This window comes from Streptomyces sp. NPDC058307 (assembly GCF_042880295.1).
Classification (GTDB): domain Bacteria; phylum Actinomycetota; class Actinomycetes; order Streptomycetales; family Streptomycetaceae; genus Streptomyces.
The window spans coordinates 60,146-109,252 of record NZ_JBHVYZ010000025.1; the positions used below are offsets into that span (position 1 = coordinate 60,146).

Sequence of the window (49,107 nt, forward strand, 5' to 3'; positions counted from 1 at the left end):
CGTGGCCGCCGGACGACAGGCCGCAGGGTGAGGAAGGGGAGCGCTCCCGTCTGTGCGCTGCTCGGCCGCGTACATCTCGGGGAGCCGGTGTCCGAAGGCTTCAGCGGCGGCCAGCAGACCCTGCACGAGCGAGCCGGCTTCCTTCTCGTACCCGGCGGCGGCCAGGCCCGAGACGGCGGTCACCGTCTCGTGAACCCTTACGGCCCCGGTGCGATGGCCGAACGGGTTGTAGCCCGCCTCTTTCGTGCCCAGTCCGCGCAGCCCCCAGCCCGAGTCCATGGCCGGGCTTCCGAGCAGCCGGGCGAGTTGTTCGGTCTGCACCCTGTCGAGCAGGCCGGGTGCCTGTTCGCCCCCGCCCAGCAGTCCGGTGTCCAGAAGATGGACAGCCGAGGCGCCGAGGTGCGGCAGGAGGCGTCCGTCGGGGACCCGCGCAGCCGCCGGTCGGCCACCGCTGCGGTCCTCGATCCAGAAGTCCTCGCGGAAGGCCATGCGTAATTCGCCGGCCCACTGCCGCAGCGCCGCCCCGCCGGGTCTGTCGAACGCGTCGAGCAGATCGGCACCCAGGACGGCCGCGCGGTGCGCATGTGCTTGTGTCTCGCAGCGGACGGGGCCGCCGGGCTGTGGGTCCCCCAGATATGTTCCCTCCCCCACGGCCGTCCGCAGCCAGCTCAGACACCGCTCGGCTGTCGGGAGCAGTTCTTCCGTCTCCTGTTGCGAGAGCCCCCATCGGAAGGCCTCCGCGAGGAGGGCGGGGAAGAGCAGAGTGGCTTCGGTGCCCGTGCAGCCGGCTGGAAGGTGGGCGCCCGCGTCCCGGCGCGGCCCGGGAATCATGCCGGACTGGGCTGTCCGCCCGCGGAGTTGGGTGCGTGCGAGGGTGCGAAGCGTCCCCGCGGCGAGTCGGGTGCCGAGTGGCAGCGCCATACGGGCCGCGATGAGCCCATCGGCCGGGGCCAGGCCACAGCGCCAGGGGACTCCGGCCGCGAGGTGGGTGTCGGTGGGGTGTGCCGGGTCGCGCAGCAGCAGGGACTGCAGATCGTCGATGCTCGTGTGTAGGAGCGGCTGGAGCGCGGAGTGGTCCCCCGTCGCGCGGGCGGAAGCCAGGGGGCTTGTCGCCGCGCGCCGCACAGTCCGGACAGGGCCTGTGCCCTCCAGCCGCACGCGCAGCTCCAGGCCGACCGTGCCCCCGGGTGGCAGGTCGAACTCCCAGCGCAGCAGGCCTGCTGACGCGAGCGCGTCGGCCGGTGGTGGGTCGGTCGTGACCGATGCCCCGCCTGCCGCGCAGGACCAGCGCAGGCCGGAGTCGTGGACGATCGCGGGCAGCTCTGGTCCCGCTCGGCCCGAAGCGATCGCGCCCAGGTCCGCCAGGTCCGTACCGAGTGCCACCTCCACCGGCAGTCGCAGTGGGCGGGCGGCGGCGCTGTGCAACATGATGCGTTCCGTCCCGTCCGCATGGCGGGTGCGCTCTACGACGACGTCGGGATCCGGGCCGCCGCCCGGGGAGACACGCGCGGTGGCCACGAAGCGTGCGCGATCCGCCGAGGTCGTCCGTGCCTGGACCGCGAGTGGCTCACGTCCGGCGACACTGAGCCGGCACCGGGAGAGCACGCGTCGGCCCGAGCGGTAGAAGCCTTCCAGTCCCTGACCGGTCAACTGCCCTTGATCCGAGGAGATGGCCAGGCCGGGAAGCGCCACACAGATGATGACCGAGTGTGCCGGGGGAAGTTCAGCTGGGACTCGGGGGCCCGAGAAGGGGCTCCGTGGCGGCGGTCCGGACGGAACGGGTGAAGGTGGGCGGTGAGGACGGCTCGGAGTCGCAGTCCGGCCCGTCCTCACCGGTGTCGACGGGCGTCGTACGGGTCCCTCCGACGGAGGGGGCTCGCGGTCCCAGGACAGCGCGGGAGCGGTGTCCGTCCGGTCCTGTTCCTCAGTCGGGTTCGAGCGGTGTTCCGACACCACCGAGGTGTGCTGGGTGCCGCTCGGGAACCTCGGTTCAGGCATGCCGGTATCCGTGGCCCGCGGCGGCGGACCGGCGCTTCCCTCCCGCCCCGTCGTCGGCGCGCCGAGGGCGGGGCGGCCTTCGTCGGTGGAGGGCGGAGTCGGCTGGTGCAAGGTGCGCTTCCTCTGCGCTCTGCGCGGCTCGGGCGGGTTCGGTGCCCGGTGCGGGGCTCCTGAAGGGCATGGGCGATGCGGCGGTGCGGTCCGGTAGGGGGTTCCGCCACTCAGGTGAACGGGACGGGCCTGTTCGGGGTCACGCCCACCGGCCGGGAAGCCGACCGAATGGCGGCGGGCCGGAGCCACCACTCGGCGGCACAGGTGTGACCATCCGCGCACGACATGCCTCCAGCGGTCGCTCCTCATCCCTCCTCCTCGATGGCACCGCCCCCGGGCCGGGTGGCATCGGATCGTCGTGCGTCGTCCTTGCCGGTGGCGCGTCGGACGGCACCGGGACGCGTACCGCGGGCCGAACGGGAGCGCGGGCGGGATTCCTCGGCACCGGGCTGTCGCCCCTCCGCCTCCGTCGGATGGGGACCAGCATCGGCGCGAGCGCCGGAACGCACCCGCTTGCGTCGACGGGAGGCCGTAGGCGTCGATGTCGACGTCGACAGAGTCCGATCAGCATCGGACGGGCACAGGGGCAGCGCTTCGTCGACACCGGACGGACACGGCGACAGCGCACCTTCGGCACCGGACGGATGCGGCGGCAGCCCACCTTCGGTACCGGACGGACCCGGCGGCAGCACGCCTTCAGCATCAGACGGACACGCAGGCAGCGCGTCCACGGGGGTGCCGGGCGGCTCCGCAATTCCGGCGGAACCCGACCGGGACGCCGCCTGACCCACGTCCGGACCAGGCCTGTTCGGCCGCATCCTGTCCTCGCTCGTGTCCCCGTCGCCGGACCGGGCGGCCTCCGAGCGCGCGCGTGCGTCGCGCCCCTCGCGTTCCGCGCGTAGACAGCGCCGGATGGACTCCGGGTCGAGTCCCTCGTTGCATGCCTGGTGCAGAAGCCGGGCGAAGAGATAGCTGGGATCTGCACCCAGGGCCATGGCCAGCGCTTCCCTGGCCTCGATCTCGTCGCCCTCGGACCAGGCGACCCATCCGGCGAGGGTGAGCGGCGCCGCCGCGTGCTCGCCGTAGGGTCCGACGCATCGGCGGGCCAACGCGCGCCACAGACGCAAAGCCGGTCCGGCCTCCTCTGCCTCCATCCACTCGGCCGCGCGGTCCCGGGTCGTCCGGTCCTGCAGACCGAGGATGAGTTGCGCCGCGTCTTCGTGTCCCAGCAGCTCGTCGTCGCGCAGATCGGCTTGGAGAGGGCCCGCCACGGCTGCTGCCTCGGCGAAGCGTGTCATGGTGCGCCTGGCCAGGCGCACCGTCTCCTCTGCCACGTCAGCCCGGCCCGCCTGGTCGAGCATCTTGGGGACCAGTGCCATACCGGCGGTGTCCAGGGCGACCTCCTGCTCCAGCGCGGCCGCGGTCTCCCAAGGCTGCAGCCTGGCCCGCAGCTCGCGCAGTGTGCCGCGCACCTGCAGTCCGGCGTACGTGGCCGCGGCGGCGAGCACCGATGTGCCGGGCAGCCCCATCGGGAGTCCCTCCACGGGACAGCATTCCTGGCTCGGACAGCAGTACGACCAGTAGCGGCCGTCGGAGATGCACAACGCTTCGATCACGGGAACATCGAGCCGACCGCACTCCGTGCGCAGCAACCCGGCGAGCGGGGAGAGCCGCTCCATGATCTGCCTTCCCGTCTCGCCGGCCCCCGGTTCCTGGCAGAGGTAGGCGACCATCTGCTCGGGCCGGGCGCCCCTGCGCTCGCTGCCGGTGATCAGCCCGTGGGCCAGCTGCCGGGCCACGGCCGGCCAGTCTTCCTTGTTCGCGGGAATGCCCAGCCGGGCCCGCCCTCCGAATCGGCCGCGGCCACCCCGGTCGTGCAGAGCGACCAGAACGATGCTGTCCTCGGGCCGGTACCCGAGCAGGTAGGGCAGGGCGTCGGCCAGTTCGCCCGGAGTGCGCAGGGTGACCTGGTGTTCGGCGCCATGTGCGTCGAATCCGACCTGGTCACCGATCCCCGAGCCGTCGCGGTCCTGCCCGTCACCGTTTCGTCCGCCGCTGTGCATTTCGCTGTGCCGTCCGCCGCCGTTTCGTCCGTCCCCGTTTCGTCCGCCGCCGTTCCGCCCCCGGTTATTGCCGTTTGCGGCGGGTCCCGTCGTTTCGCTGTGATTCGTCATGCGCAGACGATCTCGCGGATCTCGATATTCCGTGTGGGCCTGTGGATAAGTCCGATCAGGGCCACGACAAGCCCGGGTCCGTCGTCCACAGCCGGACCGCCGAAATGCCCCGCTGTCGGAGGCGTCCTGTTGTATGGGGGCATGACGCACACGAGCAAGACGGAGTTGCGCGAGGCTGCCGACGGGATCCTCGTCCGGCTCGTCGGGGACAGCACCGGATCGGCGCGGCTGCGCGAGGACCAGTGGCGGGCGATCGAGGCGCTGGTCGCCGACAAGCGCCGGGCCCTGGTCGTGCAGCGCACCGGATGGGGCAAGTCCGCGGTGTATTTCGTGGCGACGGCCCTGCTGCGCGAGCGCGGCGCCGGGCCGACCGTGATCGTCTCTCCGTTGCTCGCGCTCATGCGCAACCAGGTCGATGCCGCTGCCCGAGCCGGCATCCACGCCCGGACCATCAACTCCTCGAACCCGGAGGAGTGGGAAACCATCCGCGCCGAGGTCGCCGCGGGCACCGTGGACGTGCTGCTCGTGAGCCCCGAGCGGCTCAACAACCCCGACTTCCGCGACAACGTCCTGCCCGAGCTGTCCGCCGCCACCGGACTCCTCGTCGTCGACGAGGCGCACTGCATCTCCGACTGGGGCCACGACTTCCGCCCCGACTACCGCCGACTGCGCACCATGCTCACCGACCTCCCGCCCGGCGTGCCGGTGCTGGCCACCACCGCCACGGCCAATGCCCGGGTCACCGCTGACGTGGCGGAGCAGCTCGGCACCGGCATGAGCTCGGACGCACTGGTCCTGCGCGGTCCGCTCGACCGCGAGAGCCTGAGCCTCGGAGTGCTCCAACTGCCCGATGCCGCCCACCGGCTGGCCTGGCTCGCCGATCATCTGAACGACCTGCCGGGCTCCGGCATCATCTACACGCTGACGGTCGCCGCCGCCGAGGAGATCACCGCCTTCCTGCGACAGTGCGGACACACCGTCGCCTCCTACACGGGCAAGACGGAGAACGCCGAACGCCAGCAGGCCGAGGAAGCCCTCCTCGCGAACAAGGTCAAGGCGCTGGTGGCCACCTCCGCGCTCGGCATGGGGTTCGACAAGCCCGACCTCGGCTTCGTCGTCCATGTGGGCTCGCCCTCCTCCCCCATTGCCTACTACCAGCAGGTCGGCCGCGCCGGACGAGGCGTCGAGCACGCCGAGGTGCTGCTCCTGCCCGGTCGCGAGGACGAGGCGATCTGGTCCTACTTCGCCTCCGTCGCGTTCCCCCCCGAAGAAGCCGTACGACGCACGCTGGACACCCTCGCCGCGGCGGAGCGGCCTCTGTCTCTGCCCGCACTCGAACCGCTGGTGGAGCTCAACCGCACCCGCTTGGAGATCATGCTCAAGGTGCTGGACGTGGACGGCGCGGTCCACCGGGTCAAGGGCGGCTGGATCGCCACCGGGAAGCCCTGGTCGTACGACACCGAGCGCTACGCCTGGGTTGCCAAGCAGCGCGCCACCGAACAACAGGCCATGCGCGACTACGCCACCACCTCGGGCTGCCGTATGGAGTTCCTGAGGCGGCAGTTGGACGACGAGCAAGCGGCTCCCTGCGGCCGCTGCGACAACTGCGCCGGACCCCGTTTCACCGCCGACATCTCACCTGCCGCCCTGGACACGGCGGGCGGCTCGCTCTCCCGCGCCGGTGTCGTGGTGGAGCCCCGCCGGATGTGGCCCACGGGCCTCCCCGCCATCGGCGTCGACCTGAAGGGCCGCATTCCGCCCGGCGAACAGGCTTTGCCGGGCCGGGCTCTCGGGCGCCTGTCGGACATCGGCTGGGGCAACCGTCTCCGGCCGCTGCTCGCACCCCAGACTCCGGACTCTCCCGTCCCCGACGACGTGGCGAACGCCGTCGTGACCGTGTTGGCCGACTGGGCCAAGTCGCCGGACGGCTGGGCCTCCGGCGCCCCGGACGCACCGGCCCGCCCAGTCGGGGTGGTCACCGTTCCCTCGCGCAGCCGGCCCCAGTTGGTGCACTCGCTGGGTAGTCGGATCTCCGCCGTCGGCCGCCTCCCGTTCTTGGGGTCCCTCGTGTACACGGACCACTCCGACGACCTCTCCCTGCCCCGCTCCAACAGCGCCCAGCGTCTGCGGGCCCTGCATGGGGCGCTCGTCGTGCCTGAGCCCTTGCGGGAGGCGCTGCAGGCAGCCGCGGGTCCCGTACTGCTCATCGACGACATGACCGAGACCGGCTGGACCGTGGCAGTCGCCGCCCGACTGCTGTCGCGGTCGGGTGCCCAGGGGGTGTTGCCTCTGGTGCTCGCCGTGCGTGGCTGAGCCGGCACCGCAGGCGACAGCGCTCCACGCGCGTGCACCGATGCGGACTCAGAGGCGCCGGACGCGGAGGCCCCAGGCGTCGCCCGCCAAAACACTGGGTAGGGATATAAGCCACGAACGGTCTGATTCGGGTCGGTGGGCCCAATTGCTCGTTGCCGCAACCAAGTTCGCCAGGAAGAATTGAGGTCCGCTCCCCGCACGGCCTCGCCCGTTGACCGGTAGGGCTCCTCTGCGGTGTGCTCCCCCGAATCCGACCCCGCCCGCCGTATGGGCGCGTAGCCGAAGGGAGGACCGTGACCTTCGGATTCGCTCCGTCCTCCGCGGCGTCCACGTCGTCAACCGACCTGTCCGCCGCATCCGCCAACCCTCTGGCCCGTCTGCTCGAACCCGCCGAGTGGGCCGAGGCCGGCATCCCGCTGCTGCGCAACCCGCGCGAGTTCGTCAGTGGGCTGCACTCGCGGCACCGTCCCAAACCGGCGACCGCGATCGTGGCGGTGCTCGATCCGGACGAACGGCTGCGAGCGAGCGCCTCGTTCACGCGTCGTCCGGCACCGGCCGACGGCTGGATGTTCCGGAACACGCTCCTGGCCCAGCTGCGCCGGGTGATCCCGCACGACCTGCGGCGCCGTACCCCCGTGCGCACTGCCGTGCTGCTCTACTGCCGTGAGGGTGACGCGCGTTGGACGGAGGAGGACGGCGCGTGGATGTGGGGTCTGCGTGACGCCTGCACCCTGCACGGGCTGCGCTGCGGGGCGTACATCACGCTGACGCGCGACGGATGGCAGGTGCTCGGCGAGGGACGCGGTGGACGCCGGCCGAACGCGGACTCCGAGCCGGAGCCCTTCGCCACGTCCGAGTCCCCGCCTCTGCTTCCGCGCACCGGCGGCGCCGCCTCTGAGGTCCTGCGCCGCGCGGCGGCTCGCTGAAGCCGAGTCCGCCCCGATCACCGTTCTTCGGCCGTACGTCCGTGACGTACGGCCCTTGACGTCGTGGCAACCGGCGCACCCGCGCTGAAATCGTCATGAGGAAAGTCCGAGCCAGCCGTCAACTCAGACGCGGGCACGCCGAAGGATTCGCCGTGCAGGTGCCGCGCAAGCGGCACCTTTCCTCACCCCCCGGTGTCCTTCCGGACCTACCGAGGCCAGCTCAGACGCCGACGCCCAGTACCGAGTTGATCTGCTGCGGGTCGCCGCAGACGATCAGCAGGGCACCGGCCCGGGTGTGGGCCAGAGGCAGGGCCTCGGCGACAGCCGCCGCGGAGCCGCCGTTGACGGCGACCACGACCACCGGACGGGACGCGGCCCGCGAGACCCCGGTGGCGTCCGCGTAGAACACGTCGTCACCGGCGTCGTGCTGGGCCCAGTAGGCGGCTTCGCCGAAGGACAGCTCATGGGTGGCCCACGGATGCTGTTCGCCGGTGGTGATCACCAACACTTCACCGGGGGCGCGGCCCGACTCCAGCAGAAGGTCTACGGCTTCTTCGGCAGCGTCCAGTGCACCAGCGGCCGAGGCCGGGATGAGCTGGATCTGCGGGTTCGCCGAAGCCGAAACCGACGCCTTGACCGGAGTCGGGGCGGAGGTGGCAGGGGCGACGGGGCCCGGCACTGCGGGCTTGGCCACGGCCACGTCGTGCGGCGTCCGCTGGACCGGCGGCGCGGGCCTCAGCGGGCCGGGGCGACCGGGGCGCGGCGGAGCCACAGGACGTGGACCGGGTACGGGACGGGGGGTCGGCGCGGTACGGCCACTGGCCGGGGTGGCGCGGGGACCCTGGGCACTCTCGTGAATCTGAGGCTCCTCGGGAATGAGAGGCATGGGCTGATATTTATCAAACGTTGGCGCGGCTCGCGTCAGCGGGTGGCACATGAGTGCGAGCGGAATCGTCAGAAATCGAAGCCGAGCTGGCCCTCGATCTCCGGAACACTTCCGTCCGCCCAGGTGCGGGCCTTCTTGAGGTGCCGCCACTGAGGCAGCGCATCAAGATACGCCCACGACAACCGGTGGTACGGGGTGGGGCCCCGAACCTCCAGCGCGGCCTTGTGCACGGGCGAGGGATACCCGGCGTTGGCCGCGAAACCGAAGTCTGCATGGTCGGTACCCAGTTCGGCCATCATTTTGTCGCGCTGAACCTTTGCGATCACCGAGGCCGCAGCGACCGCCACACAGGATTGGTCGCCCTTGATCACGGTCCGGACCTTCCAGGGCGTTCCGAGATAGTCGTGCTTCCCGTCGAGGATCACCGCGTCCGGTCGGACCGGGAGTGCCTCCAGGGCACGCACGGCGGCGATCCGCAGGGCGGCCGTCATTCCGAGGTCGTCGATCTCTTCGTGACTCGCATGCCCCAGCGCATACGACGTCACCCACGTTCGCAGAACCTCTGCGAGTTCGGTACGGCGTTTGACGCTGAGCAACTTGGAGTCCGTGAGGCCTTGGGGCGGTCGGCGCAGCCCGGTGACGGCCGCGCAGACGGTGACGGGGCCGGCCCAGGCACCTCGCCCCACCTCGTCGACACCGGCAATGATCTTCGCTCCGGTCGTGGCGCGGAGGGAGCGCTCGACGGTGTGAGTAGGTGGTTCGTACGGCATGGCGCCCTTAGCCTACGCCGACCGGATCACCCTGCGACACCCCGGTTCCCCGGGCAGCGCCGAGACGTCCACGAAGAGCACTCACGATCCGTCCGACCGCAGCAGCGGCAGCATGAACTGGTCGATCATCTCTTCGACATCCTCGTCACTCCATTCGCTTCCGCGCATCTTGGAGCGATACATCATCATGGCCGGAATGGCGTCGAAGACAAAGTCGTTGGCCGCGTCAGGACGCACCTCGCCCCGCTCCACCCCCCGGATGATGATCTCGCGAAGGAGTCTGACGCTCGGCTCCACGACCCCGTTGAAGATCACGGCATGGAAGCGTTCCGCCTGGGTCTGGTCGCATTCGTGAATGACCGCGCGCACGGCGAAGCCGGGGCGGGAGAACATCGCCTCGCGCGCCTGGCGGCACAGTTCGAGCAGGTCCTCGCGTACACCGCCGAGGTCGGGGGTCTCCTCGAAACGCGGCAGTCCGGCCCGAAGGGCGTCCGCGACGAGGTCCTCCTTGGACGGCCAGCGGCGATAGACCGCGGCCTTGCCGGTCTGGGCTCCGGCGGCGACGCCTTCCATCGTGAGGCCGTTCCAGCCGACCGTGCTGAGCTGCTCCAGCGCGGCGTCGAGGATCGCACGCTCCAGCACGACGCCGCGCCGACGCAGGGAGGCCGTCTGAGCGGGGACGGCCGTCCAGCGCGAGGTAACCATCTGAGTGTCTCCAGCGAACAGGGAAGCGAGGATTCCGGGGAAGGGACGCACTGCCACGCGGCGACATAGGGGGACACGCCGCGCGCCAACAAACCTAAGTGAACGCTTGCGTTCACTACTGGGGACTCACTGCCATTGACGCAACAGTGAACGCGGCCGTTCACTAAAGCGCTTGTGGGGGACCCATAGTGACTACCTCTCAATTGATCAAGGAACAGAAACCAGGTGCGGCCCGTCGGGAGGGGCGACCCGGCATCGCGCTCGCCGTCATCGCCGCCTGCCAACTCATGGTGGTACTCGACGCGACGATTGTGAACATCGCGCTGCCGCACATTCAAGACGCTCTCGAGTTCAGCACCACCGACCTCACATGGGTCGTCAGCGCCTACACGCTCACCTTCGGCGGCCTGCTCCTTCTGGGCGGCCGCGCAGGTGACATCCTCGGGCGCCGCAGGGTCTTCATGACCGGCATCCCGCTGTTCACCTTCGCCTCCCTGCTCGGCGGTCTCGCCCAGGAGCCCTGGCAACTGCTGGCCGCCCGGGTCCTGCAGGGCGTGGGCGGCGCCATCGCGTCGCCGACCTCGCTGGCGCTGATCACCACCACGTTCCCAGAAGGACCCGAGCGGAACCGGGCCTTCGGCGTCTTCGCAGCCGTCTCCGCGGGCGGTGGTGCCGTAGGCCTGCTGGCGGGAGGCATGCTCACCGAGTGGCTCGACTGGCGATGGGTGCTCTTCGTCAACGTGCCGATCGGCGTGCTGATCGCCGCACTCACCCCGCTGTACATCAGCGAGTCCGAGAAGCACAGCGGCCGCTTCGATGTCGCGGGCGCCCTGACCTCCACGGGTGGCATGGCCCTGCTGGTCTACGGCTTCATCCGCGCCGCCGACGAGGGCTGGCGGGACAACCTGACCATCGGGTCCTTCGGCATCGCCGTGGTGCTCCTGCTCGCCTTCACGTTCATCGAGTCGCGCGCCAAGGAGCCGATCACCCCCCTGCGGATGTTCGCTGACCGCAACCGCTCGGGCACGTACGTGATCATGCTGAGTCTCGCTGCCGCGATGTTCGGCATGTTCTTCTACATCGTGCTGTTCGTCCACAACGTCCTGGACTACAGCCCGATCGAGGCCGGTCTCGCCTTCCTGCCCGTCGTCATCGCGCTGGGCGCGGGCCTGTCGCAGCGGTTCCTGCCGGTGCTCGGCCCCAAGCCGTTCATGCTCACGGGTTCGGCGCTCGCGTTGACCGGGCTTGTCTGGCAGGCCCTCATCAGTTCCGACAGCTCCTACGCCGGTGGAGTTCTCGGCCCCATGCTGATCTTCGGCTTCGGCATGGGCCTCACCTTCGTGACGCTGACGATCACCGCGGTCTCCGGGGTCGCCCAGCACGAGGCCGGCGCGGCCTCCGGGCTGCTCACCGCCACGCAGCAAGTGGGCGGTTCGCTCGGTCTGTCCATACTGACGACGGTGTTCGGATCGGCAAGGTCCGCAAGAGCGACCTGAAGGCACTCGCCGGCACGGCGGGTCCTGGGCTCGGCTGACGGAACCGGGCTCTCGACCAGCCGCGGATGGCCGGACCGGGTCCGGGGGATCGACGGCGAGGACGGCGGTCCAGCCATCCGCACCAGAAGAACCGCGCACAGCAGGGCGAGCAGCGGCAACCACCCCATGACCACACCCGCCCCTCTCCCATGCGTTCCGCGTGCACCGGCCCATCCGCCGCACGGCAACTGCCAGAACAACGAGCAATCGGTTACGCAGAGTTCCCGGCATGCACAGAGAGTTTCGGCGGTGTTGTGCCGACCCGGCAAGAGCTCCTACTCCGACACCTGCAACCACTCGGGAAACGCCTCGGTCCGGTGCACCCACTCGGCGGGCGGCGTTCCGGCCTTGCCCCCGGCGATCACACCGCCCACGATGGCGCAGGTCGTGTCCACATCTCCGCCGACCTGCGCGGTCGTCCAGAACGCCTCTTCGTAGTCACCCAAGGACCGAGCGGCGGACCAGATCGCGAACGGCACGGTGTCATGGGCCGTCGTACGGCGCCCGCAGCCCAGCACGGCCGCCACGGTGGAGGCGTCACCGTAGTCGAGCATGTCGCGGGCCCGCCGCAGCCCGGCGCCGACGGCACTCTTCGGGACGAGCGCGATGACACCGTCCAGCAGCGCACCAGGGCTGGGCGGACCGCCGGGAGCTGCGGCCAGCGCTGCGGCCGCGGCAACGGCCATGGCGCCGACGACGGCCTCACGGTGCTGATGCGTGGGGTACGCCGAGATCTCCGCCTGGTGCGTCGCCTGCTCCGGATCGTCCGCATAGAAGGCCCCGAGGGGCGCGATGCGCATCGCCGCCCCGTTGCCCCAGGAACCCTGGCCATTGAAGAGGGCCGCGGCGAGTTCGCGCCAGTCACCGCCTTCGCGGACCAGCCGCAGCAGCCGGTTGACGGCGGGGCCGTAGCCCCGGTCGAAGTCGTGGTGTTCGGCGAAGGAGTGAGCCAGCGCGTCCTGGTCGATGCGGTGGTGGGCGGCCAGGACGGCCACGACCGAGCAGGCCATCTCGGTGTCGTCCGTCCACTGCCAGTGGCCGGGCGGCAGCTCGCGGTTCTTCAGCAGGGGGTAGTTCACCGGTACGAAGAACTGCGAGCCCAGCGCGTCTCCCACGGCCAGGCCACGCAGGCTGGCCAGGGCGCGGTGCAGGCGCCCTTCGGGTGAGGAGTCAGCGGTCATCGGTCTGCCACTCTAATCGGTGATCCCGTACGGCTGCGGCTCCCGCCAGCGCCCGAAGGGCCGGTCGAGGGCGTACTTGCCGTCGTCCCCGAGAACGAGCATCCGCATCTCCGCGTTCCCCGGATTCGACAGCGACTCGAATTCGGCGACCGTCCAGTGGAACCAGCGCATGCAGAACAGCCGCATGGCCAGGCCGTGCGTCACGATCAGAACGTTCGGCGGATGGTCGGGCGCCTCGAAGCTGCGGAACAGGCTCTCCAGGAAGCCGCCGACGCGGTCGTACACGTCGGCCCCGGACTCGCCCTGGGCGAACCGGTAGAAGAAGTGCCCGTAGGCGTCGCGGTACGCCTTCTGGAGACGTACGTCGTCGCGGTCCTGCCAGTTTCCCCAGTCCTGCTCCCGGAGCCGGGGTTCCTCGCGCACCCGTATGAGCTCGGAGTCCAGATGGAAGGCACGCAGGGTCTCGTGCGTACGACGGTACGGGGAGACGTACACGCTGACCTGTTCGCGGCCAAGTACCTCTCGCAGCCGTTTTCCGGTCTCCTCCGCCTGCCGCCAGCCCCGTTCGGTCAGGGCCAGTGCGTGGTCGGGCTCGCGTTCATACACGGCGTCATCAACATTGCCCGTTGACTCCCCGTGCCGGACAAGGATGATTCGCCGTGGTCGTGCCATGCCAAGACCCTAGATCGGGTGAGGGCGTATCGAGGACTCGTACGGGCTCCATACGGCGTAGGTCACACATTTCCCGCACCATCGGCCACCCAGGCGCGCACCTAGTGAGTCCGGATTTCAAACCGTCCAGGCGGGTTCGAGGTCCAGGATGTCGCCCGTGAGCGCGGCGACATCGGTCTCGGTCTGGGCCCTCAGGGCCAGCCGTTCCACGCGTTCGGTGCGGTACTTGCCGTGCTCGGCGGCCGAGCGCCACATCGAGAGCACGAGGAACTCGTGCCCCGGGGCCTCGCCGAACAGGCCGCGGATCATCCCCGGCGAACCCGCCATCGCCGGGTTCCAGACCTTCTCCTGCATGAGGGAGAAGTGCTCCGCGCGCTCCTCGTGGACGCGGCAATGGGCGAACCGCACCAGATCGGCGTCGGTGAAGCGGGGCTCGAAGCCCGTCTTCACGTCGAAGCGGTAGTCGAACAGCTTGACCTGGGTGTCCTTGAACGTGCCTGACTGGGCCGCCGCGAGCCGGTCGTGGGAACGCGCCATGAAGGAGTCGTAGAAGGAACGGCTCTCCCAGAAGGAGAAGATGTGCGCCACACCCTGCCGCCCCCGGCTCCAGCCTCCGCCCTGTCCCCGAAACCCCGGCTCCCCCAGAAGCCCCGCCCACTTTCGCTGCCCGCGCTCGAAGCCGCGGCGGTCCACCACGGTGCAGCGAATCCACTTGACCAGCACCGCGCCATGGTAAGGCCACGGAGCGTGGCGCCGGTCACGCTCGGCGGCAGAGCAGGCCCCCAAGTGTCGGACCCACATGGCAGGATGGATAACAAGTCTTGCCCGAGCGGCAGTTCGGGCCGTGGACACAGGGGGAAGGGGAAATCCGGTGAGCGGCATCAACAAGGGGATCCGCAAGGTCGAGGTCGCGCTCAAGTGGGATCCGAGTCCGGCGGGGCAGCCGCCCACCGACCTGGACATCGTCGCCGCGACCTATGTGGCGGGGGACCCGTACGGCGATCCCGCCTATGTGGTGCACTTCGACAGCCGCTCCCCCGACGGCACCATCTATCTCAACCGGGACAGCAAGGACGGCAAAGGCTTCGGCTGGGACGAGGTCATGACCCTCGAGCTCGACCGGCTCGACGCCCGGTACACGCGCGTGGTCGTCGGCGCCGTCATCCAGCAGCGCTCCGTGCACCGCACCTTCGTCGGCGTGCTCAACCCGGGTCTGCGCATCCGAGAGGGCTACACGGTCCTGACCGAGGACGACTTCGGCAGCGTCCTCGGCGCTACGGCCGCGAGAGTCGCGGAGTTCGTCCGTCAGGAATCCGGTACCTGGGACTTCCATCCCGGGATCACCGGCTTCGACGACGACCCCGCGACGTTCACCCGGAGCATGGGCCGGGTGTGACCCATCAGCCGGCGGTCCAGCCCGGGACCGTCGGCAGCACCGTCTCGGCTACGCGGAACAACGCGAGGTCATCGGGCACGACGTCGTCCTGACGCCATATGGTGACCTCATAGAAGCCGCCGCCGTCCTTGGTGTCCTTGGCGACCAGCAGGCTGCGGGCGATACCGCCCGGACCGCTGTCCACCTTGCCGCCACCGAGATTGAACTTGAGGGCGATGGTCCGGTCCGAGTAGAGGACCGCCGGATGTCCGCCTATCGTCCTGCTCTCCGCCGTACGTCCCAGGAAGCCCGCCATCTCGGCCACCGGAATGTCGTCGTCGGACGTCGAGAGCTTCACGGAGTAGGTGGACAGCTGGACCTCCGCTTCGGGTGTGACGGTCTTGGTGCCGTCGGCCCAGTTGCTCATACTCTCGTTGCCGTTGGCGTTCATCGCGTACTCCGTGGGCGTACCGAGCAGCGTGGGCAGGTCCGCACGGTTCAGGGCCGTGCACAACTGCACCCCTGAGACGGGCTTCGACGGCCGGGCGTCGTCCGACGCGTGACATACGGCCGGCTCGGGGTCGCCGGACTTCTGCTGAAAGGTCCCTGACAACAAAAGAGCGGCGAGCCCCCCGACCACCACCAGTGCCGCTATGACCTGACCCCACCCGTTCGAGCCCTTCTCGGGCTGCCTCACGCTCTGCGCGACATCGGCAATCTGCTGCTCAGCCATGTTCCCCGCGTCCCCCACCCTGCCGCTCGCGCCGGTCGTGCGCTGGGGGAGCCTAACGTGTGATCGTCTCGTGGAGAAACGGAAAAAGCCGAAGGCGGTGCGGTCGATGTCCGACCGCACCGCCCTGGACGGCTGTGACTCAGATCAGCTGCAACCGCTGGTCGAGCCGCACCCCTCGCAGATGTAGCAGGAACCGGCCCGCTGCATCTTCGTACCGCAGGAGAAGCACAGCGGGGCGTCGGCCTGGATGCCCAGCTGCATCTCCACCAGCTCGGCGCTGGTGTGCGCCTGCTTCGGGGCCGGCTTGGCCGCCTCGACCTCCGCACGCGGCGTGGCGACGGCCTTCAGCTCCTGGGTACGCGGCGCCGACTGGGCCAGACCCTCGACGTCGACCTCCTCCTCGGTCGGCTCGTAGGAGCCGGTCTCGAGGTGGCGCTGACGCTCCTCGGCGGAGTGGATGCCGAGCGCGGAGCGGGTCTCGAAGGGCAGGAAGTCGAGCGCCAGGCGACGGAAGATGTAGTCGACGATCGACTGCGCCATCCGCACGTCCGGGTCGTCCGTCATGCCGGCCGGCTCGAAGCGCATGTTGGTGAACTTCGAGACGTACGTCTCCAGCGGCACGCCGTACTGGAGGCCGACGGAGACCGCGATCGAGAAGGCGTCCATCATGCCCGCGAGAGTCGAGCCCTGCTTGGACATCTTCAGGAAGACCTCGCCGAGACCGTCGTCCGGGTAGGAGTTGGCGGTCATGTAGCCCTCGGCGCCGCCGACCGTGAAGGACGTCGTGATGCCGGGGCGGCCCTTGGGGAGGCGCTTGCGGACCGGGCGGTACTCGATGACCTTCTCGACCGTCTCACGGATGGTCGCTTCGGCCTTCTGCGTGACCTCGACCTTCTCCTTCTCCTTGGTCTTCGCGGAGAGGGGCTGGCCGACCTTGCAGTTGTCGCGGTAGATGGCGAGCGCCTTGACGCCCATCTTCCAGGCCTCGAAGTAGACCTCTTCGACGTCCTCGACGGTCGCCGTCTCCGGCAGGTTGACCGTCTTGGAGAGCGCGCCGGAGATCCAGGGCTGGATCGCGGCCATCATGCGGACATGGCCCATCGCGGAGATGGAGCGCTCGCCCATGGCGCAGTCGAAGACCTCGTAGTGCTCGTGCTTGAGACCGGGGGCGTCGATCACATTGCCGTTCTCGGCGATGTGGGCGACGATCGCCTCGATCTGCTCCTCCTGGTAGCCCATGCGGCGCAGGGCCTGCGGGACGGTGCCGTTCACGATCTGCATCGAGCCGCCGCCGACCAGCTTCTTGAACTTGACCAGCGCGAGGTCGGGCTCAAGACCGGTGGTGTCGCAGGACATCGCGAGACCGATGGTGCCGGTCGGAGCGATGACGGACGCCTGGGCGTTACGGAAACCGTTCTTCTCACCCAGACGCAGCACGTCCTGCCAAGCCTCCGTGGCGGCGGCCCAGATCGGCGTGTCCAGGTCGTCCATGCGGACGGCCTTGGTGTTCTCGTCGGAGTGCTGCTTCATGACACGCAGGTGCGGCTGCGCGTTGCGGGCGTAGCCGTCGTACGGGCCGACGACCGCGGCGAGTTCGGCGGAACGCCGGTACGACGTGCCGGTCATCAGGGAGGTGATGGACCCGGCGAGAGCGCGGCCGCCGTCGGAGTCGTACGCGTGGCCGGTCGCCATCAGCAGGGCGCCGAGGTTGGCGTAGCCGATGCCGAGCTGGCGGAACGCGCGTGTGTTCTCACCGATCTTCTGCGTCGGGAAGTCCGCGAAGCAGATGGAGATGTCCATCGCGGTGATGACGAGCTCGACGACCTTGGCGAAGCGCTCCACCTCGAAGGACTGGTTGCCCTTGCTGTCGTCCTTGAGGAACTTCATCAGGTTCAGCGAGGCGAGGTTGCAGGACGTGTTGTCCAGGTGCATGTACTCGCTGCAGGGGTTCGAGCCGTTGATACGGCCGGACTCCGGGCAGGTGTGCCAGCGGTTGATGGTGTCGTCGTACTGGATGCCCGGGTCGGCGCAGGCCCAGGCGGCCTCGGCCATCTTGCGGAACAGCGACTTGGCCTCGACCTCCTCGATGACCTCGCCGGTCATGCGGGACGTCAGGCCGAACTTGCCACCCTGCTCGACGGCCTTCATGAACGTGTCGTTCACACGGACCGAGTTGTTGGCGTTCTGGTACTGGACGGACGTGATGTCGTCGCCGCCCAGGTCCATGTCGAAGCCCGCGTCGCGCAGGGCGCGGATCTTCTCCTCCTCCTTCACCTTGGTCTCGATGAAGTCCTCGATGTCGGGGTGGTCGACGTCGAGGATGACCATCTTGGCGGCGCGACGCGTGGCGCCACCCGACTTGATCGTTCCTGCGGAGGCGTCGGCGCCGCGCATGAAGGAGACGGGACCCGAGGCGTTGCCGCCCGAGGACAGCAGTTCCTTGGAGGAGCGGATGCGGGAGAGGTTCAGGCCGGCGCCGGAGCCGCCCTTGAAGATCATGCCCTCTTCCTTGTACCAGTCGAGGATCGACTCCATGGAGTCGTCGACGGACAGGATGAAGCAGGCCGAGACCTGCTGCGGCTGGGGCGTGCCGACGTTGAACCAGACAGGGCTGTTGAAGCTGAAGATCTGGTGCAGGAGGGCGTACGCGAGCTCGTGCTCGAAGATCTCCGCGTCGGCGGGCGAGGCGAAGTACTTGTAGTCCTCGCCGGCCTTCCGGTACGTCTTCACGATGCGGTCGATGAGCTGCTTGAGGCTCACCTCGCGCTGGGGGGTGCCGACGGCACCGCGGAAGTACTTGCTGGTGACGATGTTGACCGCGTTCACCGACCAGAAGTCGGGGAACTCGACGCCACGCTGCTCGAAGTTGACCGAGCCGTCGCGCCAGTTGGTCATGACGACGTCACGATGCGCCCATTCCACCTCGTCGTACGGGTGCACGCCGGGGGTGGTGTGGATGCGCTCGATGCGCAGGCCCTTGTTAGCAGCCGCCTTGGTGCCCTTGGCGCGGGAACTCCGTGCCGGACCGCTCGCCGTCTCTGTCATGCCGCCTCCCTGGTACGGGCGAAAACGCCCTGAAGTGCCCCGTTGTTCCCGTGGCACGGTGTTCTGTCTGGTATTGCGGGCACCCACTCGCTACCGCCCGCAACAGGTCCTGGTTCGCCGCCGTCCGGCCGGCCCGGTCTCCCGGCCCGGCCCGCCGATCAGTCGGCGGCGCGGGCGGGCTCGGGGACTTGAGCAGTCCCTCCGGGCCCGCCGTCGTCTTCCTGGCTCCCCGCGACGGCCTCGTCGCCGTCCACAACCTCACCGCGGTCCTCGTCGTCCGCGGTGGGGGGTCCCGTGTCTTCCCTAAGTTCCGCGATCGCGGCCTCGAAGTCATCGAGCGAGTCGAAGGCCCGGTAAACGGAGGCGAATCGCAGATACGCGACGAGATCGAGCTCCTGCAACGGGCCGAGTATGGCCAGCCCCACGTCGTGGGTGGTCAACTCGGCGCTTCCGGTGGCCCGCACCGCCTCCTCGACCCGTTGGCCGAGCTGGGCGAGCGCGTCCTCGGTGACAGGCCGCCCCTGGCATGCCTTGCGCACACCGTTGATGACCTTGGTACGGCTGAAAGGCTCGGTGACTCCCGACCGCTTGACCACCATCAGCGAGCACGTCTCCACGGTCGTGAAACGACGGGAGCAGTCCGGACACTGGCGGCGCCTGCGGATCGACGTGCCGTCGTCGGTCGTACGACTGTCGACGACACGGCTGTCGGGGTGCCTGCAGAAGGGGCAGTGCATGAACTCCCAACCTCCCTCACAGCAGACTCAATAGCCTCGCTGAGCCCCATGGGCCCCTCGAAGCAGCCCCCAGCATAGGCGATCGCAGCGGGCGCGGAGACCCGGGGGACCACAACTTCTGGGCTGCTGTAGCAATCCAAGCACTACATGTAGGGATTGGCACGGCATACACGCCGCGCACGTGTGTCGCACCGGTATTGGCATGTGCCAAACGACCGTCCCGGCACGCGGCGAACACGACGCACAGCCGTATCGCTGCGAAGCATGCGGAGATACCGTGGGCGCCACAAGGAGGGGACGTGGGATTCCCGCACAGATGGGAGCCGCTACCCGGCCCGCAGCCCACCAGGTGGCAGACTGGGGCAACAACCCGCAAGGTCGCCATCCGGCGGTGAAGAGTACAGCAATGGGCCCTTTTGTTCGGCGGGCGGCGCGTTAGCCATACACCCAGACACATCATCGCGAAAGGTGATTCGCGATTTTTCACTCGAACGTGTGTTTGGCGCAACCTTTCGAAAGCAACTACCGTTGTCCAGCAGGGAGACCATCGAGAGGGGCCGACGTGACCACGACCGCAGACAGTGCCACCATCACTGCCCAGGACCGTTCCCAGGGCCGACTCGAGCCGGTGCATGCGATGAACGAAGCCGTGAATCCCGAGGGGCACAAGCGCTCCCTGCCGGGCCGACCTCCGGGCATCCGTGCGGACAGCTCGGGACTCACCGACCGGCAGCGCCGGGTGATCGAAGTCATCAGGGACTCCGTTCAGCGGCGCGGCTACCCGCCATCGATGCGGGAGATCGGCCAGGCGGTCGGGCTGTCCAGCACCTCGTCCGTCGCACATCAGTTGATGGCACTGGAGCGCAAGGGCTTCCTGCGCCGCGACCCGCACCGCCCGCGCGCGTACGAGGTGCGCGGCTCGGACCAGGGGGCTTCGGTGCAGCCCACGGACACCGCGGGCAAGCCGGCCGCGTCATACGTCCCTCTGGTGGGTCGGATCGCCGCCGGTGGGCCGATCCTCGCCGAGGAATCCGTCGAGGACGTGTTCCCCCTGCCCCGCCAGCTCGTCGGTGACGGTGAGCTGTTCGTGCTGAAGGTCGTCGGTGACTCGATGATCGAGGCCGCGATCTGCGACGGCGACTGGGTCACCGTCCGCCGCCAGCCCGTCGCCGAGAACGGCGACATCGTGGCAGCGATGCTCGACGGCGAGGCCACCGTCAAGCGCTTCAAGCGCGAGGACGGCCATGTCTGGCTCCTCCCGCACAACTCCGCGTACGAGCCGATCCCCGGCGACGACGCGACCATCCTCGGCAAGGTAGTTGCGGTACTGCGGCGCGTCTGAGCACTGCGGCACGCCTCGCCGACCCGACCGGGCCCCGGAACCCCTGCGCCGGTTCCGGGGCCCTGCCCTGTCCGGCGCTGGTGACGGATCGCCGCACGTCGCCTGTTGGCCTGACCCGGCACCGGGTCAGGCCAACAGACGTTCACCTGAGCTCTGCCTGGGCTTTCTCCGCTTCGGCGGCGACCTCCGCCGCTTCCATGGCCTTCGCCGCCGCGTCGATCGCCGTCAGCGACTTCCGCACCTGATTACGATCCGTGGTGTACCAGAAGTCGGGCAGTGACGCCTTCAGATAGCTGCCGTACCGCGCTGTCGCCAGCCGCTGATCCAGTACGGCGACAACACCACGGTCCCCCGAGGCCCGTACGAGGCGGCCGGCGCCCTGGGCCATGAGCAGGGCGGCGTGCGTGGCTGCAACGGCCATGAAGCCGTTGCCACCCGCTTCCTCCACCGCCTTCTGGCGGGCGCTCATCAGCGGATCGTCGGGGCGTGGGAACGGGATCTTGTCCATGACGACCAGCTGGCAGCTGGGGCCGGGGACGTCGACGCCCTGCCAGAGCGAAAGAGTGCCGAAGAGGCAGGTCTTCGGGTCGGCCGCGAAGTTCTTGATCAGTTCGCCGAGGGTCTCCTCGCCCTGGAGGAGGATCGGGAACTCCGGGACCCGGGAGCGCAGTTCCTCGGCGGCCAGCTGGGCGGCCCTCATGGAGGAGAACAGCCCCAGGGTGCGGCCGCCGGCCGCCTGGATGAGCTCCGTCAGCTCGTCGAGCATGTCCCCGCGGTCGCCGTCGCGTGCGGGTCGCGAGAGGTGCTTCGCGACGTAGAGGATGCCCTGCCTCGGGTAGTCGAAGGGCGACCCGACGTCGAGGCCCTTCCACTGCGGCAGGTCGTCGCCCTCGGTTCCTTCCGGAGCGAGACCCAGGGACGCTCCTACGCCGTTGAAGTCTCCGCCCAGCTTCAGGGTCGCCGAGGTCAGGACCACGGAGCGGTCCGCGAACAGCTTCTCCCGCAGAAGGCCCGACACCGACATGGGGGCCACACGCAAGGAGGCGCCGAAGCGGTCGTGACGCTCGTACCAGACGACGTCCCACTCCGAGCCGTTTGTGATCCGCTCCGCCACGTCGTGCACCGCCTCGACGGAGGCCAGCGCCTGTTTGCGGACCGCGTCCTCGTCCTGGACCGACTTGTCGCGCGTCGCTCCGATCCCGGAGATGACCGTACGAGCGGCGTCGCGCAGGGCCATCAGCGCATAGCCGAGGTCCTCCGGAATCTCTTCCAGTCGGCCGGGCAGGGCCAACTCCATCAGCCGCTCGAAGCCCTCGGCCGCGGTCTGGAGCTGGTCGGCCGCCTTTTCGTTGACGAGTTTCGCGGCGCGGCGCACCGCGCGGTTGACCTGGCCGGGGGTGAGCTCGCCGGTGGCGACGCCGGTGACCCGGGAGACCAGCTCGTGCGCCTCGTCGACGATCAGTACCTCGTGCTGGGGAAGGACGGGGGCGCCTTCGATGGCGTCGATCGCGAGCAGCGCGTGGTTGGTGACGACGACCTCGGCGAGCTTGGCGCGCTCGCGGGCCATCTCGGCAAAGCACTCGGCACCGTAGGCGCACTTCGTCGCCCCCAGGCACTCCCGGGAGGACACGGAGATCTGCGCCCAGGCACGGTCGGACACCCCCGGCGTGAGGTCGTCACGGTCTCCGGTCTCGGTGTCCTGCGACCAGTCCCGCAACCGCAGCAGATCCTGGCCCAGTCTGCTGGTGGGCGCGGCGGCCTCGAACTGGTCGAAGAGTCCTTCTTCCTCGTCCTGCGGAACACCTTCGTGGAGGCGGTGCAGACACAGGTAGTTCGACCGGCCCTTGAGCATCGCGAACTCCGGTCGGCGGCGCAGCAACGGGTGCAGCGCCTCCACCGTGCGCGGCAGGTCGCGCTCGACGAGCTGTCTCTGCAGGGCCAGGGTGGCCGTCGCGACGACGACCCGCTCCCCGTGCGCGAGCGCCGGCACGAGATAGCCCAGCGACTTTCCGGTGCCGGTGCCGGCCTGCACCAGCAGATGGGAACCGTCGTCGATCGCGTCCGCGACGGATTCGGCCATGGTCACCTGGCCGGGGCGCTCCGTACCGCCGACGGCAGTGACGGCAGCATGCAGGAGTTCGGGGAGTGAGGGCTTCGTCATAGCCCGACCACCCTACGGCTCGGCACTGACAAAGGGGTGATCACGTCGGCGACGAAGGGCGGGATCAAGACCCGGAACTCCTGAAAGGCGGTGGCGGATGGGGGCGGATCGGTTCGACCCGGTCCGACTTCGGCCGGGTCTGCGTCGGTCCGGATCGGGTCCGATCCGACGGCGTCCGGAATTGATCGAGGCACCGTGGTGCGGTGGAGCGGAAGTCGTGTGGCCCGAGGAGATTGGAAAAAAGTCCCGCGGCGGGTGGGAACCGACTCGGCTTGAGCGGTGTACCAAAAGTGATTGCGCGATGACGTGTCGCTACAGCAGACCGCGCAGGGACCGTTCTCGGACCATGAGGACCGCCCGCTTGTCGGGCAGGTCCACCTCGGCGGAGAAGCGGAATCCTGCGTTCAGAAAGGCGGTGACGGACGGGATGTTGCGAAGGTCGGGTTCCGCGATGACGCGGGCACAGGAGGGTCGCTTGTCGAGTACGAGATCGGCGACGGCTCTGAGAAGAGTGCTGCCGAGACCGCACCCCCGATCGGTGACGGCGCCGATCAGGAGATGGATACCGGTGTCGTGCGGTCTGGCCGGATAGTGGCGGGCCAGCGAATCGAGGTCTGCCCGGTAGATCTCCCAGTAGCTCATCGGGGTGCCCCCCAACACCCCGAGGCACGGAACGCTGCGGCCGTCGCCGGCCAACTGGGACCGCAGGTGGTCCTCCGTCACGTTCTGGGGCCCGGCCAGCTTCCAGAACGCGGTCACGGCGGGGTCGTTCATCCAACGCCAGACGAGGGGAAGATCCCGCTCGACTCGCACGGGCACGAGGTGGAAGACGCCCGCCGGGGTCGTGATCGGTCCCCACTCGGCGACGCCGTCGAGCAGGTCATAGCCGGCCGGGGGGAGTGAGTCGGGACGGGTGAGTGCGTCGGGCCGGGTGCGTGAGTCAGGTGCGGCGGTGCTGTCGCCCCCGCTCTGTTGCCCGTCCTCCGCCGCTCCGGCATCGGTGTCGCCTGCGCCGGACTGTCCCGTTTCGAAGAGTGCGAGGAGTTCGTCCGGCAGCCGGAGGTCCAGTGTGTCTTCGTGATCGCTGCTGCGCTCGGCGCCCCGGTCGGCCCCTCGGGTGGTGCTGTCCTCGCCCGTGGCGGGACAGGTTCCGCTGCCGACGTCGGGCAAGGGGGTGGAAACGGCGTCGGCACTAGCGTCGGTGGGAGACACCGGGGCGCTCCTCTCAGGAGGCGGGGTGGGTCATGTTCCTCAGGAGTGAAGGGGGTTGGAGATGGAGACATAGACGGACTGGGTGTCGACCGGGCCGACGAGTTCGTCCAGGCCGTGCACGCGGGTCAGCAGATTGGCCTTGCAGCGCAGGACGGGTGAGTCGAGCAGGCGGCCGGGAAGCGTGGTGCGCAGTCGGGTGGGTCCGGAGGCCACGTTGGTGAGGAAGCGGCGGAAGGCGGCGAGCAGCAGCCGCTCGTCGGCCAGGCGCTGGGAGCCCAGCGCACCGACGAGACCGAGGACGTTGTTGATGGCGAGGTAGTAGGCGAAACGTTCGTCAGTGACCTCGTCGGAGACAAAGGTGTCGCTGTGTGCGCCGGTGCCGGGCAGCCGGGCGTCGAGTTCAGCCCGCCGGGACTCGCGGAAGTAGTACCCCTGGTTGTCGCGGTAGCGACCACCAGCGGGCCAGCCGTCGCCGTCCAGCAGGACCAAGGTGTTCTGCTGGTGTGCCTCCAGCGCAATTCCCGCCTCTCCGTCGAGCCACAGCACCGGACGGACGACGTGTTCCAGGTAGCGCAGGAACCACTCGGCGGCGACGGCTCCTCGGGGGCGGCCGGTGCGGGCGGCGAGGCGGGTGACGAGCTCGGCCAGCCGGGACCGCCAGACCGGCCCCTCCGTCTCCGGGCGGCCTCCGGTGACGTCGGCTCGGGCGCGGGGACGTGGTGAGACGAGTCCGGCGATGCAGGAGACGTCATGCGAGGGGCTGAACGGGTTGTGCCGGATCACCACGTCGATGCCGGGGACGGGACTGCCGTCGAGCCCGTCGATGGCGAGCCAGGCCGGGTCGCGGACGATGTCGAACGCCGGGTGGACCATCTGCCACTCCTTCGACAGGCCTCTGCGCAGGAGCCGGTGCACCTCGACACCGCGGTGGAGTTCCTTGCGGAGGTTCTCGCGGCGGGAGTTGGTGATGCGCAGGCCCAGCGAGAGCTTCAGCATGGCGGGGGCGCCGGAGCGATGGACGGTGCGTACGGAGGAGGTGGGGTACCAAGGGGAGCCGTGGACTCCCAGGTCCTGGAGCAGTCCCGTGTCGAAGAGAGGGGCGGTCTCGGGGCGGTGCCGGACCTCGCGGAGTTGCCAGGGGTGCAGCGGAAGGGCCGTGCGCCCGTCCGGCAGCGCCAGGTCGGGGCCGGCCAGGCGCTGGCTGAGCTGGGCGGCGGTTACCGGGCGGCCGCGTTCGGTCCAGGCCGAGTCGGTGGCGAGGAGGGAGGGGTCGACAGCGAGCCAGTGCAGGCGGAAGGAGCCGCGTGATTCGGGTGAATACAAGGCTGCTTCGGCTTCGGAGAGACCTTCGCGGCTCTTCGGGGCCGGATGCAAAGGGTGGCCGAGGACGAGCGACTGTTCGGCGGTGAGGAAGAGGTCAGGTCCGTCATCGGGGTCTTCGCGACGCTCACGGACGAAGGTGGCGGTGCGGCGGACGGAGTCGGCCACGCGGGCCACGAGTTCGGCACCGCCTGCGGAGGCGGGGGCCTCTTCGGGGGCCTCTTCGGGGGCCTCTTCGGAGGTCTCCGCAGGAGTCTCTGTCGCCAGCGACTCACGGGTGAGCAGTGCCGCGACGGTGACGGCGTCGGCCGACGGGGCTTGTTCGGGAGCGTTGGCGAGAAGGGGGCGGCCGAAGCGGTGCCAGCCCGTCGGTGACCAGTAGTGGACGGGGGCGAGGAGGGCTGTGCCACTGGCGGGGAGGGGGATGCGAAGGGTGCCGCCCGTGGGTGCGGGCAGGTCGCTCTCGCGGACCCAGCAGCGCAGCAGATTCTCCACGGCCGCGGCTTCGGCCACGGTGTACGGATCGGCGTGGCTCAGCGGATCGGGACGGTTCTGGGGACCGAAACGGTTCTGGGGGCCGGGACGGTTCTGGGGACCGGGACGGTTCTGGGGACCGGGGGTGGCAGCACTCAGGCATTCCCATTCGGGCGGCCCGCCCTGGGGCGGGGTGTGGGCGGGGCGGGGGCGACGCTGCGGGGAGGGGGCTGTGTCGGAGTAGTTGCGCAGGTGGGCGGGGGTGGGGTCGTGGGGTGTGGGGTCGTGGGGAGTGGGGGTGGTGTTCAAGTTCGGTGTTCCTCTGGGGTGGTTCTGGCTCGGAGGGGCTGCCGTCTGGCGGGTGGTGAGTCGAAGGTGTTGTTGTCAGGCGGCGTTGGGGCTGGGGCGGCTGGCTGCGGCTTGGTTGGAGAAGAGCGGTTGAGTCGAAGGGAGATGAGCGGTGTTCGGGAGGCAATCGGTGAGCAATCGGCGTGACGAGGGCGACCATTGCGGAGTGCCGCGGAGTGGTGCGTGGCGCGGCATGTGGCGCGAGGGGTCGTGGCGGCTACAGGGCTGGATCGGACTCCGGCTTCTGATCCGGCCTGTCCTGGCCGGGAGTCCGACCTCGGCCTCAACTCCAGCTCCGACCCCAGCCGGCCTCCGCCCCCCGCCCCCGGTCCGCGCGTCCGGCCTCGACCCCGGCCCGCGAGTCCGCACCCAACCCCGGCCCCGGCCCCGGCCCCGGCCCCGAGTGAAGCCGGCACGTCGGCTCTGGGAGTGGCGGTCAGTCCGACTAAGGACCTGGCTGCGGCCCCAGTTCCGTGAACCCCTCCAGCCAACACGCCTGCCCCTGACACCCCACCCAGCGAAGCCACCACGCCGCCTCCCGCCGCTTGTCCGGCTCACGTCGCCACCCCGGCAGCTATCTGGTCCCCTCGCCCTGGATGCGCCGTCGATGCTGCGGTTGCCTCTAGTCGCCGAATCGGTGACCGCGGGCCACCATTGCCACGGCGTCGGCGAGGCGGTCGAGGACGGCGGTCGCCTGTTCGTCGGTGATCGTCAAAGGCGGGAGCAGCCGGACGACGCTCGCGTGACGACCACCCAACTCGACGATCAGGCCACGTCGGAGGCACTCCCGCTGGACGGCGGCGGCAAGCTCCGTAGAGGCAGGGCGAGGAGCCGGAATGACACCGCGCATCACCGCGGCATTGGCGCAGTCGGCGTTACCCGGCCCTCCCGGGCCGTAGGACCCGGCGGACCCACCGACAGCAGCGAGTCCGCCGGATCCACCGATCCCCCAGTCCTCCCCCTCACTCTCCCTCCCACCATCTGCCTCCACCATCTCGATCCCGATCATCAGCCCCCGCCCTCGCACATCACCGATCACAGGAAACTCCCGGGCCAGTGACCGGAGTTGATCCAGCATGCGCGCCCCCAGCGTTGCCGCGCGCGCTGTGAGGTCGTTCTCGCGGACGTAGGCCATCGTGGCGGTGCCCGCGGCCATGGCGAGTTGGTTGCCGCGGAAGGTGCCCGCATGGGCGCCGGGTTCCCACACGTCGAGGTCGTCGCGGTAGACGACGACGGCGAGAGGCAGACTGCCACCGATGGCCTTGGAGAGGACCATCACGTCGGGGGTGATGCCGCTGTGCTCCACCGCCCAGAAGGCGCCGGTGCGGCCGACTCCCGTCTGGACCTCGTCGGCGATGAGCGGGATCGAGCGGTCGGCCGTGATCTGGCGCATGCGCCGCATCCACTCGTCCGGCGCCGGAAGGACCCCGCCCTCGCCCTGGACGGGTTCGAGGATCATCCCGGCGGGCAGCGGCACCCCGGACTTGGGGTCGTCGAGGACGGATTGCGTCCAGCGGGCGGCGAGTTCGGCGCCCTCCGCGCCACCGACTCCGAAAGGACAGCGGTAGTCCTGCGGATAGGGCAACCGGGCGACCCGTACGTCGGAGGCGTCGCCGGACGCTTCGAGCGCGCCGGAGGTCATGCCGTGGTAGGCGCCCGCGAAGGCGAGCAGGCCGGTGCGCCCGGTCGCGGTGCGTACGAGCTTGAAGGCAGCCTCCACCGCGTCGGTGCCGGCCGGGCCGCAGAACTGCACGCGTGCGTGGTCGGCGAGCCCGGGAGGGAGGGTGCGGAACAGTTCGGTGACGAAGGCGTCCTTGACGGGGGTCGCGAGGTCGAGAACGTGGAGGGGCGCGCCCGAGTCGAGGACCTTGCGGATGGCTTCCAGGACGACGGGGTGGTTGTGTCCGAGTGCCAGGGTGCCCGCGCCCGAGAGGCAGTCGAGATAACGGCTGCCGTCGGCGCCCTCGATGGTCAGGCCCCGTGCGCGGACAGGGACGATCGGGAGGGCACGGGCATAGGTGCGCGCCGCCGACTCGCGGGCCGACTGGCGCCGCAGGATGCCCTCGTGCGCGGAGCGGGCCTGGGATGGTTCCGCGACGGCGGCGGGTCCCGCCGTGGCCTCGCCGGGTGCGGTCTCGGTCACGGCCATGGTTCTCCCGTCGTCGCGCTGTGCAGGGGCAAGCGGTTCCCTCGCGGACTCGCCCGCCCCGACATACGGAGTCCCGGGACCGTTTGCTCGACGTCTCGGCACATCGATGCCCCGACTGCCGGGAAGCCTCCGGGGATCGGGGCGTGTAGGACCGACCCGTCCGCCGGCAGCGGGTCCCACCGCTACCAACCCCGGACTGTTCACCGGGTTACGGGCTGTCCGAAGATCTTTGGCGTGACGGAACTGCTGCGGTTCAGTCGAAAGTCGTCCATAGCGGACGCATAGTGTGGGATGCCGTTCCAAGGCGCGGTGCCGGAGGGCGAATTCGCGGGGCGTCTGCGGGGAAGTCCCTGGTTCCGGTGCCCGGTTCGTCCGCACCAGGGGGAGGCAGAGCATGCGATCCGAACCACTGTCGTTGACGGCTCGCGGCGATGGCGGAAGGGGCGCGCGCCGCAGAATGTCCCCCGTGCTGGCAGCCCTGGCCCTCGCCTCGGTACTGACGTTGACCGCCACCGGTTGCGGCTCGGGCGGTCCGGACGCGAACGCGCAGGGCTCGGCCTCCGCCACGCCCGGGGGAGACGGCAAGACCACGATCCCGGATGACATCAGGGACAGGCTCAAGGAGCACGGGATAGATGTGGACAAGTGGAAGGACGGTGCCTGGAAGGACTGGGACAGGGACGACTGGCTGCGCGAGGCCCAGGACTACGTCAACCCGATCATCGAGGGCCTGTGGGACCCGGAGCGCATGCGGGACGCCGAGGATCCCGGCCGCGGTGTCCAGGAGAGTGACCTCTCGGGTGACCGGGGTGTGACCGACCCGGAGCCGGCGCCGGTGGACGCGAAGGCCGTATCGCCTACGTACCACGACAACGTTCCCGAGGCGGGCAAGGTGTTCTTCGACTCCCCCGAAGGCACGATGGTCTGTTCGGCGACGGTCGTGGAGGATCCGGCCCACCCGGGCAGGTCCAACTTGGTGTGGACAGCGGGGCATTGTGTGCACGCGGGCAGGAGTGGCGGTTGGTACCGCAACATCGCGTTCGTGCCGTCGTACAACGACCAGGCGCTCTCGGCCGAGGAGTTGGCCGGTGCGACCGAGGGCGAGCTCGCTCCGTACGGCGTCTGGTGGGCGGACTGGGCGGGTACCTCGGACCAGTGGATCGCGCAGGGCGGTCCGACCGGCGGGGAGGGCGCCCCGTACGACTTCGCCGTCATCCATGTGACGCCGGAGGAGGGCGGCAGCGGCAAGTCGTTGGAGGAGACGGTCGGTTCGGCACTGCCGGTGGACTTCGCCGCACCCGCGGTGCCGCAGGTCCAGGGCATCACGGTGGACGGGTATCCGGCGGCGGCGCCGTTCGACGGGGAGACTCTGTATCAGTGCCAGGACAGGCCGGGACGGCTGTCGATCAACGCCTCGGATCCGACGATGTACCGAATCGGCTGCACCATGACCGTTGGTTCGTCCGGCGGCGGCTGGATCGCGACCGGTGCGGACGGCGAGCCGGCGCTGGTGTCCAACACCTCGATCGGCCCGGTGAACGCGGGCTGGCTGGCCGGGCCGCGGCTGGGCGAGATGGCCAAGGGGGTGTACGAAGCGGTCAGCCGGAAGTTCGCGGGGCAGTGAGGGCCCCGGCGGCTTCAAGCACTGCGACGATCACGACCGCCCATGACCTGAACACGCTGAGAGGCCCGCCCCTTCTCGAAGTTCTCGAAGGGGCGGCCCTCTCAGGGGAGCTACGACACTCAGGCCACAACCGACACCGGCACGTACGGCGCCAGGTCCGCAGCCAGTTCCTCGTGCACCCGCACCTTGAGCAGGGTGCCCTCCGCGGTGTGCTCCTCGGAGATCACCTCGCCCTCGTCATGGGCGCGGGCGACCAGCTTGCCGTGGGTGTACGGCACGAGCGCCTCGATCTCGACGGACGGCCTGGGCAGTTCGTTGTCGATCAGGGCCAGCAGCTCGGTGATGCCCTGGCCGGTACGGGCCGAGATCGCGATGGAGCGCTTCTCGATCCGCATCAGCCGCTGCAGCGTCAGCGGGTCGGCCGCGTCGGCCTTGTTGATCACGACGATCTCCGGCACGCCGGTGGCGCCGACGTCCCTGATCACCTCGCGTACGGCGGCCAGCTGCTCCTCCGGGTTCGGGTGCGAGCCGTCCACCACGTGCAGGATCAGGTCGGACTCGCCGACCTCCTCCATGGTGGAGCGGAACGCCTCGACCAGGTGGTGCGGCAGGTGCCGTACAAAACCGACAGTGTCGGCCAGCGTGTACAGACGGCCGCTCGGGGTCTCCGCCCGGCGGACGGTGGGGTCCAGAGTCGCGAACAGGGCGTTCTCGACCAGGACTCCGGCGCCCGTGAGGCGGTTGAGCAGGGAGGACTTGCCGGCGTTGGTGTAGCCCGCGATGGCGACGGAGGGCACCTTGTGGCGCTTGCGTTCCTGGCGCTTGATCTCGCGGCCGGTCTTCATGTCCGCGATCTCCCGGCGCATCTTCGCCATCTTCTCGCGGATCCGACGCCGGTCCGTCTCGATCTTGGTCTCACCGGGACCACGGGTGGCGAGGCCGCCGCCCTTGCCGCCGCCCATCTGACGGGACAGCGACTGGCCCCAGCCGCGCAGCCTCGGCAGCATGTACTGCATCTGCGCGAGGGCGACCTGCGCCTTGCCCTCACGGGACTTGGCGTGCTGGGCGAAGATGTCGAGGATCAGGGCCGTACGGTCGATGACCTTGACCTTGACGACGTCTTCGAGGTGGATGAGCTGGCCCGGGCTGAGCTCACCGTCGCAGATGACGGTGTCCGCGCCGGTCTCCAGGACGATGTCCCGCAGCTCGTCGGCCTTGCCGGAACCGATGTAGGTGGCCGCGTCGGGCTTGTCGCGGCGCTGGATCACGCCGTCGAGCACGAGCGCGCCCGCGGTCTCCGCGAGGGCGGCGAGCTCCGCGAGGGAGTTGTCGGCGTCCTGCGCGGTCCCCGTGGTCCAGACGCCGACGAGGACGACCCGCTCCAGACGGAGCTGGCGGTACTCGACCTCGGTGACGTCCTCGAGCTCGGTGGAGAGGCCTGCGACGCGGCGCAGGGCCGCGCGCTCGGAGCGGTCGAGCTGCTCGCCGTCCCGCTCTCCGTCGATCTCGTGGCTCCAGGCGACGTCCTCTTCCATCAGGGCATCGGCCCGAAGACCTTCGGCGTAGGTGTGCGCGAGGAACTGCGTGTCCTGGGAAGAGGAAGAAGAGGAGGTCATTTGATCCTTACGTCGATGAGGATGCCGGTTCGGCGGTCACTACGGACAACGCACGAGTACCCCGGGAGATTCCCGCGTCCCGTGCCGCGCCGACCTGAAGATGGTCGCACGGCACGGGGCGTCTCGTCACCGGCTTATTTCACCGATGCGACGGCGGGTGCTACGGCCTTCCAGTCCGGGTGGCCGGGCATCGGCGGGGTCTTCTCGCCGTAGAGCCAGTCGTGGAGGAAGCCGCCGAGATCGCGTCCGGAGATCTCTGAGGCGAGGTGCACGAAGTCGGTGGTCGACGCGGTGCCGTCCCGGTGTCCCTGCACCCAGGCCCGTTCCAGCCTCTCGAAGGACTCGTGGCCGATCTCCAGGCGCAGGGCGTACAGGACCAGGGCGGCGCCGTCGTAGACGTTCGCCCGGAAGATGCTGATCTTCTGGCCGGGCGTGGGCGGCTTAGGCGCGGCGGGTGGTCCGCCGACGGCACGCCAGCGGTCGGAGGCGCCGTACGCGGCCTTCATGCGGGCATCGAGGGTGCGGCCCCCCTTGGCCTCCGCGTACAGGGCCTCGTACCAGGTGGCGTGTCCTTCGTTGAGCCACAGGTCGGACCAGGTGCGAGGGCTGACGCTGTCGCCGAACCACTGGTGGGAGAGTTCGTGGACCATGATCGACTCGACGTACCACTTGGGGTAGGCGGGCTCGGTGAAGAGATCCTTCTCGAAGAGGGAGAGCGTTTGGGTTTCCAACTCGAAGCCGGTGTCGGCAGCGGCCATGAGGATGCCGTACGTCTCGAAGGGGTACGGCCCGACCTTGTCCTCCATCCAGGCGAGCTGAGCGGGGGTCTTCTTGAGCCAGGGTTCGAGCGCGGCGCGGTCCTTTGTGGGGACCACGTCCCGGACGGGCAGTCCGTGCGGTCCGTCGCGGTGCAGCACGGTGGAGCGGCCGATGGACACCTGGGCGAGCTCGGTGGCCATGGGGTGCTGGGTGCGGTACGTCCAGGTCGTGGCCCGGCCGACGCGGTCCACGTCCGTCGGCAGTCCGTTGGCGACGGCCGTGTAACCGTCGGGCACGGTGACCCGGATGGTGAACATCGCCTTGTCGGAGGGGTGGTCGTTGCAGGGGAACACCAGGTGGGCGACGTCGGCCTGGTTGGCCATGGCGAGTCCGTCCGTGGTGCGTACCCAGCCGCCGTCCCGGTCGTCGGCGGAGACGGGGTCACTTGTGTGCCGGACGGTGATCCGCATCCAGCTGCCGGCGGGCAGCGGCTCGTCGGGGGTGACGACGAGGTCCTCGCCCGCGCCCGTGAAGGCCGCGGGCCGTCCGTCGACCTCCACCGAGCGGACCTCGCCGTGCGCGAAGTCGAGGTTGATGCTGTCGAGTTCGGTCGTCGTCCAGGCGTCGATCGTCGTGACGGCCGTGAGCGGTTTGCTGTTGCTGCCCGGATAGCTGAAGGAGAGGTCGTACGACGCCACGTCGTAGCCGGGGTTGCCGAGGTGCGGGAAGAGGCGGTCACCGACGCCGAGCGGCACGGCCGGGGCGCTCGCGGCGAGCAGACAGACGGAGACAGCGGAGGCGAGCAGCGCGGCCGCCTTGCGCCGTCGGGCGTTTCCGGTACGGCGACGGAGGGCGTCGGGGGCGGACCGGCCGGCGTGGGTGCGGTCTACGCGGGGGGTGAGCGGCATGCACCACCGCTACCAGCGCGCGCGTGCACCACGGCGGCGACGCGCGACCGGCCCACTCGAACGGGGTGCTGCGGCTCCGTTGAGGAGACGTTTGCGGCCCGGTGGCCCGCCACACGCGCGTGAGGACGTGTCGAGCGATCCTCACGCGCGGTGGACCCACCGGCTTCCCCACGCGCGCGACGAGGCCTACGGGCTCCAGCTCGGGACGGCCCCTTGAGGCACCGACGCCGGCCGGGACGCGGCCGTTCCAGGGCGTCGGCCTCGTCTCGACGGGGCGGGCCTTCTGAGGCGTCAATGCCGGTGAGCGAGCCAACCTGAGCGTCGACTCCGGCTGACGCGGCCCGCCAAAACGCCGGCACCACCCCGGACGCGGGACTCTGGGTCGTCGGTCCCCGCCCGGTCGGCGAGCTCTCTGACGCGTCAAGCCGGGTCGGGCGAGCCCGCCTAAGGCGTCGGCCCAATCTGACGGTCCCCCAAGACGCTGGCACCCCCGGCCGCGCCTCCAATGCCTCGGCCCCACCCCAATCAGGCCACCTACTGAGGGCGTGCATCCCGGTGAGTGAATCCCCTGGGCGTCACCCCCGGTCAGGCGCCTCCCCGAGACGTCGATCCCGATCTGGCACGGCCCCTGTGAGGTGACACCCCGGTTCGACGCGGCCCTCCAAGACGCTGACACTGGCCCGGACGTAGCCCCAAACGCCCCCAAACACTCCCCAAACCCCCTCTCACACTCCCGGCGTCTGCGCCCTGCTCACGTCATAGACGCCCGCCACGTTCCGCATCGCTCGCATCAGGGCGGGCAGCTGGGCCGCGTCCGGGAGCTGGACCGTGTACGTGTGGCGGACACGCTGCTGGCTGGGGGGTTCGACGGTCGCGGAGACGATCTCGGCGCCCTCGCCGGCCATGGCCTCGGTGAGATCGGCGAGGAGGTGCGGGCGGCCGAAGGATTCCGCGAACAGCGTGACCCGGCACTCGGCGGTGTCGCCCCAGCGCACGCCGACCTCCTTGCGCCCCACGCCCTTCATGCTGGTCACCGCGGCACACTCGACGCGGTGCACGGTGACCACTCCCCCGCGCACGGCGAACCCGGTGATCTCGTCGGGCGGCACGGGTGTGCAGCAGCCCGCCAGCCGTACGGTCGCGCCGGGCTGGTCGACGAGGGCGACAGCGGCCTGGTCGCCGGAGGTCTGCGGCTCGCCGATGATCCCGCCCGCACTGTCGGGCATGTCCGTGGCCGGCGGCTCTGCCGCGAAGGCCCGGAAGGGGTTGGCGTCCCTCCGGGCGGCCTGCGCGGCCTGCCCGTCCTCGGCCATCACGCCGGTCGTCCCGCTCCGCTCCCCGGCCGCCTCCGGCGCCTCGTGGGAGGGATGCGTCGCGATCCACCGCTGGATGGCGATCCGCGCCGCGGGGGTGTGGGCGTGCTCCAGCCACTCCTTGGAGGGTTCGGCGGCCGGATCCTGGCCCATGAGGAGCTGGACGGTGTCGCCGTCCCTCAGAACGGTGCTCAGGGTCGCCAGACGGCCGTTGACGCGAGCGCCCAGGCACGCGTGCGCGTCCTCGCCGTACTGCGCGTACGCGGCGTCCACACAGGTCGCGCCCTCGGGCAGGCCCAGGGTGCCGCCGTCGGGCCGGAAGACGGTGATCTCCCGGTCCTGGGCGAGGTCCTCGCGCAGGGTGGACCAGAAGGTGTCGGCGTCGGGCGCGGCCGCCTGCCAGTCGAGGAGCCGGGAGAGCCAGCCGGGCCGGGTGGGGTCCACCCGCTCCTCGTCGGGGTTCGCGCTCTGCTCCTCCGAGGGGTCCGAGGGGGACGCGTACGGATTGCCGAGCGCGACCACTCCGGCCTCGGCGACCTTGTGCATCTGGTGGGTGCGGATGAGGACCTCGACGACCTGGCCGTCGCCGCGGGCCACAGCGGTGTGCAGCGACTGGTACAGGTTGAACTTCGGTACGGCGATGAAGTCCTTGAACTCCGAGACGACCGGCGTCATACAGGTGTGCAGTTCGCCCAGGACGGCATAGCAGTCCGCGTCCTCGCCGACCAGGACCAGCAGACGGCCGAAGTCCGCGCCGCGCAGTGTGCCGCGCTTGCGGGCCGTGCGGTGCACGGAGACGAAGTGGCGCGGCCGGATGACGACTTCGGCCGGGATCCCGGCCTCGCGCAGCACCCCCCGCACCTCGTCGGCGATCTCGGCGAGCGGGTCGTCCGCGCGGGAGGCGTTGTCGACGATCAACTCACGCGTGTGCTCGTACTCCTCGGGGTGGAGGATCGCGAAGACCAGGTCCTCCAGCTCGGTCTTGAGGGCCTGGACGCCGAGGCGTTCGGCGAGCGGGATGAGGACGTCGCGGGTGACCTTGGCGATGCGGGCCTGTTTCTCGGGGCGCATCACGCCGAGGGTGCGCATGTTGTGCAGCCGGTCGGCGAGCTTGATCGACATCACGCGGACGTCGTTGCCGGTGGCGACGAGCATCTTGCGGAAGGTCTCGGGCTCGGCGGCGGCGCCGTAGTCGACCTTCTCCAGCTTGGTGACGCCGTCGACGAGGAAGCGGACTTCCGCGCCGAACTCCTCGCCGACCTGGTCGAGGGTCACCTCGGTGTCCTCGACCGTGTCGTGGAGCAGGGAGGCCGTCAAGGTGGTGGTCTCGGCGCCGAGTTCGGCGAGGATCAGGGTCACGGCGAGCGGGTGTGTGATGTACGGCTCACCGCTCTTGCGCATCTGACCGCGGTGCGAGGACTCGGCCAGGACCCAGGCGCGGCGCAGGGGTTCCAGGTCGGCGTCGTGGTAGTGGGCGCGGTGGGCCTCGGCGACGTGGCCGATGGCGTCGGGCAGCCGGTCGCGGGCGGCGGGGCCGAGCAGCGCGGCGCGGCCCAGGCGGCGCAGGTCGATCCGCGCCCGCCAACGGGCGGCCGGGCCTGCTACCGGACCTGGGGTCGCGGGGTTCGTCGCCTCCGCACTCATGGGCACCTCCGGCTGCGTGGACCGGCGGACGGGGTGCCCCATGGCGGACACGGCTCAGGGGATGGCATCTGTCCCCCGTCCGGGCCGGTGCTTGATGCTACCGAGCCCATCACGCCCGCCGGACCGCCTCTCGGCGAGCGTGAAACGGATCACCCATTCGAGCGAAGGTTTGTAGGTTTACGATTCCGCGGCAGCTGACCTGCGACTGACCGTGATTCCGCCTCGCACAAGGGGTCGAGGGCTGGGGATCCATGCCTCCAGCACTGCGATCTTTATGATTCATATGGTCAACGAACCGCGTTTTCAAGCCAGTCGGCTTCGATCTCGCCCTCGGCGACGATCACCGCGGGGCCGGTCATCTCGATCTCGCCGTCGGCCTGTTCGGTGATCACCAGGGTGCCGCCGGGCACGTCGACGGTGTGTGTCGCCGGGCTGCCGGTGGCCGCCGGGTCGACGCCGTCCCTGCGGGCCGTGGCCACGGCGACGGCACACGCGCCCGTGCCGCAGGACCGGGTCTCGCCCGCCCCGCGCTCGTGCACGCGCATGGCGACGTGACGGGGGCCGCGGTCGACCACGAACTCGACGTTGACCCCGCTCGGGTAGGCGGTGGCAGGGCTGAAGGGCGGCGCGGAGTACAGGTTGCCGGCGTGTGCGAGGTCGTCCACGAAGGCCACGGCGTGCGGGTTGCCCATGTTCACGTTCCGTGCGGGCCAGCTGCGGTCACCGACGCTCACCGTGACGTCCCCGTCGGGGAGCAGCGCCTTGCCCATGCCGACGGTGACGTCGCCGTTCTTCGCGATGTGCACCCTCTTCACGCCTCCGCGCGTGGCCACCGCGAGGTCGCCCTCGGTGATGTGACCGGCATGCTGGAGATAGCGGGCGAAGACGCGTACGCCGTTGCCGCACATCTCCGCGATGGAACCGTCACCGTTGCGGTAGTCCATGAACCACTCGGCCTCCCCGGCCAGGTGCGCGGCCTCGGGGTGCTCGGCGGACCGTACGACGTGGAGCAGGCCGTCACCGCCGATGCCGGCCCGGCGGTCGCACAGGGCGGCGACGGCGGCGGGGGGCAGGTCGAGGGCGTTCTCGGGGTCCGGGACGATCACGAAGTCGTTCTCGGTGCCGTGGCCCTTGAGGAAGGCGATCCGGGTGCTCATGTCTCGATCGTACGATGCGGGCCGCTGAGGGCCCGTCGCGCAGTTCTCCACGCCCTCGGAAGCGAAAAGCCGCTAGCGCAGCCTTGCCACGCGCCATACGGCCAGCACGATCACCAGCGCCACGAGCAGGACGTATGCGGTCGCGATCCGCCAGTCGGCCCTGCGGTCCTCACCGCGCCGTGGCAGGCCCGGCCACGTGTAACCAACGCGGCGCGCGGCCATCATGCCCCAGCCGGCCGCGCAGGAGCAGATCAGCAGGCCCAGCATCGCGATCACCGCTCCGCTGTCGCCGAAGTCGAAGGCCAGCGGGAAGGCGAACATCAGGGAGCCGACCGCGGCCAGCGAGACGATGGGCGCGAGCTGCCAGATCCGCAGGCGGCGCTGTGGGCGCAGCTCGACCTCGACCTCTTCCCCGCCCGGGAACATCTCCTCGGGCTCGGGACCGTCGGCGGTCACACCGCCCTGGGTGTCGTCGGGCCCGTCGGGGCTCAGACGCTCCGCGTCCTGCTCCGGTTCACCGCTGTCGACGGTGAGGGGCTCGGTGCCTTGTGCGGTGTCGCGAGGGCCGGCCTCCATCGCCACGCGCCCTCCCAACTCGGACTCCACTTGGTCGATCGAAGCTCGATGATGGCACGGAGCCGGAGGCCGGGATGACGGCCGGAGCGTCCCGATGCCAGGACGTGATCAGGCTGTGACCGGTCGTTCGACCAATGCCAGTGCGAGCTGCGGAAGTTCTCCCAGGTGCGCCGCAGCCCCACTCAACCAGTGCACCCGCGGATCGCGCCTGAACCATGAATCCTGACGGCGCGCGAAGCGTTTCGTGGCACGGACGGTCTCGGCCCGCGCGTCTTCCATCGTGCACTCCCCCGAGAGCGCCGCGAGCACCTGCTGGTACCCGAGCGCGCGGGAGGCCGTGCGCCCCTCGCGCAACCCTCGCGCCTCCAGCCCCCGTACCTCGTCCACGAGGCCCGCCTCCCACATCCGGTCGACTCGGCGCGCGATGCGCTCGTCGAGCTCGGGCCGCGCCACGTCGACGCCGATCTGGACGGTGTCGTAGACGGAGTCGTGGCCGGGGAGATTGGCGGTGAAGGGTTTGCCGGTGATCTCGATCACTTCGAGGGCCCGGACGATACGGCGGCCGTTGCTGGGCAGGATCGCCCGCCCGGCCTCGGGGTCGGCGGCGGCCAGCCGGGCGTGCAGCGCGCCGGAGCCGCGCAGGACGAGCTCCTCCTCCAGCCGGGCCCTGACCTCGGGGTCGGTGCCGGGAAACTCCAGGTTGTCGACGGCCCCGCGGACGTACAGGCCGGAACCGCCGACGAGGATCGGCCAGCGGCCCTCTGCGAGCAGCGCGTCGATCCGGGCGCGGGCCAGCCGCTGGTACTCGGCGACGGACGCGGTGACCGTCACGTCCCAGATGTCCAGGAGGTGGTGCGGGACGCCGTCACGTTCCACGGGCGTCAGCTTGGCGGTGCCGATGTCCATCCCCCGGTAGAGCTGCATGGAGTCTGCGTTGACGACCTCGCCCCCCAGTCGCTGGGCGAGAAAAACGCCCAGATCGGACTTTCCGGCCGCGGTGGGTCCGACGACGGCGATGACGCGGGGGGTGGGGGGTGCGCTGCTCACCGCCCCAGTCTCGCAAACCTCGGGGCACCACCTCGAACGAGTTACGTGACGGGCCGGGTCCGGGGTCGTTGCCAGTTGCGTGGTTTCCGCCGCCCTGTTCAAGGAGGCGGCGATCCGGATGGCGCAACCGGGCGCACCGGACGACGCGGGATTTCCCCCGCATGAGTAACGTATGGAGTGGATATGGGCGTTTTCGCACGACTTCTCCGCAGGTCGAAGGCCACGGAGGAGGCGTCAACCGCCGAGGCGCAGGCCGACATCCCGACGACCGAGCCCGCGGCGGAGGAGGCGGCAGAAGCGAAGGGATCGACCGACGCCGAGGCCGGGGCCGGAGCAGAGGCCAAGGCCGGCACTCGGACCGAGACCGAGGGCGAGACGCGGGTCGAGCCGCAGGTCGAGGTCGGCCAGACCGCCGCGGCAAAGGACCCGGACGGCTCGACGGCGACGGAGGCCGTCGAGGATGCCGGCGCCGAGAGCGTCGAGATCCCCAAGCAGCAGTCCGCCGACGACGCGGCCGATCATGAGGCCGGCGAAGGCGCCCGCACGTAACTGTCCCGCGTGGGAAGGCAAGCGATGGGTCTCCTGGACAATTTCAAGGCCAAGCTCAGCCCGGCCAAGGACAAGGTCTCCGGCCTCGCGCAGCAGCACGGGGGCAAGATCCAGCACGGTCTCGACAAGGCCGCGAAGGTCGTGGACGAGAAGACCAAGGGCAAGTACAGCGACAGGATCCAGACCGGCACGGGCAAGGCCAAGGACGCCATGGACCGACTCGCGCACAACGACGGCACAGAGGGACCGGGGGGCGGCAGCGCGCCACCGACCTCACCGCCGCCGGCTTCCTGAACGGCAGGACGGCACATCGACGGACGGCCGCGGGGCAGGAACGCCCCGGGCCGTCCGCCGTTTGCCGGGCCCCGCCCAGGGCCCACCCGGGGGTCCCTACGGCCCTCACCCAGGACCCACCAGGGGCACCCCTACGGCCCCTGTCGCCCCGCGGTCCCCGCGGCTGTTCCTACGGCCGTCAGGACCAGGTCGCGACCACGTACCCCACGCCGTACGGTGCGTCCTCGTACAGCAGCGAGCCGCCGAGGTCCGCGCCCTCCGCCGCGCCCGCGAGGACCTGCCAGCAGGCCCGGCCGGAGGCCTTCAGTTCGTACGCCAGCTCGGCGTCCAGCGCTCGCAGGGCCGCCACGTCGGCCGTACCCAGCGCACGCGCGACCTCCGCGTCGAAGGGGGCCGCGCGCTCGTCGAGGTAGCCGGGTGCCTTGAGCGTGCGGCAGGCGCTGGCGTCGCCCATCACCAGCAGCGCCACCCGCTCGGCCCGGGCGGCGATGTCCCTTCCGGTCTTGATACACCGCTCGGGCTCCAGAGGTTCCCCCACCCCGAGTCCCTCGATCGGGGCGTCGGACCAGCCGGTGCGCTCCAGCAGCCAGGCGGCGACAGCGAGGGAGGCCGGGAGCTCACGCTCGGACTCCGCGTCCCCGCCGAGCCGCACGTCGTCCCCGCCGAGCCGCACGTCGTCCCTGCCGAGCCGCACGTCGAGATCCACGCCGAAGCCACGGAACGACCCACGGCTGCCCTCGGGGAGCACACCGCGCCCGCTCCGCTCCGCGGGCCCGACGACCACGAGCAGTGCGGGCCGAGCGGCGGCGAGCACACCGAGCGCGTCCGTGCAGGCGGCTCGCGCGGCGTCCAGTTCGGGCGCGGCACCCGCCGCGACCTCGGGGACGAGAAGAGGCGGGCAGGGGCAGACTGCGGCGGCGACGAGCATGATCGGGAGCCTATCGTCAGGGCCGTCAGGGCCGTCAGGGCCGCTTCGGCTCGGGTCCCGTACTCCACACCAGTTCGGCCAACTGGTAGGTCACGCGGAAGGTGGACACCACGCCCTTGATGCACGCGTAGTAGGTATCTCCGTCCCCGATCCGGTAGACCTCCCGGCGCTTCTGGCGCAGCCCGGAGCGCGGGCGATGCGTGCAGGCGATCTCGTAGAGACGGGCGCGGGCCTGCTCCTGGGTGCCCTCGAAGCGGGCCGCCTCCTCGGAGGCGTCCTCGATCCCGCCCTCTGTACTGGCCTGTACGAGGACCACCCAGCGTGCCATGGCCCGCTCTCCGCTCAGTGCGCCACGCAGCCGCTCGTGGCCGCCGGCAGCGGCTCGGGGACCCCGATCTTCGGGAGGCCCAGCAGGACGCCCGCCGGCTTCGCCGCCTCGGCCGCGTTCCGCTTCTCCCACGCGTCCCCCGCGCGCGTGCGGCGCACGTCGAGGACGGCGCCCTCGGCGAGGAGGTGGTGGGGGGCGGCGTAGGTGATCTCGACCGTGACCACGTCGCCGGGGCGGACCTCCTGGTCGGGCTTGGTGAAGTGGACCAGGCGGTTGTCGGGGGCGCGGCCGGAGAGGCGGTGGGTGGCGCCGTCCTTGCGGCCCTCGCCCTCGGCGACCATCAGCTCCAGGGTGCGGCCGACCTGCTTCTTGTTCTCCTCCCAGGAGATCTCCTCCTGGAGGGCGACGAGACGCTCGTAGCGCGCCTGGACGACCTCCTTGGGGATCTGGTTCTCCATGGTGGCCGCCGGTGTCCCGGGACGCTTGGAGTACTGGAAGGTGAAGGCCTGTGTGAAGCGGGCCTCGCGGACGACGTGCATGGTCTGCTCGAAGTCCTCCTCGGTCTCGCCGGGGAAGCCCACGATGATGTCGGTGGTGATCGCCGCGTGCGGGATGGCGGCCCGCACCTTTTCGATGATCCCCAGGTAGCGCTCCTGCCGGTACGAGCGGCGCATCGCTTTCAGGACCGTGTCCGAGCCGGACTGCAGGGGCATGTGGAGCTGCGGCATGACGTTCGGCGTCTCGGCCATCGCCGCGATCACGTCGTCGGTGAAGTCGCGCGGGTGCGGGGAGGTGAAGCGGACTCGCTCCAGGCCCTCGATCGCGCCACACGCGCGCAGCAGCTTGCTGAACGCCTCGCGGTCGCCGATGTCGGAGCCGTACGCGTTGACGTTCTGGCCGAGGAGGGTGATCTCGGAGACGCCCTCGCCGACCAGTGCCTCGATCTCGGCGAGGATGTCGCCGGTGCGGCGGTCCTTCTCCTTGCCGCGCAGCGCCGGGACGATGCAGAAGGTGCAGGTGTTGTTGCAGCCGACGGAGATCGACACCCAGGCCGCGTAGGCGCTCTCGCGCCGGGTCGGCAGCGTGGACGGGAACGCCTCCAGCGACTCGGCGATCTCGACCTGCGCCTCCTCCTGCACGCGCGCGCGTTCCAGCAGGACGGGCAGCTTGCCGATGTTGTGGGTGCCGAAGACGACGTCCACCCAGGGCGCCTTCTTCACGATGGTGTCGCGGTCCTTCTGCGCGAGACAGCCGCCGACCGCGATCTGCATACCGGGCCGCGAGGCCTTGCGCGGCGCGAGCCGGCCGAGGTTGCCGTAGAGCCGGTTGTCGGCGTTCTCCCGGACCGCGCAGGTGTTGAAGACGACGACGTCGGCGTCCCCGTCGGAGCCCTCGGGGGCGGGCACGTATCCCGCTTCCTCCAGCAGTCCGGACAATCGCTCGGAGTCGTGGACGTTCATCTGGCACCCGTAAGTGCGCACTTCGTACGTTTTCGGAGATGAAACGTCCACTGCCGGGCTCCGGTCGCTGCTGATGGTCATGGGTCAAGGGTAGGCGCTTGCCGGAGCGGCACGGCCCGAGCCGGCCACGGCGCCAGGGTCGGCCACGGCGCCCGCGCCGCGCGGCCCCCGCGCCCGCCGCGGGTCGGCCCCACGATGACGTGCATCACGCGCGGGACACGATGACGTGCATCACGCGCGGGGCGACACCAGGGGCTTTGCATGACCATACGCAGTCATGCATAATCTTCCTATGTCCAAGGTCCTCACGTCCCTCCCCGCCGGCGAACGCGTCGGCATCGCCTTCTCCGGCGGTCTCGACACCTCCGTCGCGGTCGCGTGGATGCGCGACAAGGGCGCCATCCCCTGCACCTACACCGCGCACATCGGGCAGTACGACGAGCCCGACATCGACTCGGTGCCCGGCCGCGCGCAGGCCTACGGTGCCGAGATCGCGCGCCTGGTCGACTGCCGGGCCGCGCTGGTCGAGGAGGGCCTGGCCGCGCTCACCTGCGGCGCGTTCCACATCCGCTCGGGCGGGCGGGCGTACTTCAACACCACGCCGCTGGGCCGTGCCGTGACCGGCACGCTGCTGGTGCGGGCCATGATGGACGACAACGTCCAGATCTGGGGCGACGGTTCGACCTTCAAGGGCAACGACATCGAGCGGTTCTACCGCTACGGCCTGCTCGCCAACCCGAACCTGCGGATCTACAAGCCCTGGCTGGACGCGGACTTCGTGACCGAGCTCGGCGGCCGCAAGGAGATGTCGGAGTGGCTGGTCGCGCACCAGCTGCCGTACCGGGACTCGACGGAGAAGGCGTACTCCACCGACGCCAACATCTGGGGCGCCACGCACGAGGCCAAGACCCTGGAGCACCTCAACACCGGCATCGAGACCGTCGAGCCGATCATGGGCGTCAAGTTCTGGGACCCGTCGGTCGAGATCGCGCCCGAGGACGTGACGATCGGCTTCGACCAGGGCCGCCCGGTGACCATCAACCGCAAGGAGTTCGGCTCCGCCGTCGACCTGGTCATGGAGGCCAACGCGATCGGCGGCCGGCACGGCCTGGGCATGTCCGACCAGATCGAGAACCGGATCATCGAGGCGAAGAGCCGCGGCATCTACGAGGCCCCCGGCATGGCCCTGCTGCACGCGGCCTACGAGCGTCTCGTCAACGCGATCCACAACGAGGACACCGTCGCCCAGTACCACAACGAGGGTCGGCGCCTGGGCCGTCTAATGTACGAGGGCCGCTGGCTGGACCCGCAGGCCCTGATGATCCGCGAGTCGCTCCAGCGCTGGGTCGGCGCGGCGATCACCGGCGAGGTCACCCTGCGTCTGCGGCGCGGCGAGGACTACTCGATCCTCGACACCACGGGCCCGGCGTTCTCGTACCACCCGGACAAGCTGTCGATGGAGCGCACCGAGGACTCGGCCTTCGGCCCGGTGGACCGGATCGGCCAGCTCACCATGCGCAACCTCGACATCGCCGACTCCCGCGCCAAACTGGAGCAGTACGCGGGTCTCGGCCTCATCGGCACCGGCAGCCCCACGATCGGCGCCTCCCAGGCCGCCGCGACCGGGCTGATCGGCACCATGCCGGAACTGCCCGAGGGCGGCGCCGAGGCGATCGCCTCCCGCGGCGAGGTCTCGGAGGACGAGGCCCTGCTGGACCGGGCCGCCATGGAGTTCGGCACAGACTGAGCGACCTGTGCGGAAGGGGCCGGTGCGAGACAGCGCCGGCCCTCTTCTCATGCCCGCCCCTCCCGCGACCGCATCAACGGCTGGATCCGCGTCCCGAACTTCTCGATCCCGTCGAGGAAGTCGTCGAAGACGAGCATGATCCCCTTGGTGCCCTCGACCCCGGCGATCTCGTCGAGCATGCGCGCGACACTCTCGTACGACCCGACGAGCGTCCCCATGTTGAAGTTCACCGCGCCCTCGGGCAGCACGATGGTGCGGGCCGTGGAGGAGTCGTCGGCGGTGGTGTCCGTGGCCGACTCCCCCGCCATGTACGCCAGCGCCGCGCGGTCGGCGCCCGCGTGGTAGTCGTCCCACTTCGCGCGGGCGGCCTCGTCGCTCTCGTCGGCGATGACCATGAACAGGGACAGCGCACCGACGTCCCGGCCGGTCTCGCGCGCGGCGTCCACGAGCGTGGCCGCGCTGTCCGCGAAGGCGAGCGGGGTGTTCACACCGCTGCCGAGGATGAAGTTGTAGTCGGCGTGCCCGGCGGCGAACCGCATGCCCGTGCCGCTCTGTCCGGCGGCCACGATGTCGATGTGCCCGTTCGCCGGGCGCGGTGAGAGCACGCAGTCGTCCATCTCGTAGAACTCGCCCTTGAAGTTGCTGACGCCCTCGCTCCACAGCTCCTTCATCACCGTCACGTACTCCTCGGCGCGCGCGTACCGGTTGCCGAAGTGCTCGTCGCCGGGCCACACGCCCATCTGTGTGTACTCGCCGGGCGCCCAGCCGGTGACGATGTTGACGCCGAACCGCCCCGGGGCGATGGAGTCGACGGTGACCGCCATACGGGCGACGATGGCCGGCGGGAGGGCGAGGATCGGTGTGGAGGCGTACAGCCTGATCCGCTCGGTGACCGCGGCCAGGCCCGCCATCAGCGTGAACGACTCCAGGCAGTGGTCCCAGAACTCGGTCTCGCCGCCGAAGCCCTTGAGTTTGATCATCGAGAGGGCGAAGTCGAACCCGTGCTCCTCGGCCTTCTGCACGACCGCCTTGTTGAGCGCGAAGGTCGGCATGTACTGCGGGGAACTCTTCGAGATGAGCCAGCCGTTGTTGCCGATGGGGATGAAGACACCGATGTCCATGCCGCTCCTCATGATCGGGTACCTGCCCGGTGCGACGGCACGGTACACGGCCTAGATTTCGGCAACTTCCTGTGAAGCATGGGGAGTTGAGGTAAGGGAGTGTCGGAAAACAGCTCGTCGGAAACTGTGAAGCAGGTTTCGAAGGGAAACGGGAACGATAAGTTCCCTCCATGAACGCGCGGCTCGCTCTCCTCGGCACGGTCACCCCTGGTGCGACCGAGAGCGAGGTCTTCCGGCTGGCGCTCGGGCACGCGGTCGGTGAGCTGGGCGCGCTCGGCGGGACCATGCACCTGCGCGGCCCGATGTCCGCCCTGCGCCTGGTGTCGTCCGCCGGTCTGCCTGCCGCACTCACCCGCTCCTGGGAGATCGTCGACCAGGAGGGCCCGCTGGCCCCGGCCCGCGCGCTCCAGCAGGGCAAGGGCGTGTGGGTGCCGCTGTCCGAGGACGCGCAACAGGGGGCGGCGCCCTGGCCCGGTACCGGCCTCGCCGCCCTGCCCGTGTTCAGCGGCCGGCGCAGCATCGGCGCGCTGACCGTCCTGGCCGGCGAGCGGGGTGAACCCACCCCGGAACACTGGGGCTTCCTGCGGGACGTCGTCGCCTGGACCGAGGACCGCATGGCCCAGGCCCCGCCGCCGTCGGGCCCCCCGCAGGCGGAACTGGGCGGCGAACGGCTCCGGCAGGCCCTGAAGGAGGTGCAGGTCGGCTCGTGGGACTGGGATATCCGCAACGGCGACCTGATCTGGGACGAGGCCGCCCTGGCGCTGTACGGCACCCGCCCGGCCGACTTCACCGGCCGGATCGACAACTGGATGCGCATCGTCCACCCCGACGATCTGGCACCCACGCTCGCGGCGGCGCAGCAGGCCATCCTCGACCACAGCGTCTACGAGGCCGAGTACCGCGTACGGCGCCTGGACGGCACCTGGGGCTGGACACAGGCCCGCGGCCGGGCCACCTACGACGAGCAGGGCGAGCCTCTGCGGATGATCGGGGTGGGCTGGGAGAGCAACGAGTCGCGCACCGCCCGGGACGCCCTCGGCAGGGCCCTGCGGCACATGAGCGACGGCTTCCTCGCGGTGGACGACGAGTGGCGGATCACCTTCGCCAACCTGGAGGCGGAACGCTTCCTCGGCTTCTCCGAGGAGGAGTTGTTCGGGCGCCTGCTGTGGGACCTGCCGGCCACCCGACAGGTCCCGGGTCTCAAGGAGGGCTGTCTGCAGGCCGCGGCCGAGGAGAGGTCGGCCGGGTTCGACGTGTACATCGCGGAGTGCCGGCGGCGACTGCATGTACGGCTGGTGCCGGGACCCGACGGCCGCACCCTCTACTTCCAGGACGTCACGGAGAAGCGCCGGCTGGCGCAGGAGCGGCAGGCGGCGGAGCGGGCCGCGGCCGAGCGGGCGGTGCGGATCGCCGAGTTGACCACGGAGCTCGCCAAGGCGACGACCTCCCGGGACGTGGTGGACGCGGTCGCCCGCCGGGTGCTGCCGCCGTTCGCCGCCTCCGGGCTGATGGTCCAGGTCAGCGAGGGCGACCGGCTCCACCACGTCGGTGCGGTCGGCTACCCCCGGGACTTCGTGGCCCTCCTCGACAGCCGCCGCCGGTCGACGACCGGCGACCCCGCCTGGGACACGATCGCGTCCGGCCTGCCCCTGTTCATCTCCTCGGCACGCGAGTACGCCACCCGCTATCCCGAACTCGCCGACTTCCCCACCCGCGGCGACAAGAAGTCCTGGGCGTTCCTGCCGCTGACGGCGTCCGGGCACACCTTCGGCGTCTGCGTGGTCTCCTTCGACCGGCACCGGCTCCTCGACGACGAGGAACGCGCGCTGCTCACCACGATCACCGCCCTGGTCGCCCAGTCCCTGGAGCGGGCCCGCCTCTACGACGCCGAGCACACCCGGTCCCGGGAACTCCAGCGCAGCCTGCTGCCCCAGGCCCTGCCCGACCTGCCCGCGTGCACGGCGTCCGCGCGTTATCTGCCGGCCGGGCAGGGCGCGGACGTGGGCGGCGACTGGTACGACATCATCCCGCTGTCCGGTGGACAGGTCGCGCTGGTCGTCGGCGACGTGATGGGCCACGGCCTGCCCGAGGCGGCCACCATGGGCCGGCTGCGCACCGCGGTGCACACCCTGGCCGACCTGGAGCTGCCGCCCGACGAGATCCTCGGCCACCTCAACGACATCGTCGGCGGCATGGGCGAGGCGTCGTACGCCACCTGTCTCTACGCGCTCTACGACCCGACGACCCGGGTCTGCTCCATCGCCCGGGCCGGCCATCCACCGCCCGCTCTGGTACGGCCCGACGGAACCGTGCACTTCCCCGAACCGGACGCCGATCCCCCGCTGGGCGCGGCCAAGCCCCCGTTCGAGACAACCGAGTTGGAGGTGCCCGAGGGCAGCCTGCTCGTGCTGTACACCGACGGGCTGGTGGAGTCGGCGAGGCGGGAGATCGACGAGGGCATGGCGGAGCTGGCACGGCTGCTCGGCGCCGCGCACGCCGACGGGACCGCCGTGGACCTCGAGCGGCTGTGCGACCGGCTGACGGCCGGTCTGTTGCCGGCGGACCAGCCGGCGGCCGACGACGCGGCGTTGCTGGTGGCCCGTCTGCACGCGCTCCCGGCCGACCGGATGGCCGCCTGGTCCCTGCCCGAGGACCCGAAGGCGGCGAGCCAGGCCCGCGGGCACGTCCGCGAACAACTCGCGGCCTGGGACCTTGACGACCTCTCCGCCACCACGGAACTCCTGGTCAGCGAACTGGTGGGCAACGTCGTCCGGCACGCCCGAGGGCCCGTACGACTGCGTCTGCTGCACACCACCGAGCTGATCTGCGAGGTCTACGACGGCAGCCAGACCATGCCCCGTATCCGCCACGCCGCGGAGACCGACGAGGGCGGCCGGGGCCTCCAGCTCATCTCGGCACTTTCCACCCGCTGGGGCGCCCGCTACACCCCCACGGGCAAGTGCATCTGGACGGAACAGTCCCTGCGGGGCCCGGCCGAGTCGGCGGACGTGCTGCTCCTGAACCCCGCGGACTTCGACGAGGACTGGGACGCACTCCTGTGACGACACGACGGTGACGGCGCGCGCCCGTTCGGCCCAGCTCCACGGGCCGGACGCCGGGCGCGTCCCTAGGGTCGCGGTGACGGCTGTTCCGGCCCCACCCGAAAGGCACGACCCATGGCAATACGCATCACGCTCACCGGCGCCGCGCTGGCCGTCCTGGCCACCGCCGGACCACTGACCGGCGTCGCACACGCCCAAGGCGACCTGGACTGCGCCGACTTCCGCTTCCAGGAGGACGCGCAGGCACAGTTCGACCTCGACCGCACCGACCCCAACCGGCTCGACGAGGACCAGGGACGTGACGACGGCATCGCCTGTGAGGTGCTGCCACACAGGGGCACCGCCGCCGTGAGTGTGCCCACGCCGCTTCCGACGCTCGGTGTGCAGGGCGGCGTCGGCGGCAGTACGGGGCCGGCCGGCTGGGAGCGGGCGGTGGGAGTGGCGCTGGCGCTCGGCGGGGTCGGGCTGGCGGGCACGTACGTGATGCGGCGGCGCCGGAGTGTCCGAGGTGTCAGGGCCGGCCTCAGGGGTCGATGAGCCCGGCCCCTGCCGCGTACCGGGTCAGCTCCAGGCGGTCCCGCCTCCCGAGCTTGTGCAGCAGGGGTCTTCGCGCTGATGAACAGGGGTTCTCCTCCTCGCGTTCGGTGACGGCCCGCGCGGGCAGGCCGTCACCGCGCACACGTGCCGCCTCCACGCCTCGGCCACGAGATCTGGCTCGCCGTCCAGGATCAGCCGGACCCCTCGTCGTACGAGGGTGTGGTCGTGGGGCCGGTGGGGGCTGGTCGCGCAGTTCCCCGCGCCCCCAGGAGGTTGCGGTCGCCCTGCGCCAGTAGGGACCGTTAGCCACCACGGGCCGTTCGCCGGACC

37 protein-coding genes are annotated in these 49,107 nt (G+C 70.3%); 11 read left to right on the forward strand and 26 right to left on the reverse strand.

Annotated elements, in window-relative coordinates; translation table 11 throughout:
* On the reverse strand, positions 1–1,692 hold a 1,692-nt coding region (locus tag ACFVYN_RS19630; protein WP_390000021.1), incomplete at its 3' end, for a glycogen debranching N-terminal domain-containing protein.
* Between the two features lie 662 nt (positions 1,693–2,354).
* Positions 2,355–4,223 carry a DUF4192 family protein gene (locus ACFVYN_RS19635; protein ID WP_390000024.1) on the reverse strand — a complete coding sequence of 623 codons (1,869 nt, stop codon included), beginning with the start codon at positions 4,221–4,223 and terminating at the stop codon, positions 2,355–2,357.
* A gap of 141 nt (positions 4,224–4,364) precedes the next feature.
* Here ACFVYN_RS19635 and ACFVYN_RS19640 point away from each other — a divergent pair, with 141 nt between their 5' ends.
* Positions 4,365–6,536, forward strand: a complete 2,172-nt coding sequence (locus ACFVYN_RS19640) for a RecQ family ATP-dependent DNA helicase (protein WP_390000027.1) — start codon at positions 4,365–4,367, stop codon at positions 6,534–6,536.
* A 293-nt stretch (positions 6,537–6,829) separates the two neighbouring features.
* Positions 6,830–7,462 (forward strand): hypothetical protein, encoded by a 633-nt coding sequence (locus ACFVYN_RS19645; RefSeq protein ID WP_390000030.1) that lies wholly within the window; start codon positions 6,830–6,832, stop codon positions 7,460–7,462.
* 220 nt (positions 7,463–7,682) lie between these two features.
* On the opposite strand, the gene ACFVYN_RS19650 is transcribed toward ACFVYN_RS19645, so the two are convergent.
* The 3 genes from ACFVYN_RS19650 to ACFVYN_RS19660 form a co-directional block, all read right to left on the reverse strand.
* Positions 7,683–8,348, reverse strand: a complete 666-nt coding sequence (locus tag ACFVYN_RS19650; protein WP_390000032.1) for a hypothetical protein — start codon at positions 8,346–8,348, stop codon at positions 7,683–7,685.
* 68 nt (positions 8,349–8,416) lie between these two features.
* Positions 8,417–9,118, reverse strand: a complete 702-nt coding sequence (locus ACFVYN_RS19655; protein WP_390000035.1) for a ribonuclease HII — start codon at positions 9,116–9,118, stop codon at positions 8,417–8,419.
* Positions 9,119–9,199: 81 nt separating this feature from the next.
* Complete coding sequence (locus tag ACFVYN_RS19660; protein ID WP_390000115.1) at positions 9,200–9,823, reverse strand: TetR/AcrR family transcriptional regulator; 624 nt, start codon at positions 9,821–9,823, stop codon at positions 9,200–9,202.
* Between the two features lie 188 nt (positions 9,824–10,011).
* On the opposite strand from ACFVYN_RS19660, the gene ACFVYN_RS19665 reads away from it, so the two are divergent.
* The gene (locus ACFVYN_RS19665) at positions 10,012–11,319 is read left to right on the forward strand and encodes an MFS transporter (protein ID WP_390000038.1); all 1,308 of its coding nucleotides are present in this window, start codon (positions 10,012–10,014) and stop codon (positions 11,317–11,319) included.
* Between the two features lie 314 nt (positions 11,320–11,633).
* On the opposite strand, the gene ACFVYN_RS19670 is transcribed toward ACFVYN_RS19665, so the two are convergent.
* The 3 genes from ACFVYN_RS19670 to ACFVYN_RS19680 all read right to left on the reverse strand — a co-directional run bounded on the left by ACFVYN_RS19670 (position 11,634) and on the right by ACFVYN_RS19680 (position 13,934).
* On the reverse strand, positions 11,634–12,539 hold the full coding sequence (locus ACFVYN_RS19670) for an ADP-ribosylglycohydrolase family protein (RefSeq protein ID WP_390000041.1): 906 nt from the start codon (positions 12,537–12,539) through the stop codon (positions 11,634–11,636).
* 12 nt (positions 12,540–12,551) lie between these two features.
* Positions 12,552–13,211 carry a histidine phosphatase family protein gene (locus tag ACFVYN_RS19675; RefSeq protein WP_390000043.1) on the reverse strand — a complete coding sequence of 220 codons (660 nt, stop codon included), beginning with the start codon at positions 13,209–13,211 and terminating at the stop codon, positions 12,552–12,554.
* Between the two features lie 117 nt (positions 13,212–13,328).
* Positions 13,329–13,934 carry a YdbC family protein gene (locus tag ACFVYN_RS19680; protein WP_390000046.1) on the reverse strand — a complete coding sequence of 202 codons (606 nt, stop codon included), beginning with the start codon at positions 13,932–13,934 and terminating at the stop codon, positions 13,329–13,331.
* 148 nt (positions 13,935–14,082) lie between these two features.
* Here ACFVYN_RS19680 and ACFVYN_RS19685 point away from each other — a divergent pair, with 148 nt between their 5' ends.
* Positions 14,083–14,607 carry a TerD family protein gene (locus tag ACFVYN_RS19685; protein ID WP_390000049.1) on the forward strand — a complete coding sequence of 175 codons (525 nt, stop codon included), beginning with the start codon at positions 14,083–14,085 and terminating at the stop codon, positions 14,605–14,607.
* 4 nt (positions 14,608–14,611) lie between these two features.
* Here the strand turns inward: ACFVYN_RS19685 and ACFVYN_RS19690 are convergent, their stop codons facing one another.
* The 3 genes from ACFVYN_RS19690 to nrdR form a co-directional block, all read right to left on the reverse strand.
* Positions 14,612–15,319, reverse strand: a complete 708-nt coding sequence (locus ACFVYN_RS19690; RefSeq protein ID WP_390000052.1) for a DUF6215 domain-containing protein — start codon at positions 15,317–15,319, stop codon at positions 14,612–14,614.
* Between the two features lie 144 nt (positions 15,320–15,463).
* Positions 15,464–18,364 (reverse strand): vitamin B12-dependent ribonucleotide reductase, encoded by a 2,901-nt coding sequence (locus tag ACFVYN_RS19695; RefSeq protein ID WP_390000055.1) that lies wholly within the window; start codon positions 18,362–18,364, stop codon positions 15,464–15,466.
* A gap of 158 nt (positions 18,365–18,522) precedes the next feature.
* Positions 18,523–19,101, reverse strand: a complete 579-nt coding sequence (gene nrdR, locus ACFVYN_RS19700; protein WP_390000058.1) for a transcriptional regulator NrdR — start codon at positions 19,099–19,101, stop codon at positions 18,523–18,525.
* Between the two features lie 562 nt (positions 19,102–19,663).
* Here nrdR and lexA point away from each other — a divergent pair.
* Positions 19,664–20,443, forward strand: a complete 780-nt coding sequence (lexA, locus tag ACFVYN_RS19705) for a transcriptional repressor LexA (RefSeq protein WP_352382363.1) — start codon at positions 19,664–19,666, stop codon at positions 20,441–20,443.
* A gap of 142 nt (positions 20,444–20,585) precedes the next feature.
* Here the strand turns inward: lexA and ACFVYN_RS19710 are convergent, their stop codons facing one another.
* From ACFVYN_RS19710 to ACFVYN_RS19725, 4 genes are all read right to left on the reverse strand, one after another.
* Positions 20,586–22,604 carry an ATP-dependent DNA helicase gene (locus ACFVYN_RS19710; RefSeq protein WP_390000062.1) on the reverse strand — a complete coding sequence of 673 codons (2,019 nt, stop codon included), beginning with the start codon at positions 22,602–22,604 and terminating at the stop codon, positions 20,586–20,588.
* Positions 22,605–22,916: 312 nt separating this feature from the next.
* Positions 22,917–23,816, reverse strand: a complete 900-nt coding sequence (locus tag ACFVYN_RS19715; protein ID WP_390000065.1) for a GNAT family N-acetyltransferase — start codon at positions 23,814–23,816, stop codon at positions 22,917–22,919.
* A gap of 39 nt (positions 23,817–23,855) precedes the next feature.
* Positions 23,856–25,919: an IucA/IucC family protein gene (locus ACFVYN_RS19720; protein WP_390000068.1), complete on the reverse strand. Its 2,064-nt coding sequence runs from the start codon at positions 25,917–25,919 to the stop codon at positions 23,856–23,858.
* A gap of 661 nt (positions 25,920–26,580) precedes the next feature.
* Positions 26,581–28,107: a diaminobutyrate--2-oxoglutarate transaminase family protein gene (locus ACFVYN_RS19725; RefSeq protein ID WP_390000070.1), complete on the reverse strand. Its 1,527-nt coding sequence runs from the start codon at positions 28,105–28,107 to the stop codon at positions 26,581–26,583.
* A gap of 394 nt (positions 28,108–28,501) precedes the next feature.
* Here ACFVYN_RS19725 and ACFVYN_RS19730 point away from each other — a divergent pair, with 394 nt between their 5' ends.
* A complete protein-coding gene (locus ACFVYN_RS19730; protein WP_390000073.1) occupies positions 28,502–29,731 on the forward strand; it encodes a trypsin-like serine peptidase in 1,230 nt (409 codons plus the stop codon).
* Positions 29,732–29,850: 119 nt separating this feature from the next.
* Here ACFVYN_RS19730 and hflX read toward each other — a convergent pair whose 3' ends face one another.
* The 6 genes from hflX to miaA form a co-directional block, all read right to left on the reverse strand.
* Positions 29,851–31,347, reverse strand: coding sequence for a GTPase HflX (hflX, locus tag ACFVYN_RS19735; RefSeq protein ID WP_390000075.1), 1,497 nt, complete (start codon positions 31,345–31,347; stop codon positions 29,851–29,853).
* 134 nt (positions 31,348–31,481) lie between these two features.
* A complete protein-coding gene (locus tag ACFVYN_RS19740; protein ID WP_390000078.1) occupies positions 31,482–33,014 on the reverse strand; it encodes a M1 family metallopeptidase in 1,533 nt (510 codons plus the stop codon).
* 725 nt (positions 33,015–33,739) lie between these two features.
* Positions 33,740–35,971, reverse strand: a complete 2,232-nt coding sequence (locus ACFVYN_RS19745; protein WP_390000081.1) for a RelA/SpoT family protein — start codon at positions 35,969–35,971, stop codon at positions 33,740–33,742.
* Positions 35,972–36,258: 287 nt separating this feature from the next.
* Complete coding sequence (gene dapF / locus ACFVYN_RS19750; protein WP_390000084.1) at positions 36,259–37,128, reverse strand: diaminopimelate epimerase; 870 nt, start codon at positions 37,126–37,128, stop codon at positions 36,259–36,261.
* Between the two features lie 72 nt (positions 37,129–37,200).
* Positions 37,201–37,704, reverse strand: coding sequence for a hypothetical protein (locus tag ACFVYN_RS19755; RefSeq protein WP_390000118.1), 504 nt, complete (start codon positions 37,702–37,704; stop codon positions 37,201–37,203).
* Between the two features lie 108 nt (positions 37,705–37,812).
* A complete protein-coding gene (gene miaA / locus ACFVYN_RS19760) occupies positions 37,813–38,751 on the reverse strand; it encodes a tRNA (adenosine(37)-N6)-dimethylallyltransferase MiaA (RefSeq protein WP_390000087.1) in 939 nt (312 codons plus the stop codon).
* Between the two features lie 183 nt (positions 38,752–38,934).
* On the opposite strand from miaA, the gene ACFVYN_RS19765 reads away from it, so the two are divergent.
* Both ACFVYN_RS19765 and ACFVYN_RS19770 read left to right on the forward strand, forming a co-directional pair.
* Positions 38,935–39,300, forward strand: a complete 366-nt coding sequence (locus tag ACFVYN_RS19765) for a hypothetical protein (RefSeq protein ID WP_390000089.1) — start codon at positions 38,935–38,937, stop codon at positions 39,298–39,300.
* Positions 39,301–39,324: 24 nt separating this feature from the next.
* Positions 39,325–39,594, forward strand: coding sequence for an antitoxin (locus ACFVYN_RS19770; protein ID WP_390000091.1), 270 nt, complete (start codon positions 39,325–39,327; stop codon positions 39,592–39,594).
* 178 nt (positions 39,595–39,772) lie between these two features.
* Here the strand turns inward: ACFVYN_RS19770 and ACFVYN_RS19775 are convergent, their stop codons facing one another.
* From ACFVYN_RS19775 to miaB, 3 genes are read right to left on the reverse strand one after another with little or no spacing between them, the layout of a single operon-like run.
* Complete coding sequence (locus ACFVYN_RS19775; protein WP_390000093.1) at positions 39,773–40,522, reverse strand: class III extradiol dioxygenase subunit B-like domain-containing protein; 750 nt, start codon at positions 40,520–40,522, stop codon at positions 39,773–39,775.
* A gap of 34 nt (positions 40,523–40,556) precedes the next feature.
* Complete coding sequence (locus ACFVYN_RS19780; protein WP_390000096.1) at positions 40,557–40,850, reverse strand: hypothetical protein; 294 nt, start codon at positions 40,848–40,850, stop codon at positions 40,557–40,559.
* A gap of 14 nt (positions 40,851–40,864) precedes the next feature.
* Positions 40,865–42,391 (reverse strand): tRNA (N6-isopentenyl adenosine(37)-C2)-methylthiotransferase MiaB, encoded by a 1,527-nt coding sequence (miaB, locus tag ACFVYN_RS19785; protein ID WP_390000099.1) that lies wholly within the window; start codon positions 42,389–42,391, stop codon positions 40,865–40,867.
* Between the two features lie 211 nt (positions 42,392–42,602).
* Here miaB and argG point away from each other — a divergent pair, with 211 nt between their 5' ends.
* Positions 42,603–44,057, forward strand: coding sequence for an argininosuccinate synthase (argG, locus tag ACFVYN_RS19790; protein WP_390000102.1), 1,455 nt, complete (start codon positions 42,603–42,605; stop codon positions 44,055–44,057).
* 47 nt (positions 44,058–44,104) lie between these two features.
* Here the strand turns inward: argG and rutA are convergent, their stop codons facing one another.
* Positions 44,105–45,178: a pyrimidine utilization protein A gene (gene rutA, locus ACFVYN_RS19795; protein WP_390000105.1), complete on the reverse strand. Its 1,074-nt coding sequence runs from the start codon at positions 45,176–45,178 to the stop codon at positions 44,105–44,107.
* 170 nt (positions 45,179–45,348) lie between these two features.
* On the opposite strand from rutA, the gene ACFVYN_RS19800 reads away from it, so the two are divergent.
* The gene (locus tag ACFVYN_RS19800; protein WP_390000107.1) at positions 45,349–48,240 is read left to right on the forward strand and encodes a SpoIIE family protein phosphatase; all 2,892 of its coding nucleotides are present in this window, start codon (positions 45,349–45,351) and stop codon (positions 48,238–48,240) included.
* A 114-nt stretch (positions 48,241–48,354) separates the two neighbouring features.
* Complete coding sequence (locus ACFVYN_RS19805) at positions 48,355–48,777, forward strand: hypothetical protein (RefSeq protein ID WP_390000110.1); 423 nt, start codon at positions 48,355–48,357, stop codon at positions 48,775–48,777.
* Here ACFVYN_RS19805 and ACFVYN_RS19810 read toward each other — a convergent pair.
* The gene (locus ACFVYN_RS19810; RefSeq protein ID WP_390000120.1) at positions 48,764–48,919 is read right to left on the reverse strand and encodes a hypothetical protein; all 156 of its coding nucleotides are present in this window, start codon (positions 48,917–48,919) and stop codon (positions 48,764–48,766) included. The genes ACFVYN_RS19805 and ACFVYN_RS19810 overlap by 14 nt on opposite strands.
* Positions 48,920–49,107 lie beyond the last annotated feature (188 nt).

What these genes read in the sequence shown, in the direction of transcription:
- ACFVYN_RS19640 (WP_390000027.1), top strand. Translation starts at nt 4,365, where the DNA reads ATGACGCACACGAGCAAGACGGAGTTGCGCGAGGCTGCCGACGGGATC.
- ACFVYN_RS19765 (WP_390000089.1), top strand. Translation starts at nt 38,935, where the DNA reads ATGGGCGTTTTCGCACGACTTCTCCGCAGGTCGAAGGCCACGGAGGAG.
- ACFVYN_RS19725 (WP_390000070.1), bottom strand. Translation starts at nt 28,107, where the DNA reads ATGGCCGTGACCGAGACCGCACCCGGCGAGGCCACGGCGGGACCCGCC.
- ACFVYN_RS19670 (WP_390000041.1), bottom strand. Translation starts at nt 12,539, where the DNA reads ATGACCGCTGACTCCTCACCCGAAGGGCGCCTGCACCGCGCCCTGGCC.
- ACFVYN_RS19740 (WP_390000078.1), bottom strand. Translation starts at nt 33,014, where the DNA reads ATGCCGCTCACCCCCCGCGTAGACCGCACCCACGCCGGCCGGTCCGCC.
- ACFVYN_RS19805 (WP_390000110.1), top strand. Translation starts at nt 48,355, where the DNA reads ATGGCAATACGCATCACGCTCACCGGCGCCGCGCTGGCCGTCCTGGCC.
- hflX (WP_390000075.1), bottom strand. Translation starts at nt 31,347, where the DNA reads ATGACCTCCTCTTCTTCCTCTTCCCAGGACACGCAGTTCCTCGCGCAC.
- miaB (WP_390000099.1), bottom strand. Translation starts at nt 42,391, where the DNA reads ATGACCATCAGCAGCGACCGGAGCCCGGCAGTGGACGTTTCATCTCCG.
- ACFVYN_RS19710 (WP_390000062.1), bottom strand. Translation starts at nt 22,604, where the DNA reads ATGACGAAGCCCTCACTCCCCGAACTCCTGCATGCTGCCGTCACTGCC.
- ACFVYN_RS19675 (WP_390000043.1), bottom strand. Translation starts at nt 13,211, where the DNA reads ATGGCACGACCACGGCGAATCATCCTTGTCCGGCACGGGGAGTCAACG.
- ACFVYN_RS19800 (WP_390000107.1), top strand. Translation starts at nt 45,349, where the DNA reads ATGAACGCGCGGCTCGCTCTCCTCGGCACGGTCACCCCTGGTGCGACC.
- ACFVYN_RS19635 (WP_390000024.1), bottom strand. Translation starts at nt 4,223, where the DNA reads ATGACGAATCACAGCGAAACGACGGGACCCGCCGCAAACGGCAATAAC.
- rutA (WP_390000105.1), bottom strand. Translation starts at nt 45,178, where the DNA reads ATGGACATCGGTGTCTTCATCCCCATCGGCAACAACGGCTGGCTCATC.
- ACFVYN_RS19655 (WP_390000035.1), bottom strand. Translation starts at nt 9,118, where the DNA reads ATGCCGTACGAACCACCTACTCACACCGTCGAGCGCTCCCTCCGCGCC.
- ACFVYN_RS19755 (WP_390000118.1), bottom strand. Translation starts at nt 37,704, where the DNA reads ATGGAGGCCGGCCCTCGCGACACCGCACAAGGCACCGAGCCCCTCACC.
- ACFVYN_RS19695 (WP_390000055.1), bottom strand. Translation starts at nt 18,364, where the DNA reads ATGACAGAGACGGCGAGCGGTCCGGCACGGAGTTCCCGCGCCAAGGGC.
- nrdR (WP_390000058.1), bottom strand. Translation starts at nt 19,101, where the DNA reads ATGCACTGCCCCTTCTGCAGGCACCCCGACAGCCGTGTCGTCGACAGT.
- ACFVYN_RS19660 (WP_390000115.1), bottom strand. Translation starts at nt 9,823, where the DNA reads ATGGTTACCTCGCGCTGGACGGCCGTCCCCGCTCAGACGGCCTCCCTG.
- ACFVYN_RS19745 (WP_390000081.1), bottom strand. Translation starts at nt 35,971, where the DNA reads ATGAGTGCGGAGGCGACGAACCCCGCGACCCCAGGTCCGGTAGCAGGC.
- ACFVYN_RS19730 (WP_390000073.1), top strand. Translation starts at nt 28,502, where the DNA reads ATGCGATCCGAACCACTGTCGTTGACGGCTCGCGGCGATGGCGGAAGG.
- argG (WP_390000102.1), top strand. Translation starts at nt 42,603, where the DNA reads ATGTCCAAGGTCCTCACGTCCCTCCCCGCCGGCGAACGCGTCGGCATC.
- ACFVYN_RS19690 (WP_390000052.1), bottom strand. Translation starts at nt 15,319, where the DNA reads ATGGCTGAGCAGCAGATTGCCGATGTCGCGCAGAGCGTGAGGCAGCCC.
- ACFVYN_RS19650 (WP_390000032.1), bottom strand. Translation starts at nt 8,348, where the DNA reads ATGCCTCTCATTCCCGAGGAGCCTCAGATTCACGAGAGTGCCCAGGGT.
- ACFVYN_RS19770 (WP_390000091.1), top strand. Translation starts at nt 39,325, where the DNA reads ATGGGTCTCCTGGACAATTTCAAGGCCAAGCTCAGCCCGGCCAAGGAC.
- ACFVYN_RS19775 (WP_390000093.1), bottom strand. Translation starts at nt 40,522, where the DNA reads ATGCTCGTCGCCGCCGCAGTCTGCCCCTGCCCGCCTCTTCTCGTCCCC.
- dapF (WP_390000084.1), bottom strand. Translation starts at nt 37,128, where the DNA reads ATGAGCACCCGGATCGCCTTCCTCAAGGGCCACGGCACCGAGAACGAC.
- ACFVYN_RS19780 (WP_390000096.1), bottom strand. Translation starts at nt 40,850, where the DNA reads ATGGCACGCTGGGTGGTCCTCGTACAGGCCAGTACAGAGGGCGGGATC.